Origin of the sequence: Mesorhizobium temperatum, assembly GCF_002284575.1 — a bacterium.
Lineage (GTDB): Bacteria > Pseudomonadota > Alphaproteobacteria > Rhizobiales > Rhizobiaceae > Mesorhizobium > Mesorhizobium temperatum.
Map to the genome: position 1 here is coordinate 277,487 of NZ_NPKJ01000068.1, position 57,219 is coordinate 334,705.

General features: G+C 64.4%; 49 protein-coding genes and 2 pseudogenes (1 of these 51 running past the window's edge). 16 read left to right on the plus strand and 35 right to left on the minus strand.

The genetic code is table 11. From position 1 onward, the window contains the following. The 4 genes from CIT26_RS27745 to CIT26_RS27760 form a co-directional block, all read left to right on the plus strand. Positions 1-1,211 carry the 3' portion of a sugar ABC transporter ATP-binding protein gene (locus CIT26_RS27745; RefSeq protein WP_095495506.1) on the plus strand. The gene continues 328 nt to the left of window position 1, outside the view, so 1,211 of the gene's 1,539 nt are visible here — the last part of the coding sequence; the start codon falls outside the window, past its left edge; the stop codon is at positions 1,209-1,211. Next, a complete protein-coding gene (locus CIT26_RS27750) occupies positions 1,208-2,179 on the plus strand; it encodes an ABC transporter permease (RefSeq protein ID WP_095495507.1) in 972 nt (323 codons plus the stop codon). Before CIT26_RS27745 ends, CIT26_RS27750 begins: the two co-directional genes overlap by 4 nt. Before the next feature lie 157 nt (positions 2,180-2,336). Then, complete coding sequence (locus CIT26_RS27755; protein WP_095495508.1) at positions 2,337-3,317, plus strand: ABC transporter permease; 981 nt, start codon at positions 2,337-2,339, stop codon at positions 3,315-3,317. A 587-nt stretch (positions 3,318-3,904) separates the two neighbouring features. Beyond that, positions 3,905-5,998 carry an OmpA family protein gene (locus tag CIT26_RS27760; RefSeq protein ID WP_245319597.1) on the plus strand — a complete coding sequence of 698 codons (2,094 nt, stop codon included), beginning with the start codon at positions 3,905-3,907 and terminating at the stop codon, positions 5,996-5,998. Positions 5,999-6,093: 95 nt separating this feature from the next. On the opposite strand, the pseudogene CIT26_RS37970 reads toward CIT26_RS27760, so the two are convergent. Together CIT26_RS37970 and CIT26_RS27770 are read right to left on the minus strand one after the other, a co-directional pair. Further along, positions 6,094-6,311, minus strand: a pseudogene (locus CIT26_RS37970) (amino acid ABC transporter ATP-binding protein); the annotation flags it as partial. Between the two features lie 29 nt (positions 6,312-6,340). Then, positions 6,341-8,206 carry a spermine/spermidine synthase domain-containing protein gene (locus CIT26_RS27770; protein WP_245319577.1) on the minus strand — a complete coding sequence of 622 codons (1,866 nt, stop codon included), beginning with the start codon at positions 8,204-8,206 and terminating at the stop codon, positions 6,341-6,343. A 27-nt stretch (positions 8,207-8,233) separates the two neighbouring features. On the opposite strand from CIT26_RS27770, the gene CIT26_RS37975 reads away from it, so the two are divergent. Further along, positions 8,234-8,617, plus strand: a complete 384-nt coding sequence (locus CIT26_RS37975) for a hypothetical protein (RefSeq protein WP_245319578.1) — start codon at positions 8,234-8,236, stop codon at positions 8,615-8,617. Positions 8,618-8,793: 176 nt separating this feature from the next. On the opposite strand, the gene CIT26_RS27775 is transcribed toward CIT26_RS37975, so the two are convergent. The 17 genes and pseudogenes from CIT26_RS27775 to CIT26_RS27855 form a co-directional block, all read right to left on the minus strand. Next, the gene (locus CIT26_RS27775; RefSeq protein WP_095495781.1) at positions 8,794-9,531 is read right to left on the minus strand and encodes a protein-L-isoaspartate(D-aspartate) O-methyltransferase; all 738 of its coding nucleotides are present in this window, start codon (positions 9,529-9,531) and stop codon (positions 8,794-8,796) included. A 479-nt stretch (positions 9,532-10,010) separates the two neighbouring features. Further along, positions 10,011-10,490 (minus strand): annotated as a pseudogene (locus CIT26_RS27780) (ATP-binding protein); the annotation flags it as partial. A 333-nt stretch (positions 10,491-10,823) separates the two neighbouring features. After that, positions 10,824-11,954: a D-alanyl-D-alanine-carboxypeptidase/endopeptidase AmpH gene (gene ampH / locus CIT26_RS27785; protein ID WP_245319579.1), complete on the minus strand. Its 1,131-nt coding sequence runs from the start codon at positions 11,952-11,954 to the stop codon at positions 10,824-10,826. Between the two features lie 491 nt (positions 11,955-12,445). After that, complete coding sequence (locus CIT26_RS27790; protein ID WP_095495511.1) at positions 12,446-13,945, minus strand: helicase HerA domain-containing protein; 1,500 nt, start codon at positions 13,943-13,945, stop codon at positions 12,446-12,448. Positions 13,946-14,049: 104 nt separating this feature from the next. After that, entirely contained in the window at positions 14,050-15,282 is a 1,233-nt protein-coding gene (gene arsK, locus CIT26_RS27795; protein ID WP_095495512.1) for an arsenite efflux MFS transporter ArsK, read from the minus strand. Beyond that, positions 15,279-16,712 carry an FAD-dependent oxidoreductase gene (locus CIT26_RS27800; RefSeq protein WP_095495513.1) on the minus strand — a complete coding sequence of 478 codons (1,434 nt, stop codon included), beginning with the start codon at positions 16,710-16,712 and terminating at the stop codon, positions 15,279-15,281. Before CIT26_RS27800 ends, arsK begins: the two co-directional genes overlap by 4 nt. A 51-nt stretch (positions 16,713-16,763) precedes the next feature. After that, entirely contained in the window at positions 16,764-17,075 is a 312-nt protein-coding gene (locus CIT26_RS27805; protein WP_095495514.1) for an ArsR/SmtB family transcription factor, read from the minus strand. 76 nt (positions 17,076-17,151) lie between these two features. Then, the gene (gene arsH, locus CIT26_RS27810; RefSeq protein ID WP_095495515.1) at positions 17,152-17,868 is read right to left on the minus strand and encodes an arsenical resistance protein ArsH; all 717 of its coding nucleotides are present in this window, start codon (positions 17,866-17,868) and stop codon (positions 17,152-17,154) included. 4 nt (positions 17,869-17,872) lie between these two features. Continuing rightward, a complete protein-coding gene (gene arsC / locus CIT26_RS27815; RefSeq protein ID WP_095495516.1) occupies positions 17,873-18,295 on the minus strand; it encodes an arsenate reductase (glutaredoxin) in 423 nt (140 codons plus the stop codon). Next, the gene (locus tag CIT26_RS27820) at positions 18,292-18,981 is read right to left on the minus strand and encodes an aquaporin (protein WP_095495782.1); all 690 of its coding nucleotides are present in this window, start codon (positions 18,979-18,981) and stop codon (positions 18,292-18,294) included. The genes arsC and CIT26_RS27820 overlap by 4 nt, the downstream gene beginning before the upstream one ends. 4 nt (positions 18,982-18,985) lie before the next feature. Continuing rightward, the gene (locus CIT26_RS27825; RefSeq protein WP_095495517.1) at positions 18,986-19,492 is read right to left on the minus strand and encodes an arsenate reductase ArsC; all 507 of its coding nucleotides are present in this window, start codon (positions 19,490-19,492) and stop codon (positions 18,986-18,988) included. Between the two features lie 16 nt (positions 19,493-19,508). Beyond that, positions 19,509-19,841, minus strand: a complete 333-nt coding sequence (locus CIT26_RS27830; RefSeq protein ID WP_095495518.1) for an ArsR/SmtB family transcription factor — start codon at positions 19,839-19,841, stop codon at positions 19,509-19,511. Positions 19,842-19,964: 123 nt separating this feature from the next. Continuing rightward, the gene (locus CIT26_RS27835; RefSeq protein WP_095495783.1) at positions 19,965-21,431 is read right to left on the minus strand and encodes an efflux transporter outer membrane subunit; all 1,467 of its coding nucleotides are present in this window, start codon (positions 21,429-21,431) and stop codon (positions 19,965-19,967) included. 191 nt (positions 21,432-21,622) lie between these two features. Beyond that, positions 21,623-24,754, minus strand: a complete 3,132-nt coding sequence (locus CIT26_RS27840) for an efflux RND transporter permease subunit (protein WP_095495519.1) — start codon at positions 24,752-24,754, stop codon at positions 21,623-21,625. Next, the gene (locus CIT26_RS27845; RefSeq protein WP_095495520.1) at positions 24,751-25,923 is read right to left on the minus strand and encodes an efflux RND transporter periplasmic adaptor subunit; all 1,173 of its coding nucleotides are present in this window, start codon (positions 25,921-25,923) and stop codon (positions 24,751-24,753) included. The genes CIT26_RS27840 and CIT26_RS27845 overlap by 4 nt, the downstream gene beginning before the upstream one ends. After that, positions 25,913-26,101, minus strand: coding sequence for a hypothetical protein (locus tag CIT26_RS27850; RefSeq protein ID WP_143747929.1), 189 nt, complete (start codon positions 26,099-26,101; stop codon positions 25,913-25,915). Before CIT26_RS27850 ends, CIT26_RS27845 begins: the two co-directional genes overlap by 11 nt. Before the next feature lie 113 nt (positions 26,102-26,214). Beyond that, positions 26,215-26,901, minus strand: coding sequence for a hypothetical protein (locus CIT26_RS27855; protein ID WP_095495784.1), 687 nt, complete (start codon positions 26,899-26,901; stop codon positions 26,215-26,217). Between the two features lie 219 nt (positions 26,902-27,120). Here CIT26_RS27855 and CIT26_RS27860 point away from each other — a divergent pair, with 219 nt between their 5' ends. Next, positions 27,121-27,846, plus strand: coding sequence for a response regulator (locus tag CIT26_RS27860; RefSeq protein ID WP_095495522.1), 726 nt, complete (start codon positions 27,121-27,123; stop codon positions 27,844-27,846). Continuing rightward, positions 27,843-29,096, plus strand: a complete 1,254-nt coding sequence (locus CIT26_RS27865; protein ID WP_095495523.1) for an ATP-binding protein — start codon at positions 27,843-27,845, stop codon at positions 29,094-29,096. Before CIT26_RS27860 ends, CIT26_RS27865 begins: the two co-directional genes overlap by 4 nt. A gap of 46 nt (positions 29,097-29,142) precedes the next feature. Here CIT26_RS27865 and CIT26_RS27870 read toward each other — a convergent pair whose 3' ends face one another. The 4 genes from CIT26_RS27870 to CIT26_RS27885 are packed head-to-tail and all read right to left on the minus strand — an operon-like array spanning position 29,143 to position 32,421. Further along, entirely contained in the window at positions 29,143-30,120 is a 978-nt protein-coding gene (locus CIT26_RS27870) for an energy transducer TonB family protein (RefSeq protein ID WP_095495524.1), read from the minus strand. Then, positions 30,120-30,578, minus strand: a complete 459-nt coding sequence (gene exbD / locus CIT26_RS27875) for a TonB system transport protein ExbD (protein ID WP_095495525.1) — start codon at positions 30,576-30,578, stop codon at positions 30,120-30,122. The genes CIT26_RS27870 and exbD overlap by 1 nt, the downstream gene beginning before the upstream one ends. Before the next feature lie 15 nt (positions 30,579-30,593). After that, positions 30,594-31,568: a tonB-system energizer ExbB gene (gene exbB / locus CIT26_RS27880; RefSeq protein WP_095495526.1), complete on the minus strand. Its 975-nt coding sequence runs from the start codon at positions 31,566-31,568 to the stop codon at positions 30,594-30,596. Between the two features lie 28 nt (positions 31,569-31,596). Continuing rightward, positions 31,597-32,421 carry an ATP-binding cassette domain-containing protein gene (locus CIT26_RS27885; RefSeq protein ID WP_095495527.1) on the minus strand — a complete coding sequence of 275 codons (825 nt, stop codon included), beginning with the start codon at positions 32,419-32,421 and terminating at the stop codon, positions 31,597-31,599. A 200-nt stretch (positions 32,422-32,621) separates the two neighbouring features. Between CIT26_RS27885 and CIT26_RS27890 the strand changes: the two genes are divergently transcribed. Genes CIT26_RS27890 through fhuB form a run of 3 tightly spaced genes read left to right on the plus strand, consistent with a single transcriptional unit; the run spans position 32,622 to position 37,667 of the window. Further along, positions 32,622-34,775: a TonB-dependent siderophore receptor gene (locus CIT26_RS27890; protein WP_245319580.1), complete on the plus strand. Its 2,154-nt coding sequence runs from the start codon at positions 32,622-32,624 to the stop codon at positions 34,773-34,775. Positions 34,776-34,782: 7 nt separating this feature from the next. Beyond that, positions 34,783-35,664 carry an ABC transporter substrate-binding protein gene (locus CIT26_RS27895; protein WP_245319581.1) on the plus strand — a complete coding sequence of 294 codons (882 nt, stop codon included), beginning with the start codon at positions 34,783-34,785 and terminating at the stop codon, positions 35,662-35,664. After that, positions 35,661-37,667, plus strand: coding sequence for a Fe(3+)-hydroxamate ABC transporter permease FhuB (fhuB, locus tag CIT26_RS27900; RefSeq protein WP_245319582.1), 2,007 nt, complete (start codon positions 35,661-35,663; stop codon positions 37,665-37,667). Before CIT26_RS27895 ends, fhuB begins: the two co-directional genes overlap by 4 nt. A 52-nt stretch (positions 37,668-37,719) precedes the next feature. Here the strand turns inward: fhuB and CIT26_RS27905 are convergent, their stop codons facing one another. From CIT26_RS27905 to CIT26_RS27915, 3 genes are all read right to left on the minus strand, one after another. Then, a complete protein-coding gene (locus CIT26_RS27905; RefSeq protein WP_095495530.1) occupies positions 37,720-38,664 on the minus strand; it encodes an LLM class flavin-dependent oxidoreductase in 945 nt (314 codons plus the stop codon). A gap of 140 nt (positions 38,665-38,804) precedes the next feature. Continuing rightward, a complete protein-coding gene (locus CIT26_RS27910; RefSeq protein WP_082982575.1) occupies positions 38,805-38,960 on the minus strand; it encodes a hypothetical protein in 156 nt (51 codons plus the stop codon). Positions 38,961-39,163: 203 nt separating this feature from the next. Beyond that, entirely contained in the window at positions 39,164-39,508 is a 345-nt protein-coding gene (locus tag CIT26_RS27915; RefSeq protein ID WP_245319583.1) for a hypothetical protein, read from the minus strand. A 338-nt stretch (positions 39,509-39,846) separates the two neighbouring features. Here CIT26_RS27915 and CIT26_RS27920 point away from each other — a divergent pair, with 338 nt between their 5' ends. Then, positions 39,847-41,976 (plus strand): DUF294 nucleotidyltransferase-like domain-containing protein, encoded by a 2,130-nt coding sequence (locus CIT26_RS27920; protein ID WP_245319584.1) that lies wholly within the window; start codon positions 39,847-39,849, stop codon positions 41,974-41,976. Between the two features lie 41 nt (positions 41,977-42,017). On the opposite strand, the gene CIT26_RS27925 is transcribed toward CIT26_RS27920, so the two are convergent. After that, on the minus strand, positions 42,018-42,650 hold the full coding sequence (locus CIT26_RS27925) for a hypothetical protein (RefSeq protein WP_095495532.1): 633 nt from the start codon (positions 42,648-42,650) through the stop codon (positions 42,018-42,020). 284 nt (positions 42,651-42,934) lie between these two features. Here CIT26_RS27925 and CIT26_RS27930 point away from each other — a divergent pair, with 284 nt between their 5' ends. From CIT26_RS27930 to CIT26_RS27945, 4 genes are all read left to right on the plus strand, one after another. Next, the gene (locus CIT26_RS27930; RefSeq protein WP_095495533.1) at positions 42,935-43,189 is read left to right on the plus strand and encodes a DUF4212 domain-containing protein; all 255 of its coding nucleotides are present in this window, start codon (positions 42,935-42,937) and stop codon (positions 43,187-43,189) included. Between the two features lie 14 nt (positions 43,190-43,203). Then, positions 43,204-45,069, plus strand: a complete 1,866-nt coding sequence (locus CIT26_RS27935) for a sodium:solute symporter family protein (RefSeq protein ID WP_095495534.1) — start codon at positions 43,204-43,206, stop codon at positions 45,067-45,069. 107 nt (positions 45,070-45,176) lie between these two features. Then, positions 45,177-45,485, plus strand: coding sequence for a YggT family protein (locus CIT26_RS27940; protein WP_095495535.1), 309 nt, complete (start codon positions 45,177-45,179; stop codon positions 45,483-45,485). 4 nt (positions 45,486-45,489) lie between these two features. Further along, positions 45,490-45,810, plus strand: coding sequence for a hypothetical protein (locus CIT26_RS27945; protein ID WP_143747930.1), 321 nt, complete (start codon positions 45,490-45,492; stop codon positions 45,808-45,810). A gap of 20 nt (positions 45,811-45,830) precedes the next feature. Here CIT26_RS27945 and CIT26_RS27950 read toward each other — a convergent pair whose 3' ends face one another. The 8 genes from CIT26_RS27950 to CIT26_RS27985 all read right to left on the minus strand — a co-directional run bounded on the left by CIT26_RS27950 (position 45,831) and on the right by CIT26_RS27985 (position 55,653). Next, positions 45,831-46,775 carry an ABC transporter permease gene (locus CIT26_RS27950; protein WP_095495537.1) on the minus strand — a complete coding sequence of 315 codons (945 nt, stop codon included), beginning with the start codon at positions 46,773-46,775 and terminating at the stop codon, positions 45,831-45,833. Further along, positions 46,772-47,827 carry an ABC transporter permease gene (locus CIT26_RS27955; RefSeq protein ID WP_095495538.1) on the minus strand — a complete coding sequence of 352 codons (1,056 nt, stop codon included), beginning with the start codon at positions 47,825-47,827 and terminating at the stop codon, positions 46,772-46,774. The genes CIT26_RS27950 and CIT26_RS27955 overlap by 4 nt, the downstream gene beginning before the upstream one ends. Next, complete coding sequence (locus CIT26_RS27960; protein WP_095495539.1) at positions 47,827-49,338, minus strand: ABC transporter ATP-binding protein; 1,512 nt, start codon at positions 49,336-49,338, stop codon at positions 47,827-47,829. Before CIT26_RS27960 ends, CIT26_RS27955 begins: the two co-directional genes overlap by 1 nt. 191 nt (positions 49,339-49,529) lie before the next feature. Next, entirely contained in the window at positions 49,530-50,561 is a 1,032-nt protein-coding gene (locus CIT26_RS27965) for a BMP family protein (protein ID WP_095495540.1), read from the minus strand. A gap of 170 nt (positions 50,562-50,731) precedes the next feature. Further along, positions 50,732-52,033: an NAD(P)/FAD-dependent oxidoreductase gene (locus tag CIT26_RS27970; protein ID WP_095495541.1), complete on the minus strand. Its 1,302-nt coding sequence runs from the start codon at positions 52,031-52,033 to the stop codon at positions 50,732-50,734. Between the two features lie 2 nt (positions 52,034-52,035). After that, the gene (locus CIT26_RS27975) at positions 52,036-53,388 is read right to left on the minus strand and encodes a glutamine synthetase family protein (protein WP_095495787.1); all 1,353 of its coding nucleotides are present in this window, start codon (positions 53,386-53,388) and stop codon (positions 52,036-52,038) included. Positions 53,389-53,425: 37 nt separating this feature from the next. After that, a complete protein-coding gene (locus tag CIT26_RS27980; protein WP_095495542.1) occupies positions 53,426-54,706 on the minus strand; it encodes a glycosyltransferase in 1,281 nt (426 codons plus the stop codon). An 8-nt stretch (positions 54,707-54,714) separates the two neighbouring features. Continuing rightward, on the minus strand, positions 54,715-55,653 hold the full coding sequence (locus CIT26_RS27985; protein WP_095495543.1) for a GntR family transcriptional regulator: 939 nt from the start codon (positions 55,651-55,653) through the stop codon (positions 54,715-54,717). Positions 55,654-55,888: 235 nt separating this feature from the next. On the opposite strand from CIT26_RS27985, the gene CIT26_RS27990 reads away from it, so the two are divergent. Further along, positions 55,889-56,953, plus strand: coding sequence for a polyamine ABC transporter substrate-binding protein (locus CIT26_RS27990; RefSeq protein ID WP_095495544.1), 1,065 nt, complete (start codon positions 55,889-55,891; stop codon positions 56,951-56,953). The last annotated feature ends 266 nt before the right edge of the window (positions 56,954-57,219 follow it).

Here is a 57,219-nt window from a genome sequence, read left to right on the forward strand (position 1 = left end):
AGCCGTTCCGCGCCTGGGTGCGCGAACTCGGCATTCCCGACCTCGACATACGCGACATCGCGCGCGACATCCCGCTTGCCGTGCTGCGCGTGCTCGATCTGGCGCGCGCGCTGGCGGTCGAGCCCGACGTTTTGCTGCTCGACGAGATGACCGCAGCACTGCCGGCAAACCTTGCCGAAAAGGTACTTGAGGTCGTTCGCCGCCAGGGCGACAGCGGCCGTTCGGTGATCTTCATTTCCCACCGTTTTGTGGAGATATCGGCACTTTGCGACCGCGCCACCGTGCTCCGCGACGGCGAGACCGTCGGCGTCGTCGACATCGAGCCGGGCGTCGAGGAGCGCATCGTCGAGATGATGCTCGGCGCCAGGATCGAAAAGACGCAAGTGGCGGCGCGCCAGGCGAGCCAGGCCGCTTCGCCTAGAGATAGCCGCGCGCGCCTCGGCGTGGCGAACCTTCGTGTCGGCACCAAGCTCAACGACGTCTCGTTCGACCTGGCAAACGGTGAGGTCGCGGGCGTCGTCGCGCTCGAGGGCCAAGGCCAGGACGAGCTCTTCGCCGCGCTTGCCGGCTCGATCCGCCCGTCCGGCGGCACCATCGAAGTGGATGGAAAGCCGGTGAAATTCGCGCATCCGGCGGATGCGATCCGCGCCGGCATCGCCTATGTGCCCGGCGACCGCACCGAAGCGCTGACCATGCAGCGCTCCGTGCGCGAAAACATCGCGCTCCCCTTCAGCGCCGCCTTGCGCAACTGGGGGCCGATCAACATGGCGCAGGAACGCTCCAGGGTCGTCAGTGCGATCGAGCGTCTGCAGATCGACACGCGCGCCCAGCGCGAGGTACAGCGCCTGTCCGGCGGCAACCAGCAGAAGGTGACGATCGCCCGCTGGATCGCCGCTGAGGCACAGACCATCCTCTGCTTCGACCCGACGCGCGGCATCGATGTCAGGACTAAGCAGGAGATCTACAAGCTGCTGCGCGAACTCGCCGACCAGGGCAAGTCGGTGCTGTTCTATACATCCGAGCTGGAGGAGGTGCAGCGTGTCTGCGATCGCGTCATCGTCATCTTTGGGGGGCGCGTCGTCGATGTCTTCCCTGTCGAACTCGCCGACGAGCCGGCACTGATGCGCGCCGCTTACGGCTTGCCGCGCGGCGCTAAGGAGGACGTCGGTATCCTTGCCGATATCCACTCGAGCCCGGTGGCGAAACCTTGACCCGCCTCGTCCGTCGTCAGGGCTGGGTCGCCGGCCTGCTTGTCCTGTTCGTGGTCCTGTTCGTGATCACCAAGCTCATCCAGCCGGGCTATGGCAGCGGCGATTTCGGCTCGCTGGTGCGCGCGGTGCTGCCTTACGCCTTTGCCGTGGCCGCCCAGACGATTGTCGTCATCGCCGGCGGCATCGATCTTTCCGTCGGCGCCATGATGGCGCTGACCAGCGTCACCGCCGCCTCGATGATGGACGGTGCCAGCGAGGAATACGCGGTTTTCGTCGTGCCGTTCGTGCTGGCCATGGGACTGGTGCTGGGCGCCGTCAACGGCATGCTGATCGTCGTCACCCGTGTGCCCGATATCGTCGTCACGCTGGCCACCCTCTTCGTCCTGCAGGGCGCGGCGCTGCTGGTCCTAGGTGCGCCCGGTGGCGCGGTGGCCGAATGGCTGAGGGCGACCATTGTCGGGACGGTCGCGATCCCGGGGCTGCCTGAGATCTCTGCCTGGATACCGAAGGCGCTGGTCCTGCTCGTCGTCTTCCTTTGCATCATCTGGATACCCCTCAAGCGCTCAAAACTCGGCCTTTCGATCTACGCCATCGGCAGCAGCGAGCTCGCGGCATTTCGCAGCGGCGTGCCTGTCGCGCGCACCAGGATCATCGCCTATGCCCTGTCGGGGCTTTTCGCTGCCATGGGCGGACTGGCGCTGACCATGAGCACAGGCATCGGCGCGCCTATCCCCGGCCCCTATCTTCTTGCCAGCGTGGCGGCGGTCGTGCTCGGCGGCGTCGCACTTGGCGGCGGCAAGGGCGGATTGCTCGGCCCGATCGTCGCGGTCTTCGTGCTGCGGCTGGTACGCACCGACCTGACGCTTCTGGCCATCGATCCCAACGTCACCGCGATCATCGAGGGCGCGATCATGGTCGCCGTCGTCATGTTCGGCGCCTTCATCACCATGCGGAGCCGGCAATCATGAGAGGTGCCGTGACGCTGGTTTACGGAGTCGGCGATCCTTCGTGCCCCCCTCTGTCCTGCCGGACAGTCCGGCAGGACAGAGGGGGGCGCCGTAGAGCGCCATCCTCCCCCAACCGGAACAGCACCAACATCGGGCAAAACCAATCGCGAGCAATCTCATGAGCACAACCGCGATCCAACCCGTACCCTTTGGCCGCCGCCTCAAGCGCTTCATGGCCGACCGGCCGCTGATTCCCCTGATCATCCTGCTCGTCATCCTGGTGCTGGTTCTGCAGATCCTGCGCCCCGGCATCGTCAACGAGCGGTGGCTCGCCAACACCGTCAAGTTCGCCATCCCGCTGGCAATTCTTGCCGGCTGCCAGACCATGACCATGCTGACCGGCGGCATCGACCTGTCGGTCGGAACCGTGGCGACGATGAGCGCCTTCATCATGGCGACGCAGGTCGTCCATCATGACCCGGCGGTGGCGATTCTCATCGCACTGGTGCCGGCGGTGCTGATCGGCCTGGTCAACGGCATCGGCGTCGGCGTGTTTCGCGTGCACCCGCTGATCATGACGCTCGGCACCAGCCTGATCGGCACCGGCTGCCTGCAGGTCTATCAGCGCACCGTCATCGCTTCGGGCGCCAAGATTCCGCCCTTCCTGGCCTGGCTCGGCACCGGTCTCACCTATGGCGTGCCCAACGCGCTGCTGTTGTTCATCCCCGTCGCCGTCCTCATTGTCTTCACCTTGCGCCGCACCGGCTTTGGCCGTCTGATTTACGCAGTCGGCGACAATGAAGGGGCGGCGCGCCTGTCCGGCGTCCGCTATTGGCAGGTCATCACCGCGCTCTACGTCATCTCGAGCGTGCTCGCCGGCATCACCGGGCTGCTCTATATCGGCCTGATCAAGGCGCCGTCGCTGTCGCTGGCCGAACCGCTGGTGCTGCCTTCGGTGGCCGCAGCCGTGATCGGCGGCACCTCGATCTTCGGTGGCCGCGGCGGCTACACCGGAACGATCGTCGGGGCGCTGATCCTCACCGTGCTGACAACGCTGCTGACTATCTTGCAGATGCCGGAGGGCGCGCGGCGGATGCTGTTTGGGCTTATCGTGCTGTTCGTGACCGCGGCGTATTTGCGGATTATTGAGGATCGGTAGGGGGTGCTGAGGCGAGCAGTTGCTTTGATCCGAAGCAGACTCTCGCAAACGGAGCCGCGCATGACAGCTTTGGTCAGCATCTCGGCCGTTAAGGTCAGCTTTGCCACCGCCTGGAAGCGGACATAGCCGGCGACTACTCTGGTCGCGGTTGCGCTATTTCCGGACCAACATCGAGGCGACCCTGTCGGTCGCCTCTCCGACTCGTTGGCCGATCTTCGTGTTGCTTCGCTGCAAGGACCGCACAGGGGTTAGCGGTTCGACGTCGCTGCGGGCGAACATAGTAGAACGGGGTCGCCAGTTCATTATCAAAAGATCTGACCGTCATTGAGCTTTCCTGAAAGGCAAAGGCCGCTTGGACGTGGGTGCGAGAAACTCATCAAAAGCGTCGCGCTTCTCGGGCCATTCCCGGCTGCGGCGGGTGAGGCGCCGCGCCCTGGACATATTCTCGACGGAAAAACGCCTCGAAGCGCCCGGGAACCGACCGATTGGGAACAATCTTACCTGTTTCAAGGTTGGAGATGCGCAAGGGACTGCTCTACGGAATCATTGTCCAGATGAAACGCCATTTTCGGATTGTTTTGGGTGCCGTGGTCGGCCTCACATTGACACCTGCTCCGCTTCCCGCACTTTCGCGCGACGCCCAGCCGCGCGCCGCACCCCTCATTCTGGCCCAAACCCAGTCTCCCGAAGAGGAAGAACTGCTGCGCAGGAAGAAAAGAGAGGGGGCCAAACGCGACGAGCAGCGGGCTCCCCGGGCAGAAAGGCCGGCGCAGCGCGAGCGGGCCGAGCGGCCTGCGGCGCGGGAGCGCGAAGCCGTCAAACGGCGTACCGCCGAACCCGAGCCCGCGATCACCGAGGAGCGCCTGAAGAGGCGCAAGGACCGCGAAGCCGTCAAACGGCGTGCCGCCGAACCCGAGCCCGCCATCACCGAGGAACGCCAGAAGCGGCGCAAGGAGCGCGAGACCGCCAGACAGCGCAGCGCCGAACCCGACGCGCCCGCGATCGCCGAGGAGCGCCTGAAGCGGCGCAAGTACCGCGAAGCCGTCAAACGGCGTGCCGCCGAACCCGAGCCCGCGATCACCGAGGAGCGCCAGAAGCGGCGTAAGGAGCGCGAGGCCGCCAGACAGCGCGCCGCCGAACCCGACGCACCCGCGATCGCCGAGGAGCGCCTGAAGCGGCGCAAGGACCGCGAAGCCGTCAAACGGCGTGCCGCCGAACCCGAGCCCGCCATCATCGAGGAACGCCAGAAGAGGCGCAAGGAGCGCGAGACCGCCAGACAGCGCAACGCCGAACCCGACGCGCCCGCGATCGCCGAGGAGCGCCTGAAGCGGCGCAAGGACCGCGAAGCCGTCAAACGGCGTGCCGCCGAACCCGAGCCCGCCATCATCGAGGAACGCCAGAAGAGGCGCAAGGAGCGCGAGACCGCCAGACAGCGCAACGCCGAACCCGACGCGCCCGCGATCGCCGAGGAGCGCCTGAAGCGGCGCAAGGACCGCGAAGCCGTCAAACGGCGTGCCGCCGAACCCGAGCCCGCGATCACCGAGGAACGCCTGAAGCGGCGCAAGGAGCGCGAAGCGGCGATGCGTCGTCCCGAAAACGCCGCCAGGCTCTTCGACAGCGCCAAGGAAAAGCCGGTGAGGCGCAAGCCGGGCGGCGCCGAGCCGGACCAGTCCGCTCGGGCCAGGCCCGAGCGGCTGCCCGAAAGCGACGCCGCGGCGCAGGCGCGAGCCTCGACAGATCCAGTGCAAATCGGCTCCGTCATCTCCGAAGAAGGCCGCCGGATCGAACGCCCGCGCAGGGAGCGTCCCGAGGTTCCGGAGGGCGCGGAACTCGTGCGCGAGGTCAACAACCGCTTCATCTTCCGGACCAACAACACCTATTTCATCGAGCGGCCCCGCGAGGAGCGCTTCATCATCGACGCGCGTGAGGTCTACTACGAGGAACTGCCGCGCAGCCGGCAGCGCGAGGTTGTGGTCCGTCCCGACGGGACGCGGATCGTCACGATCCGCAACCGCTGGGGAGACGTCGTCCGCCGCGTGAAGATCCTGCCCGACGATCGCGAGATCGTCCTCGTCTATGTCGAAGACGACTATTACGACGAGGTGCTGGAATGGCGCGATCCCGGCCTCGACCTGCCGCCGCTCGATCTCGACATTCCGGTTCGCGACTACATACTGGACGCGGAATGGGTTGAGGACCCCGAGGACTACTATACGTTCCTCGACCAGCCGCCGGTCGAGCAGGTGGAGCGCACCTACTCACTTGACGAGGTCCGGCGTTCGGCGCGCATCCGCGACAAGGTCAGGCGCATCGATCTCGACATCATCAATTTCGAGTTCGGCTCGGCCCAGATCCCGGAGGGCGAGATCGGCAAGCTCGAAGGCGTCGCCGAGGCCATGCAGCGCCTGCTCAAGGAGAACCCGGGCGAGACCTTCCTGATCGAGGGCCACACCGATGCGGTCGGGGCGGAGGTGGCGAACCTGGCGCTGTCGGACCAGCGGGCCGAGGCGGTGGCGACCGCGCTGACCAACGTCTTCGACATCGCGCCCGAGAACATGGAGACGCAGGGCTATGGCGAGCAGTATTTGAAGGTTGAAACCCAGGAGCCCGAACGCGAGAACCGGCGCGTCGCGATCCGCCGCATCACGCCGCTGGTCGCACCCGTGGCGAGCTCCGAATAGGCTCCCACCCTTGTTTTGAGCGTGCCGGGAAGCTAGCGCCAGGCTCACCATTGCAACGTCGAGCGGGCCAAATAGACGACACGCATCTAGTCCGGTCACCGGATTAATTGACGCCGAGGAAATGGGCGGCGCTCGGGCGCGTTAGAGCTGGCGAAGACCTTGCCGGGCGGGCCGATCTCGTGGATGCGGCCTTCATGTATGAAGACGGCGCGGCTGGCGAGACGCATTGCATTGGGTGACCATCAAGAGCGTTATGCCGTCGGCGGAGCACCTCGGCAACCAATTCGGGGTCAGGTGCGGAGGTGATCTGGTCGATGGCGCCACGGTTAGGCGTGAAGAACTTCACGACCGGAAAGGGATCATGGTTCGGATCGTGAGCCTGTTTGCAAGCAAGGCTGGGGCGACAAGATAAAGGACCACAGCGATCATCACGACGCCAGAGAACCCGATATGCATGGCAAGCAGCGTGGCGAGAATCGCGCTTAGCACGGACGCACAGCCGTTGATTCCCCACGCCCAGGGAATGAATGTCTCCGAATGCGCGCCGACATGCCCGAGGCCGAGGGGAAACGGCATGCCCATAAAAAGAGCGAGCGGCGCTATGAGAAGGAGCGCGATCGCGATCTTCGCGGCGTCCGGGAACGCCAGCAGCCTTTCGAACAATGAGGGCAGCGCGAGAAGGTAGGTGGCAGCCAGGACCGCGATAACCCCGACAGCGAGGGCGATGCCGCGCACCGCCGACCCGCGCCCGACCGCCGCGGCCCAACGTGCGGCAACGGCGCTACCGAGACCGGCGAAGGCGAGGAAGCCGGCAAGCACGACAGCGACAGCGTAGAACGGATGACCGAGGAACAGCACAAAGCGCTGGATGAAGGCGATTTCGATGAAGAGGAAGGCTAGCCCCAAGGCAAGGAAGTAGAGCCCGAAGCGCAGCCGGTGCAAAGCTTTCCCGAGCGCGTGTCTGCGAATCCATAGCGGCAGGAGGATCAGGACGGCGCTGAGGATGGCAGCCTGGACCAGAGTCGTCACGAGGATCAGGTAGCTCCAGTCGAGCATCGCTGCCCCGCCCTGGGTGCGCAGGGCTAAGAGTTCGGGCAGGGCGCGCCAGCGGAAGAAGTCGAAGAAATAGGGCCGATTGTCGGTGGCCGGTGCGATGGCGAACTTGTAGCGCTCGATGAAGTCGGCGCGTTCAGGGCCGAGGAGCGCGAGGGCTCCCTCGTAGAGATATTCCTGATCGAGCTGGTTGAAGTGGTTCACGTCGCTCGCGGAGATGCCTGGCACCCAAGAGATGTCGAAGAAGTTCTCGGCCGCGAAGCTGCGAATGGCCGCAATGTCTTCGCCTTTGAACGGCGACTTGGCGACGAGCAAAGTTCCGGTATTCCAGCTCCGGATCAGCGCCAGGTGCCGGTCCGGCTCGGCCACGCCTTCCGCCTCGAGCGCTGCTATGGCGGTGGCGAACAGCTTAAGGCTATCACGCGGCGGCACTCGCAGCCATCGTGTGATAGCGACGACACCATCTGGTCCGAGAATCGCGAGGTAATCCCGCATTGCCTCCACGGTATAGGTGTAATTTTCATGCAAGCTCTGCACGCCGGCCGCGGCCGCGCTGAAGGAATCGAGGAGCGGCATCTGGATCAGGTCGTAGCGCTCGCCAGCAGTCGCAGCGAAGGCGCGCGCCTCGGCCAAATGCAAGCGCAGGTTCGGTCGGCTGAAGATACCGCCAGCGAAGTCGGCGAAGCGATTCCGAGCCAAGTCGATCATTTGCGGGTTGACCTCTACCGCATCCACGGTATCGGCCCCGGCGCGTAGCGCCAGCAGCACCTGCTCGCCGCCCCCGGCGCCGAGGATTAGCACCCGCGGCCGCTCGAGGATGCGGTACGGCAGCGCCGCCGTTGTCCGGTCGAGATAGGCGACCTTCGCCGGATCGCCTCCATAGGCGGTGATCGCCGCAATACTGTCGCCATCGGTGAAGACGGCGAGTTGCGCAGGCGGCTCTTGGGTATTGGCAAGGCTGAGGCCAGGCGCATAACGGAAGGGGATGGTCGGACTCTCGACAACCGTCAGCAACCCGAGCGGGCTCGACCGCTCCTCGATCACCCGCGCGTTCGGAACCTCCAGGGCTATGCGGAGGCCCTTATACTGCGACATATGCGGCTCGGGGGCCACCCAGGACGGCGGTAGCGATACTGCAACGAACGCCGCTGCCAACCCAAGGCCGCCCGCTGCGAGCCACCGATGGCGGACCATGCCGAACGCGGCAAAGGCAGCCGCCGCGAATGCCAGTGCTGCAACGAAACGCAGCGCCGTAGATGGAAAGACCAGGAACAGGAGCCCGACGATACCCAGCGCACCGATCCCTGCGCCGGCCAAGTCGAAGGCGTAGACGCGTCCGATCTGTCCGGGATGGCGGCAGAAAGCAAGGCCGACGCAGGTCGCGCCAAAAAAGAACGGCAGGATCAGAAGCGCATAGTTGGCCGCGAGCCAACCGAGCTGTCGCGGATCCCAGATGATCTCGAGCGCGTTGAACGGCAGACGTTCGGCGATGGCGAAGCTGGCGACCGCGGTCATGCCGAACAGCGCTGCCGACGCCGCGAAAGCAGCCGGGTAGCGCTCCACTAGCCAGCGCTGGGCAAGCGCAATGAACGTACCGCTCGCGCCGAAGCCCAAGAGCGCGATGCTGATGATCATGTAGGCAAAATGGTGCCATTGAACGATCGAAAACAATCGCATCAGCAGCAGTTCATAACCGAGAACCGCTGCCGAAATGAGACCGACTGGTAGCATGCGGCCCGCTCTCACCGGGAGGGACCTCCCCGCAGCGGAACGAAGCTCACCGGCAGCAGCTGCCGGGTCGTGATGCCTCCGTCTCGTCGCTTCTCGACGAGCATGAGAAACTGGGTTGCAAAGGGGCCTCCCACGGGGATGACCATCCGACCTCCTTCAGCGAGCTGCTCGACAAGCGGCGGCGGAATATGGCTGGCAGCCGCGGTCACGACGATGCCGTCGAAGGGCGCGTGCTCAGGCCAGCCGTAGTAGCCGTCGTCCACCTTCACCTCGACGTTGTCGAAGCGGGGCACCGCAAGTCGTGCCGCTGCCCTCTTGCCCAGTTCCGGGATAATCTCGATCGAGTAAACCTTGGCGGCGAGGGGCGACAGGACGGCTGCCTGATAGCCCGAGCCGGTGCCGATCTCGAGGACGGTGTCGCCAGGCCGGACATTGATCAGGTCGGTCATAAGCGCGACGATAAAGGGCTGCGAGATCGTCTGACCGTGCCCGATCGGCAGGGGCCGGTCATGATAGGCCGCACCGCGCTGCGCCTCGGGTACGAAACGCTCGCGCGGCACTGTGCCCATCGTCTTGAGCACCGCCGGATCGATGCTGTGTGCCCCGGAGCGGGCGTGTCCCTTTATCGTCTCGATCATGGCCGCACGCTCGGCTGCGCGGTCCTGGGCGGGCGCCGATGTCGAAACGAAGGCGGCAGCACTCGCGAGAAACGCGGCCAGCAACGCCCGGCACTGGGCTAGAGCACTCATGAACCTCTCCTGGCCCACGGCGTCGAGAACAAAGGCGGCGGCCTTTTGAAGCAAACGCTGCTCCGATCTCACACCAAACATGTCGCGGCACCAGGTCCGGATCAACCCCGTTGGAGGTTGGTGGTGCGTCAGAAGGCGTCTTCCGCCTCAGGCGGCGACCGCAAATGGGACGGCAAGCAGCCTGACCGCATTACGCATCCTTCACGGGTACCAAGGACCTCGCGGTTACCTGCCTGCAAGTCCGCTATCCATTTTATTGCAGCCCCTCCGACGAATCGACACGAAGGTCCGGAGCGGGTCAGATCACGTCGATGCCCACGGAGGCCTGAAGGTCCGCTTCCAAAAAAATCCAAGCCTCAAAGTGCCAGTCCGCTATCGACCGAAACGCGACGTCTGAGTAGCGGTTCGGCGATGACCGCTCTTGGCGGCGCTTTGCTGATGTTGAGCGACGTCAGCTTTCGCCCAAACCGCATCAGCTCTCACACAGCCAAGCTCCCCTGCTCCGCCTCCTCCGCATTAGGATCCCCCGGTGCCGTCGCCCAGGCCAGTTCGACGAGCGTCACGATCCGCCGGCCAAGCCCATCAAGCTGGCACACGATCAGCCCCTGCTCCTCGATATAGGTCAGCAGGCGCCGGGCGCGGCGCAGCGAGTGCGAGCCATAGGCGCGGGCGATCGCCGCGTCGCTCGGGCAGGGCCAGCCCTCCTTCGCCGCGCGGGCGATCATCATGAACACGCCCTGCATATCCTCGGGCAGCAGCGAGGCGCGGACCGAGACATCCTGCCACGCGTCATCCCCTGCCATGTCGGAGCCGAGGCCGGCGCGGGCGCGCGTCAGCATGCGGCGGAAGGCGGGCAGGTCCGGCACGATCGAGGCGAGGCCCTCGATCCGGCAGCGGACCACGAACTCCTGATAAAGCACGCCGATGACACGGAAGCCCGCATCGGGCTGCGCCAGGAGGCGGCTGATGCTGTCGGAGGGAAAGACTGCGAGCAGCGCGGCGTTCGCGGTCGGCTTACGAAAGCGTGTCGCAGTTCATGCTCGTCTGTTCGGCCGGACCGCCTGTTCGGAATGCCAAAGAGGCAAGAGGCAGAACCTTGGCCGCCGCTTGAGCAAGCCGTGAGCAGCGATGAAGCGGGTCGGGCGACGGCAAAGGTCGTCCTCAGGAGGGGATAGCTAAGCGGTCGGCCGGAAATAGCCGATGTCGCGCTTGCCTTGCCACGAAACATGCCGTCCGTCAGGCCCCTCCACAGCGTTAATCATCGCGCACGTTCCCGCTGATCAGCGCGAAAATCAGCGTGGAGCGATCTCTGCGACGAGATCGTTCGTCGTCTTGACCCCAGCCATGAAGCCGGCGGCATTGAATTCGTTCATGACGAAGAAAGCGCCGACGCCGCGTGTCGGTGCAATCGCAACATAGAGAAACATGCCTTGCAGGCCGCCGCTCTTCTGGAGGATGAGCGGGCGATGCTCGTTGGGGAGCATGATGACCCATCCGAGACCCATGGCGTCCATCGGGCCGCCGTCATCCAGCCCCACCACCGACGCGAGCCCGTCCCGGTACAAAAAAGCCGCGTGGTTCACGAGGCGGAACTCGGCGTCGGCCGCGGAAGGCTTGTTGTCGACATGCCAGTTCATCCAGCGCAGCAGGTCGGCCGCGGTCGAGTACAATCCACCGGCGCACTCCATGGCTGTGCTCGTCGGCACGATGGGCATGGCGCTGCCGTCGAAGTTATGGCCCTGCATCAGGCGCGGCTCGTCCTCCGGTCTTGGGTTGAAAACCGTGTCTTGCATGCCGAGGGGATCGAGGACACGCTCCCGAAGGACCTCGGCATAAGGCTTTCCAGAGACATTCGCGAGCGCCGCTCCGAGGAGGTCGTATCCGAAGTTCGAATAGAGAACGGCGGTGCCCGGCGCGAACAGCAGCGGATTGTCCTTGAGGGCGGCAATCTGCGCCTCTTTGGTGTTCGTAGAGAAGGGGTCGGAGGGGGGCGCCTCGGCCACTGGCACCTCCCGCGGAAGGCCGGAAGCTTGCGCGACGAGATCGATCATGCGGAGGGCACGGCCATCCTTCTCAGGGAGCGTGACGTCCCAGCCAAGGCGATCCTGCAGCCGGTCGGTGAGTTGTACCTTACCGTCGATCGCCAGCGAGGAAAGCACACTGCCGCAGAACACTTTGCTGACGGACGCGATGCGGAACATTGTGTCGCCGTCGGGCACTTTTTCACTCCCGTCGGCAATCTTGCCGAAACCGGCCAGGGCCGTCTCGCCGTTGCGCACGGCGCCGAAGATCAGGCCAGGCACCTTGGTGGAGAGATACAGGATCGTACCGTTGAACTGCACCGCTTCCGTCAGCAGCTTGTCCTCAGCATGTCCATAAGAGGGAAGGGTGACGGCTGCGATTGCCGTCAAAGCGATGGCCATAAGTCGGCGCGATCGAGACAAACGCATTGCCAAAATCCTTTGATAAAGCTGCAGAATAAAATCTTCGGAAAAAGAGCCGCCGCGTAGTATCTTACCATCTCTCCCGAAGCAGGAGATGTCAACAGAACGAACCGAAGGGGGTAATCGGCGGCGGTAGCGTAGTTTCGGCGGCTATTTGCGCTACAGTCCTGCCGTATTTCTTGTCCTTTGTCAGTTGATCGGGGCTGATCTCTTCATTAGCAAACCGGCCCGCGGGTAATTTAGAAGCTATGTAAAGCCCCGTCGGCAGGAGGGAGTGCTGTAGCATCGAACAACTTACAATAGGCGGATCTGCGTCGCGCCAATCGTCGTCGTATGATGAAGACCGGGCAGAAGAGCTGTAGCGGGCTAGTGAGGCCCTATCTGCGCAAAAAAGACTCGCCGCTGTACCTGCCGCTTGGCCATACATCGCCTTGATGCGTGGCATTCCCCTTGCGCGCTTGGCCGCCGCCTCACACAGCCAAACTGCCCTGCTCCGCCTCCTCGGCGTTGGGGTCGCCCGGTGCCGTTGCCCAGGCCAATTCGACGAGCGTCACGACCCGCCGGCCGAGACCGTCAAGCTGGCAGACGATGAGGCCCTGCTCCTCGATGTAGGTCAGCAGGCGCCGGGCGCGGCGCAGCGAGTGCGAGCCATAGGCGCGGGCGATCGCTGCGTCGCTAGGGCAGGGCCAGCCCTCCTTCGCCGCGCGGGCGATCATCATGAACACACCTTGCATATCCTCGGGCAGAAGCGAGGCGCGGACCGAGACATCCTGCCAGGCGTCATCCCCAGCCGTATCGGAACCGAGGCCGGCGCGGGCGCGCGTCAGCATGCGGCGGAAGGCGGGCAGGTCCGGCACGACCGAGGCGAGGCCCTCGATCCGGCAGCGGACCACGAACTCCTGATAGAGCACGCCGATGACACGGAACCCCGCATCGGGCTGCGCCAGCACGGCGCGCAGAACCCGGTCGACGCGCTCACGCCGCTCGGCCAGGTCTTCGGCGCTGATTGGCGGCTCCACCGGTTCGGGGCGGATTTCCAGCGCCGCCGACTTCGCCGCCATCAGCTGATCGAGCAGGTCCGGCGACGACCGGCGCTGCGGCCGGACAGTTTCCGGTGGCGGCGCTGCCAGGATGATGGCGCGGGCATCCTCCAACGCCGACTCCGGCAGCGGCATCAGGCGCGGGGTTCCATTGCGCGGACTTGTATCCGTCGGGCCGATGCGCAAGCCGAGCGGACGGCGCGACAGCGCCGGGCCCAGCGCCATGAACTGCCCGCGCTCCAGGTCGCGAAAAGCCTCCGCCTGGCGCCGCTCCATGCCGAGAAGGTCGGCGGCGCGGGCCATGTCGATATCGAGGAAAGTTCGGCCCATGAGGAAATTGGAAGCCTCGGCGGCGACGTTCTTGGCGAGCTTGGCCAGTCGCTGGGTGGCGATGATGCCGGCCAGCCCGCGTTTGCGGCCACGGCACATCAGGTTGGTCATGGCGCCGAGCGAGAGTTTGCGCGCCTCGTCCGAAACCTCGCCCGCCACTGCCGGCGCGAACAGCTGCGCCTCGTCCACCACCACCAGCATCGGGTACCAGTGGTCGCGGGCGACCTCGAAAAGCCCGCCGAGGAAGGCGGCGGCGCGCCGCATCTGGTTCTCGGCGTCGAGCCCCTCGAGATTGAGCACCGTGGAGACGCGATGGATGCGCGCCCGCTCGCCGGCGCTCTGCAAGCCGCGCTCGGTATGCTCCTCGGCATTGATCACCAGATGGCCGAAACGGTCGCCCAGCGACACGAAGTCACCTTCGGGATCGATGATGGTCTGCTGCACCCAGGGGGCACTCTGCTCCAGGAGCCGGCGCAGCAGATGGGATTTGCCGGAGCCCGAATTGCCCTGCACCAAAAGGCGGGTCGCCAGCAGCTCCTCAAGATCCAGTGCCGCCGGGGCACCTGCGGTCGTGTGGCCCATCTCGATCGCAACGGTCATGTCTCGACTCTCCTTGAGGAGAGGGCTTATCAACCGGATACCGGCCCGTCGAGCGCGCATGGCCGACGGCTCGGTGTTGCGCACAAGCTGACGCTCGCGCGGCGTCAGTTCGCTGACGTAAGCATCACGGACGCAAGAGGCTGCCGCCTGATCAGGATGATTGCCGAGAAAGCCAGTATGCCGAGCATGCCGACCGCAGCGGTCAACCAGAGCGATGGTTGGACGCCCATGCCTGCCATCGCCATGGCAAGGGCAAATGGCGCAAGCGCTGACGAGAACTGCCGCGCCGCCGTCACCCAGCCGAGCCGGGCGCCGTAGCGCTCCCGTCCGAACAATTCCAGGGGCAGCGTGCCGCCGACGATGCTGGCGAGGCCCGAGCCCAATCCAAACAGGATGACGAAGGCGATGGCGCCGGCCACCGATGGTGTCGTCGCCAGCAGGGCGACAAGGCCGAGCGGCAGCAGTGTCGCGCCGATCACCGCGAGCCAGGCCTGTGCCAGCAAGCCGCCGAACAGCATGTTGATCAACCGGCTCGCCACCTGGGACGGCCCGAAAAGCGTGGTTACGACAAGCCCGGCGGAGCCAAGCCCGAGCGCCGTCGTCAGCGGGACCATGTGAACGAGGATCGAGGACAGCACAAAACCCTCGACCGCGAAGCCGCCAAGCATAAGCAGAAACACTCTGCTGCGGTCGCGCGCGGTGAAGGCAACCGGCGCGCCGACCGACCCGATCGCCGCAGGTGTCGCCGAAGCGTTTTTGTCCGCCCGACGCGACAGCCGCGCCAGCCAGGCATGGATGGGCAGGCAGACGGCGACATTGACGGCGGCAAAGACCAGGTAGACCTCGCGCCAGGTTAGGTATTCGTGAAGTGCAGCCGTCAACGGCCAGAACAAGGTGGACGCGAAGCCGGCGATCAGCGTCAGATGGGTGATGCTGCGCTGCGCCTTGGCGCCGCCGATCTGGACGATCGCGACGAAAGCGGCGCTGTAGAGCACGAACGCGGATGCCAGCTCCATCGCCATCAGGGCGAGCACGAAGGTCACCCGACCGGGTGCTAGCGCGCAAGCGACAAGTGCTGCCGCGGCGGCAGCCGAACCAAAGGTCATCACGCGGCCGGCGCCGAAACGATCGGCCCAGCGCCCGGCTGTGGGTGCAAAAAGGCCACCCGCCAGCAGCGACGCCGACAGGGCGCCGAAAACCAATTGTTCCGGCCAGGCGAGCTCAAGCGCGATGGACGGCACCAGGATGCTAAAACTGTAATAGAGCGTGCCGTAGCCGATGATCTGCGTCAGCCCCAACGCCCAGAGTGCGGCAGCCGGGATTTTCCGGTCGCTCATTGAGCGGCGATCTCGAGATCGCCGCTGCGCACTGCTGCGATCGCTTGCGTGCCGCCGCAGCCGCATCCCGACTTGCCGCTCGCCTTCGCCTTGGCGTCGTCGACACAGCAGGCAACGACAGCAGCCGGCGCGGGTCCGCCGCAGCAACCCTGAAATGATGTGCCTGAAAGTGACGCCGGCACAGTGCAGACGCCGGTCTCGGGCAACACCAACTGCACGGCATCGGCGGCAGCCGTGTCGCCGGCGAGCGCCGCGGCGACCGAGCGGACCTGTTCATAGCCGGTCAGCAGCAGGAACGTCGGGGCCCGGCCATAGCTTTTGACGCCGACCGTGTAGAAATCGGGCTCGGGGTGGCTGAGCTCGCGGTGACCATGCGGCGGAACATCGCCGCATGAATGTTCGTTGGGATCGATGAGCGGTCCGAGCGCCTTGACGCCTTCGAGCCATGGATCGAGGTCCAGCCGAAGCTCCCGGGTCAAGGCGAGATCGGGGCGCTGCCCCGTCGCGGCGATGATCCTGTCGACGGGGCCGAGCGTGCGCAATCCGTCCTTTGTCTGCCCTTCGACCATCAGCTGGCCGTCGACCTTGCGAATGGCAACCGTGGCGAAGCCGGTCACCAGACTGACGCGGCCGCTCTCGGCGAGATGCCGGACATCGGAACCAAGCTCGCCCCGCGCCGGCAGGGCATCGGCATCGCCGCCGCCGTAGATGCGGGCAAGATCGGTGCTGCGCGTCACCCATAGTGCCGAGGTGCCCGGTTCGGTTTGCGCGAGCTCCGCCAATTCCAGCAAGGCGTTGGCAGCGGAATGGCCGGAACCGGCCACCAATGTCGTGCGGCCTGCATAGAGATGTCGGTCCCGGCCCAAGACATCCGGTATGCCGTAGGCGATGCGGTTTCCAAATTCCCTCTCGCCTTCGGCCGGCAAGCCGCCCGCGCCGAGCGGGTTCGGCGTCTGCCAGGTGCCGGACGCATCGATGACGGCACGGGCACTGTCCCGGCGCGTGCCTTCGGCGGTTTCGACCAGAAGCATGAACGGCCGCGTCTCCCGCGCCTTGCTAAGCACCTTGTCGGCTCCCCAGCGGGAAATGGCGACAACACGGGCGTTGGTCTCGATCGACGGCGCCAGTTCGGAAAGCTTTGCGAGCGGCGCGAGGTACTGGGATACGATTTCATCCGCCGTGGGGAACGCCTCGGACTCCGGCATTTGCCAGCCGTGGCTCTCGAGAAGTTTTCGGGCGACCGCATCGACACAATAGCGCCACGGCGTGAAAACCCGCACATGGCCCCAGTCCAGAAGGTTCGACCCAACCGCGGAACCTGCCTCGTAGACCTTGACTGGGAGGCCGCGGCTGACAAGTTGGGCGGCAGCCGCCATCCCGACCGGCCCACCACCGATGATGGCGACCGGGAGATCGTTTTCAGAAACCATGGTACACCTTCTATGTTTCTAGGATTATTGAAGTACTAGTCAAAAAAAGAGTTACGCAGCCGCAGCCGGGCCGCATGCGGCATCGGCACAACATTCGTCGGCAAGAAAGCCGAGGAGATCGTTCATGACAGGATAATTGGCACGGCAGATCAGCGTCGTTGCCTGGCGTTCCTGGGTGACCAGGCCGGTCAGTATAAGCCGGTGGAGATGATGCGACAGAGTCGACGCGGCGATGCCGAGGGCTTCCTGCAGGTAACCGACCGGTCGCCCGGTTTCGCCTGCCCTCACCAGCGTGCGATATAGGTTGAGCCGCGTCGGATTGCCGAGCGCCTCAAGCTGTTTTGCTGCTTGTTCGAGTTTCATGGAAATAAGGTAGCGCCAAGACAACGCCGCGTCAATACTAATTCGAATGTTTTCGAATTAACAAGACGCACCCGCCTCAAATCGACCGCTGATTGACCCGCTTGGCGACCTCTTCGGCGCTTTCGACGCGCTCGGAATAACGGTCCGTGAGATAGGCGGACCGATCGCGCAGGAGCAACGTGAACTTCATCAGCTCCTCCATCACGTCGACGATCCTGTTATAGTACGGCGACGGCTTCATGCGGCCGGCCTCGTCGAACTCGTTGAAAGCCTTGGCTACCGACGACTGATTGGGGATGGTGACCATCCGCATCCAGCGGCCGAGAAGACGAAGCTGGTTGACGGCGTTGAAACTCTGCGAGCCGCCCGACACCTGCATCACCGCGAGCGTGCGGCCTTGTGTCGTCCTGACGCCGCCGGCCGAGAGCGGCAGCCAATCGATCTGCGCCTTCATGACTCCCGTCATCGAGCCATGCCGCTCGGGCGAGCACCAGACCTGCGCTTCCGACCAGATCGACAGGTCTCGCAGCTCCTGGACTTTGGCGTGGTCGGCCGACGTCGAATCCGGCAGCGGCAGGCCGGATGGATTGTAGATGCGCACCTCGGCGCCCAGGCGGCGCAAAATGCGGGCGGCCTCCTCCGTCGCAAGCCGCGAATAGGACCGCTCGCGCAACGAGCCGTAGAGCATCAGCACGCGAGGTTTTTGGATCGACCGCGGCACGTCGAGCAGCGCCTGCAGGTCGATCGGGCGGAGCAGGTCTTCGTCGACGTTCGGCAAGGAGTCTTCAGGCATTTGGTCAGGCAACGCGCTTGCCCTGCGCGTCGATGACGACTTCGCCGTCTTCCTTGGTGAACGGCCCGATCTCAGGATTGGGCAGGATGTCGAGAACCGCTTCGGACGGCCGCGCAAGCATGGCGCCGAGCGGTGTGACGACGATCGGCCGGTTGATCAGGATCGGATGCGCCAGCATGAAATCGACGATCTCGTCGTCGGTCCATTTGGGGTCGCCGAGGTTGAGCTCGGCGTACGGCGTGCCCTTCTCGCGCAGCAATTCGCGCGGTGTCATCCCCATCGCCTTGATCAGCTCGACCAGCCGTTCGCGCGACGGCGGGTTTTTCAGATACTCGATCACCTCAGGCTCTTCGCCGGACTGCCGGATGATCGCCAGCGTGTTGCGCGAGGTGCCGCAGTCGGGATTGTGGTAGATGGTGATGGTCATTTCGCGGCTCTCATCTGTCTGATTGGCTTGGGCTCAGCGAGCAGCCATCCTGCCAAGGCCATGGCAAGCAGCGCGCCCAAAAGTTCGGCAACGATGAACCCCGGCAGGTCGATCGGCCGGATGCCCGCGAAGGTGTTGGAAACCGCCCGCGCGATGGCGACTGCCGGATTGGCAAACGAGGTCGAGGCCGTGAACCAATAGGCCGCGGTGATGTAGAGGCCGACCAGCCATGGGATGGCATCCGAACGGAAGCGAAGGCCGGCCAGAATGGTGAAGACCAGGCCGAAGGCAGCCACCAACTCCGCAATCCATTGTCCGTTTCCGGTCCGCACGGTTTGCGAGATCTGGAGAATCGGCAGTTCGAACATGGCGTGCGCCAGCAACGTTCCGGCGACGCCGCCGACAATCTGGGCGATGACGTAGGCCAAAGCCGCGGTTGCATCGATTTCGCGCCTGAGGGCAAAAACCAGCGTCACCGCCGGATTGAAATGCGCCCCGGAAATCGGTCCGAGTATGGTGATCAGCACCACCAAAATCGCTCCAGTCGGCAGCGTGTTGCCGAGCAAGGAGAGACCCACGTCATCCGTCAGACGATCGGCCATGATGCCGGACCCGACGACCGTCGCGACGAGCATTGCCGTGCCGAGCGCTTCCGCGACGATGCGACGGGGGATGTCTGCCGCCATAATGTTAGCCGGCCTTCGGTAGATCGCGGCCGATTTCATCGAGCCGTTTCTGCAGGGCGAGCTTGTCGATCGTGTTCATCGGCAGGCTGACGAAGATCGAGATCCGGTTGTTGAGCATGCGATAGGCTTCGGCAAACGCCAGATGCTTTTCGGCGTCCGTGCCATCCACGGCGGCCGGGTCGGGCACACCCCAATGCGCCGTCATCGGCTGTCCCGGCCAGACCGGGCAGGATTCATTGGCCGCGTTGTCGCAGACGGTGAAAACGAAATTCATTTCGGGGGCGCCAGAAGCCGCGAATTCCTGCCAGTCCTTCGAACGGGCGAAGGACGTGTCGTGGTTGAGGGTTTTCAACAGCTGGAGCGCGTAGGGATGGACTTCTCCCTTCGGGTGCGATCCGGCCGAATAAGCCCTGAACTTGCCGGCGCCGACACGGTTCAGGATCGCTTCGGCGAGGATCGACCGCGCCGAATTGCCGGTGCACAAGAACAGAACATTGTATGGCTCGCTCATGGCGTAGTTCTCCCTTTTAACATTTACAAGTCACCGCCTGAATGACTGGCTGGCAGAGTTCTGGCGCGCCGTTGCAGCAATCCTCCATGAGATAGGCAAGCAGATCGCGAAAACCGGTCATGTCGGCGACGTAGCGGATCGTCCGGCCGTCACGCTCGGCGCGGACCAGGCCGGCATGGTCGAGAACCTTCAGATGCGCCGACATGGTGTTCTGCACCGTACCCAGGCGCGAGGCGATCTCGCCGGCAGGAACACCATCTGCGCCCGCCCGCACCAGCAGGCGAAACACCTCGAGCCTGGTGCCCTGGCCAAGCGCTGCCAATGCGAGAAGAGCGGTGTTCTTATCCATGTATCCTAGAATCCGGAATTATGGATGCATACAGCAGACATATGACAGACAGATGACATAGGCAAGCGGCTCATCATCTTCACCCCGCAAATGTTCAGCGCGCGGAAATATGGCGCACCTTCTTCACTGCGTCACAGGCTTCGAAGCCAGGCGCGGGCCGGTCTTGACGTCGACGATCTCAGGTTTCGCGATGTCGATCGTGCCATCCCAACCACCGCCGAGCGCCTTGTTGAGGGCGATGTAGTCGGTCGCAATCGCCACGCGGCTTTGCAGGAGATCGTCCTCGGCCGAATAGAGCGACCGCTCCGCGTCGAGGACATCGAGAAGACTTGTCTCTCCGGACTTGTAGAGCGCGCGCTCGAGACGCGCGGCGTCCGCGTAGGACTTCGCGGAAGAGGCAAGCTTGGTGTTTCTGACGCGCTCTTGCGCGAGCGAAACGATCGCGTTTTCCACCTCCTCGAGCGCCGTCAGCACGGACGATCTGTAGGCGATGAAATATTGGTCGCGCTGGGCTCTCGCCACCTCGACGGCAGCCTTCAACTGTCCCGCATTGAAAACCGGCACGCTGAGCGTCGGCCCGAAGGACCAGCCGATCGAGGAACTTTTGCCGAGATCGCCGAGCTTGAGCGCGGATGTGTCGATGTCTCCCGTGAGACTGACGCTGGGATAACGGGCTGCTTCAGCCTGGCCGATCCTGGCGGTGTACTGGGCATATTGTCGCTCCGCCATGCGCACATCGGGCCGGGCGAGCAGAATGTTTGCGGGAATCCCGGTTGGAATGGGCAGACGCGGCGTTGGTATCGGCGCACTGCGCTTGAGCCGGTCGGTCAGCGCGGCCGGCGGACGGCCCGTGAGCACGGAAAGCCGATGCATCGCTTCTGCATAGCTTGCTTCCAGGGTCGGAACATCGGCTTCCGTGCTGCTTGCCTGTCCCTTGGCCTTCGCCACATCCGCCGCCGTTGACATGCCGGCTTGCGCCATGGCGCGGGTGAGCGCTGCGGTTTGCATTTGCGAGGCGGCTGCGCGTCGGGCGAGGCCGATACGCGCCTGGTAGCCGCACGCCTCGGCATAATAGGATGCAACATCGCCGATCAGGGTGAGAAGCGTCGAACGAAGCTCTTCCTCGGAAGCATCCAGCCCGTAGCGGGCGGCCTCGACGTTCCTGCGATTGGCCCCGAACAGGTCGAGTTCCCAACTGGCATCGAAGCCGGTCTGGTACTGGCTGTAGGGATCGCTATCGGTTCCGGCTGACGTGGTCGCGGCCGTCTTGTTGCGCGTGGCGGAAGCGGAGCCGTCAGCGGACGGGAACAATGTTCCGGCGGTCTGGCGATAGCTTGCGCGCGCCTCGCGAATCCGGGCCTTCGCGGTGGCGACGTCGAGATTGCCCGCAACCGCCTCGTCGATAAGCGCGTTCAACTGGGGATCACGCAGGCGTTGCCACCATTTCGACAGTCGCGATGGCTTGGTCGGTCTGGACGGCTTCTGGTCACTCCACATGGCCGGCATCGCCAGAACTGGTTTCTGATAGTCCGGGCCAACGGCGCATCCCGCAAGCGCTGTCGCGGTCAGCGTCAGGACAGCAATTCGCATCCCTGCCGGCGCTCTCGCGGACGCTCCTGCCGTCGAGCCGACTTGGCCTTCATTTTTCATACGTCTACCCTCAATTCCGATTGACTGTTGTTTGCCGCCCGGCATCCGCCGGCGCGGCTCACCAGCGTTTTCGTAAGCTCGATGGTGAGGCGGCGAAGGACGGCGGCGGGCTTCCGTGACCGGCGTGCCGATCACACCTTTTCGGTGCGAGCGCCCGGCAGATCATCTGCTTCGTCCGCGCCGGATCGTTCCACCAGCAGCTTGCGCAGATGGCGGCTAGCCAAGCGCTGGATGTCGTCCATGAAGGTGTAGACCACCGGCACGTAGACCAGGCCGAGCACGGTCGAGGACAGCAGCCCGCCGATGACGGCGATGGCCATCGGTGCCCGCGTCTCGGCATCGGCGCCAATGCCGAGCGCGATCGGCAGCATGCCGGCGCCCATGGCGATTGATGTCATGACGATCGGACGCGCCCGCTTGCGGGCGGCGTCGATCAGCGCCTCGAAGCGGCTCATGCCGCGTTCCCGTTCGGCGATCAGCGCATACTCGACCAGCAGAATCGAGTTCTTCGCCGCGATCCCCATCAGCATCAACAGGCCGATCAGCGTCGAAAGCCCAAGCGCCTTGCCGGTGATCAGCATGAAGCCGAGCGCACCGCCGACCGAGAGCGGCAGCGCGACCAGGATCGTCACCGGTTGTACGAAGCTGCGGAACAGAAGCACCAGCGTCAGGTACATCAGCAGGATGCCGGCGGCGATCGCCGTAGCAAAGCCGCTGAACAGCTCCTGCATGCGGGCGGCGTCGCCGCGCGCCAGTTCACGCCCGCCCGCGGGCAGGTTCTGCATTGCCGGCAGGGCGCGGATGGCCGTGGTCGCCTCGCCGAGCGTGATGCCGGAAAGATCCGCCTCCACGGTGGCGCTGCGGCTGCGATCCACCCGCGCAATGCTGTTGGGCCCGGCGTTGAAGCTGATGTCGGCGATCGCGGCAAGCGGCACGGTGCCCTTGGTGCCGGTCAGCGGCAGGATGGCGAGCTTCGAAGGCTCATCGATGGCTCCGTCGGGCAAGGTCACGACGATCGACACCTGGCGATCGCCGAGATTGAATTTCGGCAGGCTGGTGTCGGTATCGCCGACAGTGGCGATCTTCACCGTCTCGGCGATCTCGGTCGGGGTGATACCGAGCTCGGCCGCCTTTGCGCTGTCGGGGCGCACGATCAGCTCGGGCTTCGTCGTTGCAGCCGTCGATGTCGGATTGCTGAGGCCGGGAACCGACTTCATCTGGTCGATCAGCGCATCGCTGGTCTTCTGCAGCGCATCGCCATTGTCGCCGACCAGCGTGATCGACACCTTGGCGCCCGAAAAGCCGTCTGCGCCGAACTGGATGCGCGCACCAGGAATGTCGTTGAGCTTCGGTGAGGCCTCGGCCTCGAATTCCTGCTGGCTGACAGTCCGCTCGTCGCGCGGCTTCAGATTGACGGTAACATTGGCACTGCGCACTTCGGCCGATGTCGATCCGCGGTTCGGCCCGCCCCCCGACTCGGCCGCCGTGCCGATCGTGGCGAAGATGCTGTCGACCGCCGGTTCGCCCTCCAGGCGCTTGGTGATGTTCTGCACCACGGCCGTCGTCTGCTCGATCGTCGAGCCGGGCTGCAACTCGACCGAGATCATCGAGCGGCCGCGATCCGTCGCCGCCATGAATTCGGTCGGCAGCTGCGTCGCCAGCGCCACCGAGCCGGCGAAGAAGGCGATGCCGGCAACAAGCGTGATCCCACGATGGTCGAGCGCCTTGCGCAGCAGCCACAGATAGGTCGGCACCCAGCCCGGCGTGTCCTCTTCGCTATGGCCGCCGGCGCGCACCAGATAGGCGCCCATCAGCGGGGTCAGCATGCGCGCCACCAGCAGCGAGAACAGCACCGACACGCACACCGCGACGGCGAAGCTGACGAAGAATTTTCCCGGAATGCCGGGCATGAAGGCCACCGGCTGGAAGACGGCGACGATCGTGGCGGTGGTCGCCACCACCGCAAGGCCGATTTCGTCGGCGGCCTCGATCGCCGCCTGATAGGCGCTGCTGCCGGTCTGGCGCATATGGCGCACGATGTTCTCGATCTCGACGATGGCGTCGTCGACAAGGATGCCCACCACCAGGGACAAGGCCAGCAAGGTGATGTTGTTGAGCGAGGCGTCGAACGCCGCCATCACCGCGAAGGTGGGAATCAGTGACAGCGGCATGGCGACCGCCGACACCAGCGTCGCCCGAATGTCGCGCAGGAACAGCCAGACGACGCCGATGGCGAGCAGCGCACCAAGCCACAGCGCCTCGAACGCGGCATCGTAGCTTTCCTGCACGAAGCCGGAAGACGAGGTGACCTCTGTAAATTTGGCGGCATCTGTCTTGGCGCCCATCTCGGCGATCGCGGCGCGCGCGGCCTTGACCACGTCGATCTCGCTCGAACCGACCGACCGGTAGATGTTGAAGGCAACGACCTCTCTGCCGTCGAGATAGGCCGCCTGCCGCGGCTTTTCCCAGCTGTCGATCACCTTGCCGAGATCGGACAGCTTGACGTCGCCGGCGCCCGAAAGCGCGATGCGTGTATCGGCCAGCGCCTCGACCGTCGAGGCACTGGCCAGCGTGCGGACCGACTGCTCCTGGCTGCCGATCGTCGTGCGGCCGCCCGGCTGGTTGACGTTAATGGAAGCGAGCGCCTGGCTGACATCGCCGGCACTGATGCCGAGGGCGGCAAGGCGGTCGGGATCGAGCTCGACACGGATGACCCGGTCGACGCCGCCCGAACGGGTGATTTTGGACACGCCGTCGACACCGAGCATCGCCTTGGCGACGTCGTTGTCGATGTACCAGCTCAGCGCGTCGGGCGACATGGCCGGCGCCTCGACCACATAGGTCAGCACCGAATTGCCTGATGCATTGACCTTCGTCACGACGGGCGCGGTGGCAGCGGCCGGTAGGCTGGACTGCACGCTGGAAACCGCGTTGCGCACATCGTTGGTGGCCGTCTCGGGATCCGTGTCGAGCGTGAACTCGACGGTGGTGACCGAGGAGCCTTCGCTGATCGAGGTCGAGACGTCGTCGACGCCGTCCAGGCTCGCCACGGCATTTTCGATGACCTGCGCGACCTGCACTTCCATCTCGCTGGGTGCAGCACCCGCCTGCGTCACCGTGACGGTGACGGTCGGCAGGTCGATATCCGGCATGTTGTTGGTTCTGAGCTGCATGAAGCCGTAGAGGCCGGCGATCGTCAGCGACAGGAACAAGACGATGGTCGGAACCGGATTGCGGATCGACCATGAGGAAATTGCGTTCATCGTACCGTCTCCGTGCTCGATACGGCGTGGTCGGCATCGCTCGCCGCGACGCGAACGAGATTGCCGTCATTAAGCAGGCCGGCGCCGGAGACGACGACGCTGTCGCCTTCGGCCAGCCCGGAGACGATGGTGACGCGGCCGTCCTTGCGGCTGCCGGTCTCGACCGTGCGGGCCGCAACCTTGCCGTCTTGACCGACGACGAAGACGCCCGGTTTGCCCTCACGCCATGTCAGCGCGCTTTCCGCGACGTTCAGGACTTGCGCCGCAGACGTGGCGATCGAGACGCGGGCGAACATGCCGGGCCTGAGCCCGGAATTGTCCTGCGGCGCGACATAGACGGTGCCCAGCCTTGTGGTGCCGTCGACCTTCTCGGCCATCGAGCTGACCTTACCGGAAAATGCCCTGCCGGAGGCGTCGGTAATGGTCGCCGCCTGCCCGGTCGTGATCGCGGCCAGGTGCTTCTCGGGTACCTGGACGGCGACCTCGACCTTGCCGTCGCGCACGATCCTCATCAGCTCCGTGCCGGACTGAACGATGGAACCGGCAACCGCCGGCCTGGTGGAGATCGTGCCGTCGAAGGGAGCGTGGATCTCGGTCCGTGCGATTTGCGCGGCGATGTTGTCGGCGGCCGCCTCAGCCTGGGCGAGTTGCGCCTGGCTGGTCTTGACCGTGGTTGCTCTTTCCTCGGCTGTCTCGGCGCTGATCGCGTTGCTGGTGATGAGCTTCTTGGCACGGGCCGAGGCCGTCTCGGCCGCCTCCAGTGTGGCACGCGCCTGCTCGACGGCTGCCTTCTGCTCGGCGAGCTCGGCTCTCAGAACGGTATCTTCGAGACGCGCGATCACATCGCCCTTACTGACGTGGTCGCCCTCGGCAACGACAACCTCGGTCAGTTGCAGGCCGCTCGTCTGCGAGCCGATCGTGGCTTCCTGCCATGCCTGAGCCGTGCCGGTAGCGGTGATCACTGAGGCGATTTCATCCTTGCGCACCTTTTCGACCGAAACTGTCAGCGAGGCAGCCTGTACGATGACAGGTGTCGTGTCCGCGGTCGCATCGGCCCCGCTCGCATCGACAGTGCCGCGCCCATAGGCCTTGAGCATGGCGGCAATCGCGATGGCGAGAATGACGGCGAAAAGCAGCAGGTATTTCTTGCGCGACAATCTAGCGGCCATCGGTCTTCTCGCCGTTCGTTGAACTGGTTTTCTCGAAGTGGGGAACGCCGGGCGAAAGGCGCCAAGTGCCGAAGACAAGCCTGGTCGCGCCGGTGAAGGCCTGCAGCGACCGGAATGTCGCCCCCAAACCGCTTCGATGCTGCTCTGGCGCAACTGCCATCAGCAGCCGCAGCGTCACGAACATTTCCCACATGGAAGTTCTCTCTCATTAGCCCAAGGCCGGTTTCATCAATCCAGGGCCGGCCGGCCCGACAGCGGGGGGTAGGTCAGTGGGCCGGCCGGTGCAGCCGGTCAGAGTTGCTCGTCCGTCCGGGGTAGGAATGGCGGGAGCTGTCTGCCAGGATCGGGCAGGCCTCCGGGGCCGGCTGCATCATCCGGCGGATTGCCCCATGAGCCGCGGGGTGGCCCGTGCGGCTGGTCCGTCGAAGCAAGGATTTCGAGCTGTTCGGGCGTCAGCTTGGCGCGAAGGGCGGCGATTGCGTCCTTCAGCTTTGCGGCCGAAGCCGCGCGTTCGGTAAGATCGTCGGCCAGCCTTTCCTGGAAGGTGAACGGATCGCGAGCGCCGGTTTCTCCCGCACCGGGGCCGCGCTCACCGGGACCATCCGGGCCACGATCGGGTCGTGTCAGCACCGCCTGCAGCGCGCTGGTATAGTCGCGCCAGGCGTCGAGCTGCCCGGTCCTGACGCCGATGCGGGTCTCGAGCGCGGAAAGCCGGGCTGCGAGCCTGAATTCCGGTGGCGGCCCCATACGGCGTGGCCCGTTCTGCGGATCGAAGCGTTGCGGACCGATACCGTCCGGTCCGGGCCGCATCGGCCGATGTGGACCGGGCCACGGCATCGGGCCTTCAGTCGCGCCGTCCTGCATCGCGACAACCGGCGGTTCCCCACCGGGTCCATCGACAAGGTCGGTCGGCTGCGCCAGCGCTGGATGAATGAGCGCGACGGAGAAGAGGCCGAGAGCAAGAAGTCTGCTTTGCATGATGTAGTCCTTTCCCACATGCTGCGGATAGGGAGAGGATAGGAGGCGTCTTTTTCTGGCTTGCTTCGCTCTGTTGCCGAAGGTTTCCAGGAAAGGGAGATTTGTTTCCGAATGTTTCCGCTTCTGGGTTGGAAACATTCGGTTGCAAATTTCCATGCCGCTGGCCGTCGGCTCTCCCTATAATCTGTAACGAACAGGGCAAACGGCACCGGGCAAGCAATGCAATCACAACCCCAAATCCTTGTCGTCGACGACGACCGCGAGATCAGGACGCTTCTCGGGCGCTATCTCGACGGCCAGGGATTTCGTGTTTCGGTGGCAGCGGACCGACGCGAATGCGAGCACAGGCTGGCCACCGGCCAGTTCGACCTGATCGTGCTCGACGTCATGCTGCCCGACGGCTCGGGGCTCGATATCTGCCGCGCCCTGCGTGATCGCAAACCCCACATTCCCGTCATCCTGCTGACGGCGCTGAAGGAGGATGTCGACCGCATCATCGGATTGGAGCTTGGCGCCGACGACTATCTCGGTAAGCCGTTCAACCCGCGTGAGCTGACCGCCCGCATCCGCGCCGTGCTGCGACGCTCGGCGCAGGACCAGACGGCACCAGCGATGGCCCGCATCTATCGCTTCGCCGGCTACACGATGGAGCCGGAAATCCGTCGCGTCGCCAATGCAAATGACGAGGCGATCGATCTGACCGGTGCGGAGTTTGACCTGCTGCAGGTTTTTGTCGACAGACCAGGCCGCGTTCTATCGCGCGACCAGCTTCTCGATCTCACGCAAGGGCGCGAGCGCGAGCCGCTCGATCGCTCCGTCGACGTGCTGATGAGCCGGCTGAGGCGCAAACTTGGCGAGGATGCCGCAGAGCCCCTTTTCAAGACTGTGCGCAATGGCGGTTATCAGTTGACCGTCCGCGTCGAGACCGTGGACACGCCGGCATGACCTCGCTCAGGGCGCGGATTGCGCTGCTTCTGGTGGCGTCGATCGTCGGTGTGGTGGCTCTGGCGACGCTTGCGGTCGTCAGTGTGGTGCGAGGCCCCGCGCCTGAAGCCACGATAGAGCCGGTCGCCCGGCAGATCAGGCTTCTGGCGCAGTCGCTTCCCGGCCATGTCGCCAGCGCAAACGATGTCCAGGTCGAACTCGGCGATCAGCCGGCAAAAGGGCAGGAGGACGAACGTGCAACACGTTTTCTCAACCGAGCGCTGGAACATAGCGGGGCAGCGTTTCCCGCTACCGTCGTGCGGATCGAAGGCAAACCCGGCATGGTCGCCTCGGTGCAACTCCCGGACGGCACCTGGATGGCCGTCGATGTTCCCGACTTCTCGCCGCCGGCCAACCGCTGGCTGGTCTTGTCCGGCTGGATCACGCTCATCGTGCTTGGCGCCACCGCCGTTTCGCTTTATTTCGCGACTGTGCTGACGAGGCCCCTGGTCATGCTGGAGACCGCGGCAACACGCATTGGACCGGATGGCATTCTTGCGGCTCTGCCGGAAGAGGGTTCTGGCGAGGTGCGCGCCACCGCGCGCGCGCTCAATCAGCTTTCGAGCCGGCTCAAGTCGGCGATGGAAAGCCGCATGCGCCTCGTCGCCGCGGCGGGCCATGATTTGAGAACACCGCTGACGCGCATGCGGCTGCGCGCGGAGTTCCTGGCGGATGACGAAGACCGCGAGAAATGGCTGCACGATCTCGAGGAGCTCGACCGCATCGCCGACAGCGCCATTCGGCTGGTGCGCGAGGAGGTCGATCAGGACGCCGTCGAACCGGTCGACCTCGAAAGGCTGGTCCGCGACATCGAGGCCGAGATGATTTCGCTCGGTCACGCCGTGTCGATCGGGCATCTCGACAAGGTCTCGGTCAAGGCAGGCGCGCTCGGCCTTCGTCGGGCATTGCGCAATCTGATCGTCAATGCCGCCACCCACGGCAAGGGCTGCAGCCTCTCTCTCTCCGCCACGGGCAATCATGCCGCCCTCACCGTCGCCGATCGCGGACCCGGCATCCCGCCGGAGCTGCTCGGCAAGGCGTTCGAGCCCTTCTTTCGCGTCGATCCCGGCCGTAGGCAGTCCATCCCAGGCGCCGGCCTCGGCCTCGCCATCGCCAAGGAAATCATCGAACGCTACGGTGGAACCGTCACACTGGAAAACCGCGCCGGTGGTGGTCTTTTGCAGAAGGTCGTTTTCGACGCTGTTTCCTGATTGGACTGTTCGACGCAGACCGTTTCCATAGCTCTTTTCAGGCGACCTAATCCAGCTTGAATGTGAAAGGCGCGGCAACAGATGTACCCGCTTTTTCCGGCGGCGGCGCTGGCACTTTGGCACCCTGTAATGCGTCGAGCGCCGCGCGATCGAGGTCCGGATAGCCGGAGGAACGAGCCAGCCGGGCGGATAGAACGCGGCCGGATCCGTCGACCGTAAAGGTCACTCGTGGACTACCTTCCTCGCGCCGGGCCTTCGCGGCTCTCGGATAACGCGTGTGTCGCCTGATCCACGCATGCAACTGCGAGTTCCACTTGGACGAGCTCACACCGGATCTCGAAGCAGCTGCTTTGGCCGATTTCGGGGCGGCCGCCTTGGCTGCGGATGTCGCAGCGACACTGGCCGCCGTCCGCGGCGGTGCGGCTTTCTCCTTTTTCGGACGCTGTCTGGCCTCTCTGACCGGCTTCTTCGTCTTGACCTCAGCCGGCTCCTTCGCCTTGGCCTTTGCCTGCTTCTTTGTCTTGGCCTCGACGGGTGCGTCGACCGGTTTCGGCTGCGGCAGCGGAATGACCACTTCCGGCGTGACGGCCTCGGCAACGTCTGGCACGACTTCCTCGAGCGGCGGCTGGTCGACATGTTCCGCCACGGTCGGCGGGGTGGGCTCGACTGTGTCGGCCGGGGCGGCTTCCGACGGCTCGGTGACCGGCTCTGCCCGCCCGACGGGCGGTTCGGGCGGAGGCTCCGTTTCGGTTATCGCCGGCTCCTCGACCGGATCCGGCTGATCGGGCGCTATCTCATCCGGTAGCGGGGCCGGCTCGGCCGGCGTGAACGCCATCGGCGACAACTCGATCACCTGCGCCTGCGGCGGCCCGCCATCGGGCTCGGCCGGGCGCCAGCTCTGCATCGCATAGCCGATCGCGGCATGCGCCACCAGAACCAGCGCAGCCGCGCCCGCCCACCAGGCAATCTCGCGCACGCCGAAACGCCGCTGATCGGCCATCGGCAGGGCGGCCGCCGGCGACATTATTGGCCCGTCCCGACTTGCGGCGCCGCGGCATCGCCAGGCGCGGTCTCGAGGCCGACCAGCGCGATCTTCAGATAACCGGCGCCCCGCAAAAGGTTCATCACCTCCATAAGTTCGCCATAGCCGACCGCCTTGTCGGCGCGCAGGAAGATCCGCGTCTGCCTGTCGCCTTTTGTCCTGCCGACGAGCGCGGCGGCGAAAGTTTCGCGCGGCACGGTGTCGTTGCCGATCGCCAGCCTGAGATCGTCTTTCAGCGTCAGGAACAGCGGCGTCTCAGGTCGGGGAGCCGGCGTTGCGGTCGAGCCCGGCAGGTCGACATTGACGTCCACCGTCGCCAGCGGTGCCGCGACCATGAAAATGATCAGCAGAACCAGGATCACATCGATGAACGGCGTGACGTTGATCTCGTGGTTTTCCTCGAGATCGCCGTCGATGTTCTCTCGAATTCTAGCCGCCATGGCCTCGCTCCGTGTTCATTCCGCGGCCATCTGCTTTGCCGGCGCGACAGTGCGGAAATCCAGATCCCGGCTGACCAGCCGTTCGACCCCTGCCGACGCGTCAGCGAGGATCTGCCTGTAGCCGGCTATCGATCGCGCAAAGACGTTGTAGATGACCACCGCCGGGATCGCCGCGACAAGGCCCATCGCGGTGGCCAGCAAGGCTTCCGCGATGCCCGGGGCAACGACGGCGAGATTGGTGGTCTGCGCCTGCGAGATGCCGATGAAGGCGTTCATGATGCCCCAGACCGTGCCGAATAGGCCGACAAAGGGCGCGGTCGAGCCGATCGTCGCCAAGACGCCGGTGCCACGCGACATGCGCCGCGCCGCCGCCGCCTCGATGCGCGACAGGCGCGAGGTGACCCGTTCCTTCAGCCCGTCGCCGGACACATGGTCGAGCGAGCCGGCCGAAAGTGCAGTCTCTTCCTCGGCTGCCCGCACCAGGAGGGCGCCAGGACCGTTATTGTGGCCAAGCGCGCGGCCGGCCTGGTTCAACGTCGCGGCATTGCCGATCGCTTGTGCCGCGCGGCGGGCGCGCAGCTTGCCGCCAAGGATCTCCAGCGATTTGGCCAGCCATATCGTCCAGGTAACGAAGGACGCAAAAGCCAGCCCGATCATCACCGCTTTCACGACGATGTCGGCCGCCATGAACATGCCCCATGGCGACAGGTCACGCGGCAGGGTCAGAGAGGTTGCCGTCGAAGGGCCCGTCTCGGTGGGCGTTGTCTCGATAGGCGTGGTCTCGGTGGGCGTCGTCATGCCGGGCTGCATCGCCGGTGGCGCGGCCGCGTCTGGCGCAGCCTGCCCAGGCGCCGGAGCCGGCGCCTCGATCGCCGGGGCGGCGGCCGGTTGCTCCTGGTCGGCCGCGCCCGGTTGCTCCTGGGCGGCAGTGCCGCCGGCCGACAGGATGACGGATGCGAGCAACGCCGCGAACAAACCATGTCTGGACAAGGGCTTCTTCCTTATTCTCACAGTGGCCTCATTGCACATAGCCGATGGGCTGGCCGGTGACGGGGTGCGCAAACACGCCCATCTCGACACCGAAAATTCCTCTAAGCACCTCGCCCTGCATGATCTGGTCCGGCGTCCCGCGCGTCAGCAGCCTGCCGTCCTTCAGTGCGATCAATTCGTCGCAGTAGCGCGCCGCCATGTTGGGATCGTGCAGCACGACGACGACGCACAGGTCGCGTTTGCGGCTGAGGTCCCTGACCAGCCCCAGCACCTCGACCTGATGGGCGATGTCGAGCGCCGAGATCGGCTCGTCGAGCAGCATGACGCCGGCATTCTGCGCCACCAGCATGGCCAGCCATGCGCGTTGGCGCTCGCCGCCGGACAATTCGTCGACCAGCCGGTCGGTGAAACCCGCCATATCGGTCAGGACAAGCGCCTCGTTGACATGGCGCCTGTCCTCGTGCCCGAAACGGCCGAGCGCGCCGTGCCAGGGATAGCGCCCGAGCGTCGCCAGTTCGCGCACGGTCAGGCCGGTCGCCGCCGGCGTCGTCTGCGGCAGATAGGCGAGCGCGCGGGCGAGTTCCCGCGCGCCCCACAGCACCAGCGGCCGCTGCGCGAAGGTGATGCCGCCGGAGCTTGCCGGCTGCTGGCGCGCCAGGAGCTTGATCAGCGTCGATTTGCCGGAGCCGTTGTGCCCAATCAGCCCATAGACGCGCGAGCGTTGCAGTTCGAGTGTAACCGGACCGAGCAGCGTTCGCTCGCCGACGGCGAACCGCACCGCTTCGACATGGAAGGCAGTCTGGGCATGAATTCCTGCCACGGTCTCGGCCTCTCTCCAGCTTTGCGCGTGCATTTCGAAATCCGGTTTTCGGCAATCCGGTTTGCCGTGCCGATGCCCGGTTGACTATGAAACATGAGTTTACTAGTCAACAATGAAGATGACTTTTTGAGTCAACAAAATGTCGTGACGCGCCGGATTTGCGTCGAAATTCGAAAAAAGTGGAGCGCGCCGAGATGGTGACTGGTTTTGGTCGCGGAAGAATTCGAGATGAAATGACTGCGCGCCGAAACCTGCTGATCGCAGCGATGTCGCTGCCTGTGCTGCTTGGCGGCGGCCACGCCGTCGCGCAGGAGGCGACCACCACTCTCGAGCCGATCAACATTCAGGAACGCGTCGAAAGCGCCTTTGGGACGGTCGACGGCTATGTCGCCACCCAGGGCTCCACGGCCACCAAGACCGACACACCGCTGATCGAGACGCCGCAGTCGATATCGGTCATCACCAAAGACCAGATGGAAGCGCAGGCGGTGGACAGCCTGAACAGCGCGCTGCGTTATACGCCAGGCGCAAGCGGCAATCTCTACGGCACCGACAATCGTGGCCACGGCTTGCAGATGCGCGGCATTTCGAACTCCAGCGGCGTTTTCTACAAGGACGGGCTGCAGCTCAAGGAAAGCAATTTCACGCTGTTCACCGCGCTCGATTCCTACGGCGCCGAACGCTACGAAATCCTGCGCGGGCCGGCGTCGGTTCTTTACGGCCAGGCAAGTCCTGGCGGCATCATCAACTATGTCAGCAAGCGCCCGACCGAGGAGAACCTCCGCGAGATCGAGCTCGGCGCCGGAAGTTTCGACCGCTATGAAGGAAAGTTCGACTTCAGCGGGGCTGTCAACGCCGACAAGTCGCTGCTGTTCCGCCTCACCGGCGCCGCCCACACCGGCGATACGCAGACAGACTTCGTCGAAGACGACCGCATCTTCATCGCGCCGGCGCTCACTTGGCAGCCCGATGCCGATACCAGCGTGACCATCCTCGCCAACTATCAACGCGACCGGTCCGGCTGGGCGATGCAGTACCTACCGGCATACGGCACGATCAGGCCGGGTAAGGACGGAAAATATCTGCCGAACAGCATGTTCGTCGGCGAACCGGACTTCGACACCTACAACAACGACCAGGCGTCGATCGGTTACGAGTTGGATCACCGCTTCAACGAGACGTGGCAGGTTCGCCAGCATGCCCGCTACGTCTATCTGAAGCACTATGAGGAAGGCGTTTTCGGCGGCGGGCTTCTGAATGATGAGGGCGACTATTCCCGCTATGCCGATGCCGGCGGCACCAGGCTCAGCGGCTTCACCATCGACAACCAGGCGCAGGCCGATTTCGACACCGGGCCGCTCGCCCACACGCTGCTTCTCGGCCTCGACTACAAGCGCTACACCTACCGCGACTATGCCTCCGGAGGGTCCGTCGGTGACATCAACATCTTCGACCCGGTCTATGGCAGCCCAATCACTGATCTGACGCCCTACACAGACACGGACACGACCCAATCGCAGGTCGGCATCTACGCGCAGGACCAGATCAAGCTGGGCAACTGGCGGCTGACGCTGGGCGGCCGCCAGGACTGGGCGGATTCGAAAGTCTACGACAATCTGGCCGGCGCTTTCGATCCACGCCAGAAGGACGACGCCTTCACCACTCGCGCCGGTCTGCTTTACCTCGCCGACAACGGACTTGCTCCTTATGTCAGCTATTCCGAATCGTTCCAGCCGGTCTCCGGCCCCGACAGCAACGGCAATCCGCTCGTGCCCGAAACCGGCAAGCAGTACGAGGTCGGCCTGAAATATCAGCCGGTTGGCTGGAACTCCTTCGTCACCGTTTCGGCGTTCGACCTGACCCGGCAGAACGTCGTGCGCTATGGCGGCGCTGGTGCGCCCAATGACATCTTCCAGACCGGCGAGATCCGCTCGCGCGGCATCGAGCTGGAAGGTGTTGCGAGCCTTGAGTCGGGCTTCGATTTCCGGGCGGCCTATACCTGGCTCGACACCGAGATCACCAGTCCGACCAGCATCAACGAGGATGGAACGAGCAACCAGGGCAACACGCCGTTCGGCGTGCCGGCACACGCGGCCTCGCTGTGGGCAAACTACACTGTCGGCAGCGGCAGATTGGAGGACCTCGGGCTCGGCGCCGGCATCCGCTATGTCGGCTCGACCTTCGGCGACGATGCCAACACTTTCAAGGTGCCGGCAGTCACCCTTGTCGATGCCGCGCTCCATTACAAATGGCAGAACGCCGAGTTGAGCCTCAATGTCAGCAATCTGTTCGACAAGCGCTATGTCGCCTCCTGTTTCGCAGAAAGCTTCGGCTGCTTTTATGGCGAGGGTCGCCGGATCAAGGGCTCGGTGAAGTACACATGGTAACCCTCGCGTGCAGGCCCGGACCCAATTGGCGCCACTGACGCGGCGCCGGTGCCTTGCCGGCCTGGCCGCGACGAGCCTCGGTCTGCGCGGCGACCTGGCGTGTGCGGCGCGGCCGCCGCGGATCGCCTGCCTCGAATGGACCTCGGCCGAGATGGTCAGCTCGCTCGGGATCGGGCCGGTGGCGGTCGCCGACACAAACGGCTACCGCGACTGGGTCGCGGGACCGGCTCTTCCCGCCGACTGCATCGATCTCGGCTCGCGCGGCGAGCCCAATCTCGAACTGCTGCTGGAACTCAAGCCCGACCTTATCACCGGCGCCTATGGCTATGGGCTTGACGAAGCTCCGTTCAGGCGGATCGCGCCACTGCACACCGTGCCCTTCTACGATGGCACCGAAGCACCTTATCGCCAGGCCGAGGTTGAAACGCTGAAACTTGGCTCGCAACTCGGTCGCGAGGCTGAGGCGCAACGGCTTATCCAGGAGACGGCGGCGGCAATCGCCCAGATCAGGGCACAATTTTCAGAGCGGGCAAAGCAGCCGCTCGCAGTGGTCAGCATGTTCGACGACCGTCACGTCCGCATCTATGGCAAGGGCAGTCTGTTCCAGGACGTGCTCGACCGGCTGAGCCTCACCAATGCCTGGACTGCGCCGACCGATAGCTGGGGCTTTTCCATGCTGGACATCGAAGAGTTGGTTTCGATCGGCGAGGCTCGCGTAATTTCGCTCGATCCGATCCCGCCGCATGTGAAGATCAGGATTGACCAGAGCAGCCTCTGGGCAAACCTTCCCTGCGTCAAAGCCGGCAACGTCAGGACAATCCCGCCGGTATGGCCGTTTGGCGGGCTTGCCGCCGCTGCCCGCTTCGCAGCGTTTGTGATCCGGGCATGACCATCATGCAGTCCACGGCTGGCCATCGTGCTCGTTTCATGGGAGGGATGCTCGTCGCCCTCGTCGGAGTGCCGGCGGTGCTCGCCGCATATCTCACCGCTGCCGGGCTTTTGCGCCTGTTGCCCGCCGACATGTGGTGGCAGTCGCTCGGGGCGACCGACTTTGCCGATCCGCGGCAGCTGCTTTATCGCCATGCCTTTCTGCCGCGTCTGGCGATCAGTCTGCTGGCCGGCGCGGCGCTCGGCCTGACCGGCACGCTGCTCCAGCAGGTGCTGCGCAATCCACTCGCCGAGCCGACGACCATAGGCACCAATGCAGGCGCCACCGTCGCCCTGACGATCGCCACGCTCTACGCGCCGTGGCTGCTGGAGCAAGGTCGCGAATGGGTGGCGCTCGCCGGCGGCGCCCTGTCGACACTGGCGGTCTTGGCTCTGGCCCAGGGCCGGAGTTTTTCGCCGGTCGCGATCATCATTTCCGGCCTGGTGGTCAGCCTCACATGCAGTTCAGCGAGCGCCCTGCTGATGGCGGCCAACCGCGAATATTCCGAGGAACTCTTCATCTGGCAGAGCGGTTCGTTGATCCAGAACGGCGACGCCGTGGTGCTCGGGTTCGCGCCATGGCTGGCGCTGGCCGGCATTGCCGCCTTCCTTCTGCTCCGGCCGCTGCGGCTTCTCGACCTGAGCGACGAGGGAGCGGAAAGCCTCGGCACGAAACCGGTGGTGACACGGCTGGCGGGGATGAGCGTCGCCGTCGCGCTGAGCAGCATGGCGGTCGCAGCCGTCGGCGTCATCAGCTTCGTGGCGCTTGCGGCGCCGGCGCTGGTCAGGCTCGCCGGCGCACGGACCTTGCGCCAGCGCATGATCTGGGCGCCGCTTGCGGGCGCCACGCTGTTGTGGCTGACCGACCGGCTGGTGCAGGTCATGCCGTTTACCTCCGAAATCCCGGCCGGTGTGGCGACTGCTTTCCTCGGTGCGCCGCTGCTGTTTCTTCTCCTGCCGAAATTGCGCACCAGCCCGGATCGGGACGGCGCCATGCTGTCTTCCATGCGCAGGCGAAGCGGGTGGCCCTATCTGCTGGCCGGGCTCCTCGCGATGGCGCTTCTTCTCTGCGCCGCGCTTGTGGTCGGGCGCGGCGCGACCGGCTGGCACGTGGCCTCGGCCGCCGAACTTGCCGACCTCCTGCCGCTCAGGGCGCCTCGCATCGTTGTCGCGGTTTCCGCTGGTATGATGCTGGGCGTGGTCGGCACGCTGATGCAGAGGATGACCGGCAATCCGATGGCGGCGCCCGAGGTTCTGGGTGTTTCCGGCGGCGCCTCGCTAGGCATCCTGCTGCTCTTCGTCGCGACTTCTGATGTCAGCCGCCCGGCAATGATCGCGGCCGGCTTCGTCGGGGCTCTGGCCAGCCTGGCGATGATTTCGCCGACCGGCCGCCGGCAGCCCATCGCGCATGATCGATTGCTGCTTTCGGGTGTCGCCGTGGCGACGATGGCCTCGGCATTCTCGGCAGTGATGCTCGCCAGCGGCGATCCTCGGCTCGATACGCTCATCGGCTGGTTATCCGGCTCCACCTACCGCGCAACCGCCGCCGATGCGACAATCGCAGCTGTGACGGCGACTGCTCTGCTGGCCATCGTGCCACTCACAATCCGCTGGCTGGAAATCCTGCCGCTTGGAGAAGCCGCCTCGCGCGGGCTCGGGCTTAGCCTCTTTCGCGTGCGGATCATCCTCCTGGTGCTTATTTCGGTGCCGACGACAATAGCTACGCTTGTTATCGGGCCGCTGAGCTTCGTCGGATTGATGGCGCCGCACCTGGCCCGAATGCTCGGCTTCCAACGCGCCTTGCCGCAGCTTTTCGCATCCGCGATGCTTGGCGGGATGATGCTTGTTTCGGCCGACTGGGCCGGCCGGACGCTGATTTTCCCGTGGCAGATCCCGGCGGGTTTGCTGGCTGCCCTGGTCGGCGGGCCTTACTTCATGGTGCTGATGTGGAAGGGCCGGCAATGAGCGGCATCGCCACGCGCTTCGGGCTGGCGGCCACAAAGCGCATAGCACGCGCTCAGCCGGCGCGTGCTTCCCGGATCGCGCGAGACGCAAACGCCCTGGGCTGAGGGACATCGGCCTCTCGGCGCGTCAGCGAATTGCGCAGCAGCGCGATCACCTCGCGGCCAGCCATTGCGATCTCGCGTGGCCTGTCGATACCGACGATCATGAACTCCTGGATTCCCAGGGCAGCATAAGGAAGCAGGGAAAGCGCGACTTGTGCCGGCAGTCCGGCAATTTCGACCGCCTTCTGGCAGGAGGCGTTGTCCTCCGAACGGATCCGGACGGGAAGCGCGAAACGCAGCTTGCCGGCCCGGCCGTGTTCGGCGGCGGCGCTGCGCACCCGCTCCATCAGCTGCCGGACCTCGTCGAGCGAACCCGGCGTCAGCTCGAAGACATCGGCATGCCGCCCGGCGACCCTGAGCGCCGTTCCGGACCGTCCGCCCATGCGGATGGTCACGCCGGCGCTATGCGGCCCCTTACGCGGCACATAGCCGCCCCTGACGCTGTAGAAGGCGCCTTCATGATCGAACGGCCTGTCGTTCGACCACAACCGCTTCAGCAGCACCAGATATTCGTCGATCCGCTGCCAGACGAGTGTGTGGCCGACCGGACGTGCCTCGGCATCGTCGTCGCTCAGCGGCTCGCTGAGCATCCTGAGGGACAGCCGACCGCCACTTTTCGCGTCGAGGCCCGCCAATTGCCGTGCCGCCACCGCCGGCTCGATCACACCGGCCCAATGCGTGAGAACGACCTCAAGTGATGAGGTGCGGTCCAGCGCCCGGGCGGCAATATCCATATTGGTCAGCAGCCCGGCCGGATCGTCGACGACGATCTTCTGAAAACCAATGTCCTCGATCAGCGACAGCTTTGTCGCGGTTTCCGCGAAATCGTAGAAAAACGGCATGGTTGAATCGGCGGGGTGAGTTTTACCGGGAACATGCGTGAACTCGATTGGCATTGCCATCTCCTCCATCACGTTGGGGTCAAGGGGGCGCGCGCAAAAGCACACCGGCACTCGGTTCATTCAACTCCGATATTGCGAAACGGCAGATCGCTATCCCTGTAAGTCAAGACCCGATGGCTCTCCGGGTTTCATGATCAGGGGATAAGACCCAGAACGACTGCCCCGGTGAACACGAACGCAAGGGCAAAGACGAGATAGGCAAAGGCGCCCGCATAGGCCGGCCGCCAAGTCTGGTCAGAACCAAGCCTTTGGCCTTTGCGGGCAGTCCGGGCGTTCTGGAAATAGGACATATCGACCTCCGTCTCGGCGGTTAATCTATTAAATCAGTAGACTTTGTCGAGTGCTATTTTCCAGCGATCCTTGGAATGTTTTTCTCCAACCGGATGACAATTTGGTTTGTTTGCTGCTTAGCGCCGCACTTCCGAGGCCGATCGGCCCGATGGCAAAACGCCAGGCTCGTGGGCCGAGGGACAGGGATGGGCGGAGCGGCCGCCTATTTGCTGGGCGGCCTGTAAGCTTCCAGGCCGAACAGCATCAGCACGAGCGAGACCAGGAAGAACCCGACCGCCACGCCGAGCGCGATCCGGGCGTAGAATCTATAAACGTCGCTCATGATGGTGCCGAACACCCGTCGCGCCGGACCATCGGCTGGGCGCGATTTCTCATCGAGATAGAGCCAGACTTCGGTGTGCTTGGGATTCTTGCTGGCTGCGGTCATAGCTTTCCACATCAGTGCCAGAACCATGGTCAGCGTCAGGAACGCGCCGGAACGGAAGGCGGATACCGGGTTGAAGGAGAAGCCGACCATGACACAGCCGATGGCAAGCGATCCGAACATTACAGCGCGCCCGATGCACCCCACAGCTACCCGCCTGATCTCATCCATCGGCCGCCTCGGCAACAAACCCGCCGACAATGTGCGAGCGCTGTGACCGTATCAAATCACTTTAAGGCGAATGTGCCGCCTGGACGGGTGTACCTCCGGGATTTCGGTATGGACGTGGACGCGCACAGCTCCCCGGCGCATCATTGCGAACGCCATAGCCTGAAATTCGGCCATCGACGCGGCCCGCCGCAGCGCTTTATGCTGCAGGGCAAGCAGGATCGAACCTTTCCGGCATCGACAGAGCGTTGTCTCGGCAAGCCGGGACATCCGGCAGAGGAAGGCAATCGGCCATGCCGAAGGGGACGGGAATAAAGCCGGCGACCGGCGCGACACCGCTGATAGCAATTGCGGCTGCCGCCGTCGACACCGAAACAACCGGGCCCGACGCCACAAAGGCGCGCGTGGTCCAGATTGGCGCGATCGGCATCGCGCATGGCAAGGTCGTCCGGCAACCTCGGCTCGATCTCCTCATCGATCCTGGCGAAGCAATCCCGTCCGAGGCCTCGCTCGTCCACGGCATCACGAATGCCGATGTTGACGGAGCCGGGAGCTTCCCGGATGCATGGACGCAATTTCGGGAGTTTGTCGGCGGCCGCATCCTCGTCGGCCACTCGATCGGCTTCGACCTGGCGGTATTGGAGCGCGAATGCCGACGCGCCCGTTTGCCCTGGAAAAAGCCTCGGGCGCTGTGCGTCCGGCTTCTTGCAACCATAGCTAATCCCAATCTGGCAGACTATTCGCTGGAAACGATCGCCGCCTGGCTTCGCCTGGAGATAGCTGGCCGCCATTCGGCTCTGGGGGATGCGATCGCCGCGGGAGACATCTTTGCCGCGCTGATTCCGGAGTTGCGCAAGCGCAACATCCGAACACTCGGAGAGGCTGAGGTCGCCTGCCTTGCCCTTTCGGACGCTCTCGAAGCCGGCCATCGCGCCGGCTGGGCCGAGCCGGTGTCGCGACCCCAGGCTCCCGCGTTTCAGCCGGTTGATCCCTATGCCTATCGCCATCGCGTCGGCAGCCTTATGAGCAGCCCGCCAGTGGTGGTGAAGTCGACCAAACCGACAAGGCAGGTCATCGACCTCATGGTCAAGCGCAAGGTCAGCTCGGTCCTGGTGTCCGACCGTGGAGCGCCGGATCAACCGATTGAGGAGTATGGCATCGTTACCGAGCGTGACCTGCTGCGCCGCATATCGTCCGACGCCGAGCGGGCTTTTGACATGCCGGTCGGAAGCATCGCAACGCGACCGCTGATAAGCATCCGCGCCGCCGCCTTCGCCTATCGGGCGATCGGCCGCATGGATCGGCTGAAAGTCCGTCACCTCGCCGTCCGCGACGACGGGGGCGTGCTGGTCGGCGTGCTTTCGGCGCGTGACCTGCTGAGGCTGCGCGCCGCCGCTGCCATCGATCTCGACGACACGATCGAACATGCCAGGGACGCCGCCGAACTGGCGGCCACCTGGTCGATGCTGCCGGGCGTGGTACGTTCGCTCATCGGCGAAGCGATCGACCCGCGCGTGGTGGCGGAAATCATCAGCGACGAACTTTGCTCGCTTACCCGCCGCGCCGCCGTGCTTGCCGAACAGCAGATGCTAATCGAAGGTCACGGCCCGCCGCCCTGCGCCTACGCCGTGCTCGTGCTCGGCTCGGGCGGCCGTGGCGAAAGCCTGATGGCCCCCGACCAGGACAACGCAATCGTCTTTGCAGATGGCGAGCCAGATGGGCCCGAAGACAGCTGGTTCAAAATTCTCGGCGCCAAGCTCGCCGACATGCTCGACATCTCAGGCGTGCCGTATTGCAAAGGCGGGGTAATGGCCGCGAACGCCGCATTCCGCGGAAGCCTCGACACCTGGAGGGCGCGCGTCGAAGATTGGGTTCGCCGCCTGCGGCCTCAGGATCTGCTCAACGTCGATATCGTCTACGATCTGCGGCCGGTTCACGGCGACACGACACTGGCCGCGCAGTTCATCGAATATGCCTATGACCGTGGCCAAGCCGAGCCGGTGTTCGCGAAGCTTCTCGGCGAGCAGATGACAACCGGCAATCCCTTCACTGTTTTTGGCGGCTTTCAGCTTGAAAATGGCCGGCTGGACATCAAGAAGCATGGCCTTTTTCCGATCGTCGCGACCGCACGCACGCTTGCAATTCGCCACGGCATCCGCGAGCGGAGCACGCGTGCCCGGCTCGAGAAACTGATCGCGCATGATATCGGCGGCGAGCGCGACATGAAGGCAATGCTGGCTGGCCATGCCATGCTGATCGGCTTTCTGCTCGCTCAGCAGACGCATGACATCTACGCCGGTATACCTGTATCCAACCGCATCGAGATCAATGCCCTGACGCGCGAGCAGCAGGCAGAGCTCAAGAGCCTCATCAAGCGCCTCCAGTCGGCACCCGACCTGGTGCGGGACCTGATGTTCGCATAGCCGGCGACGCTCGGAAGGCGCGAGGCCGAAAGGGGGAAAGCTCAGATGCGCGCGGCACCAAGCAGCCCGTCGACGAGCGCGCCGCGGTCAGCCTGCGCAAGGAAATCCTCATGCGCGCGCAGCAGATTCATTCTCAGGAAGTTGAAGATATAATCGTAGTCGTTGGTCAGGAGGTTGGGGTGGATCGGTACCATCTCGAAAACCGTTCGCGCCAGCGGCTCGGGGATCTCGCGCACCGGCCGCGGCGGACCGATCTGCGTGGCGGCGAGGCGCTGACGGGTGAGCTCGGCGGCGTCCTCCCAGAAAGTGGGGGGCGAGCCCTCCGGAACGGCATATTTGGAGAAGCTTGCCAGGGCCACTTTTTCCAGCGCCGCTGGCAGGCCTCGCTGGCGCAACCCGGCGGGTTCGCGCAGCGCACCCTCCACCATTTCCGCCACGATGGCATAGCACGCAGGATAGGCGCGCCAGCGTGAATGGTTGAGCGCCGCCTGGAACTCCTTCTCGCTGAACAGCTTCTGCCAATAAACCCCTGCCCTGACCCGGCAGAACTCGACGATGCTTTTCTGCGCCAGGAAGGCGGCGCGCGAATCCATGAAATCAGCCAGATCATCGACGCTGACGATCGGCTGCGGCTTGCGCAGGAACTCGGGCAACAGGTCGTTCAGCAGGCCCATGGCGCTCTCCCTTCGGTTTTGTTTCCAACCGATGTTGACCGTGTAGCCCCCGCGACGCCGCACGGCTAGTCCTCCCACCGATTCTCCAGTCCTCTCACCGATTCTAAAGTCGTATGAACAGCAGCGACAAGAAGTGTTACTCATACAAAGTTACGGTCGGATGATTCTATACCTGGCCGCGACATATGCCGGAGGGCTTCCGCGTTAGCGGAAGAGGCAAGCTTTAAACGGCGCCTTGCGGTCGAGACGGTTCGCAAGCTGCCAACCAAGGGAGGGTTCAAGCTATGGCGACGCCAGACCGCGTAAGTTATTGGAACAAGACCAAGAGCCTCATGTTCGTCATGCTGGGCCTGTGGGTGTTCTTCGGTTACGTCATCCACATGTTCGTGGAGCAACTCAACACCATCGTCATTTTTGGCTTTCCGCTCGGCTTCTACATGGCCGCTCAGGGTTCGCTCATCGCCTTCGTCGTCATGCTGTTCTGGTTCGCACGGCGCCAGAACGCAATCGACGAAGAGCATGGCGTCCATGAAGATTGATCGGGGGAACGTCAATGGCTAACACGACATCTACCACCGCAGGCGGAGGCGACTTCACCTCCAATCTCGGCCGCATCTACGGCATCTACACCGGCGGCTTCATAGCCTTCATCATCTTGATGGCTATCTTGAGTGCCATGGGCGTCGAAAATGTTGTAATCGGCTACCTCTTCATGGGCTTTACCATCGTCATCTACGCGGTGATCGGCGTCCTGAGCCGCACCATGCATGTCGGCGAATATTACGTCGCCGGGCGCCGCGTACCGGCGCTCTACAACGGCATGGCGACCGGCGCCGATTGGATGTCAGCGGCTTCCTTCATCGGCATGGCCGGTTCGCTCTACCTGCTCGGCTATGACGGTCTCGGATTCGTGCTCGGCTGGACCGGCGGCTACGTGCTCGTGGCCATCCTCGTTGCGCCCTATCTGCGCAAGTTCGGCGCCTACACGGTTCCCGACTTCCTGTCGGCGCGCTACGGCGGCAATCTTGCCCGCTTCATCGGTGTGATCGTTCTGTTCTCCTGCTCGTTTACCTATGTGGTCGCGCAGATTTTCGGCACCGGGCTGATCTCGGCTCGCTTCCTTGGCATCGACTTCAACGTCGCGGTCTATGTCGGTCTTGCCGGCATCCTGGTGTGCTCCATGCTGGGCGGCATGCGCGCCGTCACCTGGACGCAGGTCGCCCAGTACATCGTGCTGATCATCGCCTATCTCATCCCTGTCATCTGGATGTCGACGGTGAAAACCGGCGTGCCGATCCCACAATTGATGCAAGGCCAGGCGCTGGCGAACATCACCGCGCTTGAGACGGCGCAGGGCATCACCGTGCATCACGTCACGCCGTTCGTGCATGGCGGCTATGATGCCAAGAACTACTTCCTGCTCATCCTCTGCCTGATGGTCGGAACGGCGTCATTGCCGCACGTCCTGATGCGCTACTTCACCACCCCGTCGGTGCGTGAAGCGCGTGTTTCGGTCGCCTGGTCGCTGCTGTTCATCTTCATCCTCTATTTCACCGCGCCCGCCTATGCGGCGTTCGCCAAGTGGACGATGCTCGACCTGGTGGCGTCGGGCCTGACGCCCGAAAACATCGCCGAGAAAGCCGGATGGATGATGCGCTGGGCCGCTGCCGACAATACGCTCGTGCAGATCTGCGGCAAGGCGGCGACAGACACCGCGGCGATCGTCGCGGCCTGCGCCGAAAAGGGCGTGACGGCACTTTCGTTTGCCGACATCAACCTCAACGCCGACATGATCGTGCTGGCGACGCCGGAAATGGCCGGCATGCCTTACGTCATCTCGGGCCTCGTCGCCGCCGGCGGCCTTGCCGCCGCGCTGTCGACGGCGGACGGCCTGCTGCTGGCCATCGCCAACGCGCTCAGCCACGACATCTACTACAAGATGATCGACCAGAATGCGCCTACGTCGCGGCGCCTGATCGTGTCCCGCATCTTGCTGGTTATGGTCGCCGTGCTGGCCGCCTACGTCGCATCGACCAAGCCGTCGGACATCCTGTCGATGGTGTCGTGGGCCTTCTCTCTTGCCGCCGGCGGGCTCTTCCCGGCGCTGGTGCTCGGCGTCTGGTGGAAGCGGGCCAACTCGGCCGGTGCGGTCGCCGGCATGATCGCGGGCTTCGGCATCACCATCTTCTACCTGGTCATGACGCAGTATGGCGCCGATTTCGACAAGGCGACGCCGAATATGGAACTGTGGTGGGGCGTGAAGAACATTTCGTCGGCGGCCTTCGGTCTGCCGGTGGGCTTCGCCGTGATGATCATCGTCAGCCTTCTCACCAGGGCGCCGTCCCGGGCTATGCAGGATTTCATCGAGGAAATCCGCGTCCCTCGCGGCAAGCAGATGATGGAAGAAAAGACCGCCTGATCGAGCATAGCGATCGGCGCTCGAGGCGGGGTCCGGCGACGGACCCCGCCTTCATTTCGGGGGCGTCGCTGCATAACGCGGCGCCGCCGCTGCTTGGGAAATCCGACATGAACGATTTCTGGTCTTACTGGTATTTCCACATACCGAATTTCATTCTTGCCGCGGTGATGTACACGCTGATGGGGCGTCTCCTGCTCGGTCTCTTCGTACCCGAAAGCTGGGACAACTACATCTGGCGCTTCTTCAAAACCGTCACGGACCCGTTCCTGCGGATCGTGCGGACCATCACGCCGTCGATCCTGACCCAGCCGGTGGTGATCGTCTTCAGCGTGCTCTGGCTTATGGCCTTGCGCGTGAGCTATCTCATCTTGCTGATCAATTTCGGCGTTTCGCCGATGGCTTCACAGGGGGGTTGAGGCAATGCACAGAAACGCTCTTGTGCCGGTCATGGCGGTCGCCATCGTCAACGGTATCTTTTCGCCGTGGGTGCTGATGGTGTTCCTGTTCTATCCGGTCTGGTATCCGGGCTGGGCGCCTCCCTTAAGCCAGATCGTTTATATGGCAAGTGCGCTGATCCTGTCGACGATGACGATCATGCTCGCCGGCGTGCCGGCCGCGCTCTATGAGCGCTGGTCGGCGCAGCCCAGGAGCATCGTCGTCTCGTCTATCTGGCTTGCCGGCACGGTTTTGTTGACGCTGCCGGCGCTGCCGAATGTGATGCGGGCGCTAAGCGGCGGCTGATAATTTCCCGCCCCAGCCTGTCAGCGTTCTTCCCGGCGGAACGGCTTGAGCAGCGCCGAAGGCGCGACGGCATTGCGCGACATTACCGCCATGGCGACGATGGTGAAGATGAAAGGCAGCATCAGAAACGCCTCATAGGGAATGTGGCCGAGCCCGCTCGCCTGCATGCGCAGTTGCAAGGCATCGACGAAGGCGAACAGCAGGGCGGCCCCTGCCGAACGCCAGGGATCCCAGCGGCCGAAGACAACCAGCGCGATCGCCACCCAGCCACGCCCTGAAACGAGGCCGAAGGTGAAGGCGTTGAACTGCACCATCGACAGGAAAGCCCCGGCCAGCCCCATCAGCGCGCCGCCGAGCATCACCGCCTGGAAGCGCGTCGCAATGACGCCGACGCCGGCCGAATCGGCGGCGCGCGGATTTTCGCCGACCATGCGCACCGAAAGGCCCCACGGCGTCCGATAGAGCACGAAGGCGGCCAGGGGAACGGCTGCCATCGCCATGTAAACCAGCGAAAACTGGTTGAATACCGCCGGTCCGAGCACCGGGATGTCGGAGAGAACAGGGATCGGCAGCGTTTCGAAACTCTTGATGCTGGGCGGCACCGATTGCTGGCCGAAGATCAGCCGGTAAAGGAAATAGGCGAGGCCCGACGAGAACAGCGTGACGCCGATGCCGCAGACATGCTGGCTGAGGCCGAGCGCCACCGTAAACAGCGCATGCACGGCACCCATCAGCGCACCGGTCAGCACTGCCGCAAGCACGCCAAGCCACAGGCTGCCGCTGAGGCTGGTCGCTGTGAAGCCGGTCATCGCCGACAACAGCATGATGCCTTCGATGCCGAGATTGAGCACACCGGCCCGCTCGGAGAACATCTCGCCCAGCGTTGCGAAAGCCAAAGGCGTGGCAATGCGGATGATCGCGGCGAGGAAGCCGACCTGAAAAATCTGTTCGAGCACCACGCTCATCTGGCTGTCCCCACGCGGCGGACGCGGTAAGCGGTGAACAGCAACGCCACCAGCATGGCGAGCAGCGCGGTTCCCTGGATGACATCGCTGAGGAAGGCGGGAACGCCGGTCGCCCGCGACATCGCCTCGGCGCCGGTCATGACGGCGGCGAGGAAGAGCGCCGCCGGCACCACGCCGAGCGGATTGAGCCTCGCCAGCATGGCGACGACGATGCCGGAATAGCCATAGCCCGGCGAGATGTCGCTCATCACCTGGAAATGCACGCCGCCGACCTCGCCGACCCCGGCAAGGCCAGCCAGCGCGCCGGACAGCAGCGCCGTCGAGATCAGCACGCGCTCGACATGAATGCCGCCATAGCGCGCGGCCTCGGGATTCTCGCCGACGACCCTGATCCTGAAGCCGAGCGTCGTGCGCGCGATCAGGAACCAGATGACCGGCGCGGCAAGGAAAGCCGCCACGACGCCGAGATGCAGCCGCGTGCCTTCAAGCAGCACCGGGAAATTCGCTGAATCCTCGATCGGCGGCGAGATCGGGTAGCCGCTGAAACTGTCTTTCCACGGGCCTTCGATCAGCGCCATCAGGGCGTAGAAGATGACCGAGTTGAGCAGCAGCGAGCTGACCACGTCATCAACCCTAAATTTTACGCGCAGCGTCGCCGGCACCAAGGCGACTGCCGCACCGGCGGCAGCGCCCGCCAATGCCATGAGAAGCATGGCGAGCGGCCCGGGCATCGGGATGGCGCCGACGGCGCAGCTCGCCACCGCGCCGGCCAGCAGCTGCCCCTCGGCGCCGATGTTCCAGAATTTGGCGCGGAAGGCGACAGCGACGGCAAGCCCGGTAAAGATCATCGGGGTCGCGCGCACCAGCGTTTCGGTGATGGCGTAGCTGTCGCCGAGCGACGCCGAAAACATCACGCCATAGGCCTCGACAATACCGGCGCCGGCCAGCGCGATGAGGCCGCTGCACAGCACCAATGTCGCGCCGATCGCCAGCAGCGGCAGGGCGAGATTGAACCAGCCGGGCGTGCTGGTGCGGGCTTCGAGGCGAATCATCAACTATGGCCCTCCGCCCCGGTCATCATCAGGCCGAGCCGCGCAATGGTGGCGTCGGCGCTGTCGAGCGTGCGGACAATGCGTCCCTCATACATCACCGCAATGCGGTCGCTGAGCATCAGCAGCTCTTCGAGATCCTCGCCGAGGACGACGAGGCCGCAGCCCTTGGCGCGCATGGCGAGGAACTTCTCGTGGATGAAGCGCGCCGCACCGATGTCGAGACCGCGCGTCGGCTGCGACACGATCAGCACCTTGGGGTCGAAGGCGAGCTCACGCGCCAGCAGCGCCTTTTGCAGATTGCCGCCGGAAAGCGCTCCGGCCCGCGTCATCGGCCCGGGGCAGCGTATGTCGTAGGCCTTGATCTGCGCCTCGGCGAAGGCGCGGATAGCATCGGGCCTGAGCAGGCCGTTGCGGCTGAACGCCCCGGTACCGATGCGCGGCAGAACCATCGAATCGGCGAGCGGCAGGTTGGTGACCAGCCCGGTCGTCATCCGGTCTTCCGGGATGCGCCCGAGACCGAGCGCCTGCACCTCGCGCGGCGAGAACCGCGCGACCATTTTGCCGGCTATCGTCATTTGGCCGGCATCGGGCGCACGAATGCCGGAGATCACCTCCGCCAGCGCCCGTTGGCCATTGCCCGAGACACCGGCAATGCCGAGGATCTCGCCTGCACGCACAGAGAGTGAGACGTCGCGCAGCGCCATGCCGGAATGGCGCGAGGTCGAGATGCCGTCAAGGGTCAGCACAGCCTCACCTGGCGTCGATGGTCCCCTGGCCGGCGGAACGATCTCGTGGCCGCACATCAGCCGCGCCATTTCCGACGACGTCGTGCTTGCGGGGGTATCGACGCGCCCGGTCACGCGGCCATGCCGCAGCACCACGCAGCGGTGGGTCAGCGCCCTGACCTCGTTGAGCTTGTGCGAGATGAAGATGATGCCGAGGCCCTGGGCCGCCATCGACCGCAGTGCCGAAAACAGCCCGTCGACCTCTGTCGGCGCAAGCACCGCAGTCGGCTCGTCGAGGATCAGCAGCCTTGCACCGCGAAACAGCGCCTTGACGATTTCGAGCCGCTGCTGCTCGCCGATCGACAGCGCCGTGACGGGAAGGTCCGGATCAAGCGTGAGCCCATGCTGCCGGCCGATCTCGTTTAGCCGCGCAAGCCCACCGGCGCGGTCGATCCGGCCCGACTTTCCGGGAATGCCGATCAGCAGGTTTTCCAGCACCGACAGCCGCGGCGCCAGATGAAAATGCTGGTGCACCATGCCGATGCCAACGGCAAGCGCATCAGCCGAGCTGTTGATCGTCACCGGCCGGCCCTGAACCAGGATCTCGCCGGCGTCGGGCGCATAGGCGCCGAACAGCACGTTCATCAGCGTCGTCTTGCCGGCACCGTTTTCACCCAGCAGCCCGAGAATCTCGCCCGGCGCAACGCTGAGATCGACGGCTTCGTTCGCCATGACGGCGCCGAAGCTCTTGGAGATGCCGCGCATTTCGATGAGAGGGGCGGGCATTGACAAGGGTGCTCCTGGTGGGAGATGGCGCTGATATCCCTCCCCCTCGAGGGGAGGGTGCCGAGCGAAGCGAGGCGGGAGGGGTCACCTCAGCTGCCTCGACCTTTAGACCGATAAGGATGGAGCGCGTCACAGCGGACCCCACCCGGCCCTTCAGGCCACCCTCCCCTCAAGGGGGAGGGCTGCGCCGCTCAATCCGAAACCGGCGTGTCCTCGTCGACGTTGACGCGGAAATTGCCGTCGAGGATTTCGGCCTTTTTCTTCTCGACCAGCTCCTTGACGTCGGCGGGCAGCGTCTTGTCGAACTTGTGATACGGCGCCAGAAAGGAACCGCCCTTGGCCATGCGCGAGAAATCGCCGTAATCCTGCGCGGTGAAGACGCCGGCCTTGACCAGCTTGATCGCGTGCTCGACCGTCGGATACATGTCCCAGACCGGGCCGGTGATCACCGTGTCGGGGCCGAGGCTCGACTGGTCGGACATGTTGGAGATGGCGAGGATCTTCCTCTCGACCGCCGCTTCGATGACACCGAAGCGTTCGGCATAGATCACGTCGACGCCGGCGTCGATCTGGGCGATAGCGGCTTCCTTCGCCTTTGGCGGGTCGAAGAAGGAGCCGATGAAAGCGACCTTCCTCTTGATATCAGGATTGACCTCCCGGGCGCCGGCAAAGAAGGCATTGACCAGCCGATTCACTTCCGGAATGCCCATCGCCGCGACGGCGCCGATCGTGCCTGATTTCGACATCTTTCCGGCGATCAGCCCGGAGAGATAGGCCGGCTCGTGGATCCAGTTATCGAAGACTGCGAAATTCGGCTCGGCCGGCCCGGCGCCGGAGCCGAACAGGAAGGCGACCTTCGGAAACTGCTTTGCCGTGCGGCGGGATTCGCGCTCGGCGGCGAAAGCATCGCCCAACACCAGCTCATAGCCGCCCTGCGCATATTCGCGCATGACACGGCTGAAATCGGCCGTCTGCACCTTCTCCGACCATTTGTATTCGATGCCGAGTTCCTTCTCGGCCCTCTGCAGGGCGACATGGATCTGGTGGACCCATGGCTCCTCGGTCGGCGTGGCGAAGATCGCCGCCACCTTCAGCTTCTTGTCCTGCGCCAAGGCACTGCCCGGCAGCATGGCTGCCGCCAGGCCAAGTGCGCCGAGTTCCAGCACGTTGCGTCGCGAAAGTCCTTCGCGTTTCGATTGCATTTTGCTCTTCCCATTTTCCATTGCATGCCCCTCTGATCGACAGCCATGTCGAGCCGGCTGTTCGGAAAAATATCAAGACACGGAACTATGGAACGACGCCGGACCTTTGTCCACATGGTCAAATTTGTCGGCGGGAAGCTGCAGCCGGCCGCCCGCCGTGGCAAACCGTGGCGGCAGTGGATCGCTTGCGATCAATGCTTGATGCGATCGCGCATGGCGTACCAGAGCATGCCGAGCACATAGAGCGGACCGCGCAGCGCAGTGCCGCCGGGAAACGGCATTGGCCTCAGCGTCGAAAACAGATCGAGCCGCGAAGTATCGCCGGTGATCGCCTCGGCAAGAAGCTTTCCCGACAGCGTCGACAGGATCACGCCCTTGCCGGAATAGCCATGCGCAAAATAGACTTCGCCATAGTGGCCGACATCCGGCAGGCGCGATGTCGTCACCGAGACCAGCCCGCCCCATGCATGATCGATGCGGCGGCCGCGCAATTGCGGAAAGGTCTTTTCCATATGCGGCCGCACGAAGCCGGCAATGTCGGCGGGCTGCGACGGCGTGTAGCGCTCGCCGCCGCCGAACTGCAGGCGGCCGTCCTCCGACAGCCGGTAGTAGTTGACCACGAAGCGGGTGTCGGAAACCGCCACATTGCTTGGGATGACATCGCTCGTGTCGCCCAGCGGCTCGGTGGCGATGATGTAGTTGCCGACCGGCATGATCCGGCTGTTGACGCGCGGCTCAAGCCCCTGGAGCAGCGCATCGCCGGCCAGCACGACATGCCTGGCCCGGACCGAGCCCTTGGCCGTCGAAACCCTGATGGAAGGTTCCCGCTCTAGCTGGAGCGCCACCGAATTTTCGTGGATGGTGACGCCCGCCGCTGCCGCTGCGCGTGCAAGACCAAGCGTATAATTCAGTGGATGCATATGGCCGCCGAGTTTTTCGTACATCGCGCCGTGATAGGGCGTGTTCACCATTGCACGCGCCTGCTCCGCCGACAGCATCTCGACGTCATGAAAATTCATCACGGTGGCAAGGCACTCGACCTCTTGTTCGAGATCGCGCAGGTCGGAGCCGTTGACCGCACCGGCCAGATGCCCGGTGAGCCGAAGGTCGCAATCGATGGCATGGCGCTCGATCAGGTCGAGCACCAGCCCGCGCGCCTCGAAGGCGAGATCGAACAGCGCCCGCGCCCGTTCGGGCCCATAAAGCTTGACCAGACCCTTGGCGCCCTTGCGCAGGCCGGGTATGATCTGGCCGCCATTGCGCCCCGATGCCCCCCAGCCGATCTTGCCGCCTTCCAAGAGCACGACCTTCAGCCCGCGCTCGGCCGCATGAAGGGCTGCGGACAGGCCGGTACAGCCGCCGCCGACCACCACCAGATCGGCGTCGATGTCGCCCTGCAGCGCCGGATGATCCGGAGCCGGATTGGCCGTCGCGACATAATAGGATTTGCCGATATCCAGGCCGGAGTTGAAGCCGCCAGAATTGAAGCTCATAGTCAAACCTTGAGCAGCAGATGATCGCGTTCCCAGCTCGTGACGACGCTCTGGAACAGGTCGAGCTCGACGCTCTTGACGCGCAGATAGGTCTGGAAGAAATCCTCGCCGAGCAACTCCCGAACCGGACTGCACGCAGCGAAACGGTCGAGCGCCTCCTCCATGGTTTTCGGCAGCGTGCTCTTGCTGCGATAGGCATTGCCCGATGCCTCGGGCAAACGCGAGAGCTTTTCCTCGACGCCGAGATAGCCACAGAGCAGCGAGCCGGCCATCGCCAGATAGGGGTTGGCGTCGGCGCCGGGCAGCCGGTTTTCCACCCGCCGCGCGGCCCGCCCGCCGGCCGGCACGCGCAGGCCGCAGGAGCGATTGTCATGCGACCACTCGATGTTGGCGGGGGCGCTGTGGTTCGGCCGGATGCGGCGGAACGAATTCACGTTCGGCGCAAACAGCGGCATCACCTCGGGAATGTATTTCTGCAGGCCGCCAATGAAATGCCCGAACATCTCGGTGTCGGCATCGTCACACCCGGCAAACAGCGTATTCCCGGCCTCGTCGATGACCGACATGTGGAGATGCATGGAGCTGCCGGCTTGCGCGGCGATCGGCTTGGCCATGAAGGTCGCATGCATGCCACCTTCCTGCGCGGCCTGGCGTGTCATCCGCTTGAACAGCAGCACCTTGTCGGCCAGCGGCAGCGCGTCGCCATGCAGGAAATTGATCTCCAGCTGCGCCGTGCCTGACTCGTGGATCAGCGTATCGAGTGGCAGCCCGGCCGCCGCGGCATAGTCGTAGAGGCGCCGGATCACCGGCTCGAACTCCTCCAACGCCGCCATATCATAGGGATGCTGCACGGTTTCGGAGCGGCCATTGCGCCCGACCGGCGCGATCAACGGCCGATCGGGATCGGGATTGGGCGCAGTCAGGTAGAATTCGAGCTCCGGCGCGACTACCGCCCGCCATCCGCGCTGGCGATAGAGATCGAGCACGGTCCTCAAAACATGACGCGGCGAGGCCATCCGCGGCCGGTCGTCCATGTGAAACGCATCGGCGAAGACATAGGCTTTCCCTGCTCCGGCACCGGGTGCAAGGCAGAGCGTCGCGACATCCGGCACAATCCGCATGTCGGGGTCCTGATAGCCGAAGCCCTCGTCGTTGGAACCGGAATAGCGGCCGTCTATGCAGACCAGGAAGGCGCTGCTCGGCAGGTAGAGCGCACGGTCCTCGAGCGACTTCAGGAATTTGGCCGTCGGCAACGCCTTGCCGCGCAACACGCCATTCACATCCGGCACCAGGCACTCGACTTCCCTGATCCCCTGCTGCTCCAGCCATCCCTTCGGATCATCCGTCGGGGTCATTTGCGGTGCATCCGTTGTCGTTGTGTTGAGCATCAGGTCACGTCCTTACGAGGGCGAGAATAGCTTCGGCGGCGGCGTCCGTTCCCGGCGCCCGTGCCATGGTGGCCGCATTCTCCTTGAGGCGAAAGCGCATTTCGCCGTCGGCCATTAGGCCAAGGATGACGTTTTCCAGTTCGTCGTCGCTCCAGCCGTCGCGGCTGATGTGGCGGCCAACGCCGGTTTCCTCGGCGCGTTGCGCGTTGTCGTGCCCGTCCCAGCAATAGGGCATCATCAGCGACGGCACGCCGAAACGCAGCGCTTCACAAAAGCTGTTGTTGCCGCCGTGATGGATGAAGAGATCGGATTTCGCGACGACCGACGGCTGCGGAAACCAGGCGTCGAGATAGACATTGTCCGGAACCGCGCGATAGGTGTCGCGCAGACCGCCGGCATTGACGATGAAGCGGGCCGGAAGCCGGTCGAACACGGCGAGCATGCGCTCGATCAGGCCGACATCCATGGCTCCCAGGCTGCCGAAGCTGAGATAGACCAGCGGCCCGTCATTGCGCGGAAAGACCGGCACGTCGAACGGCCCTTCTGAACGGACGCAGCCTTCAAGATAGACGAAGCGGGCCGGGTCGAGCGGCTCTGCCCGCTGCCTGCGCACGATCGTCGGAGTCAGCAGCAAATTGAGGGCCGGCGAAGCTTCCAGAAAAAGACCCTTCGGCAAGGGCGCAAGTCCGGCGTCGGTCCGAAGCCGGTTGAACCGGTCATGCGCTGGAGCGACCGCTGCCAGATAACGGACCTCGAAGGCAGCACGGCTCGGGTCGTCGGCGGCGAGCCCCGACAGATAGGGCGGTACCTCGGCGTCGGGCAGCTCGGTCTCGGCGCAGGAGACGACGCGCACCCACGGGCACCCGGCGGCAGCCAGCGCCGGAAACATGATGACATTGTCGAGCACCACGGCATCCGGCTTCAGCCGCGCCAGCAATTGGCGCAGCGGCGCCTCGGCATTGACCGCCGTATCGACGATCGCTTCCCAGGTCGGCGCGACATAGGTTTCGAGCTGGTCGATCGGGCTCAGCCTGAAATGCGGCAGATGCCGGCGCACGAAAGCCTGCCAATAGCTCTGGCGTTCGCTGTCGGTCAGCGGCTCGTCGGTCGGCAACTGGTATTCCTGAAAACCATAGTCGGCAAACACGCCGGAAAAGCCGGCGTGGCAGATGAACACCGGCCGGGCGCCACGGGCGCGCAAGGCCTGTGCGATGCCGACGCAATTGAGCGCGGCGCCGAAGCTCGCTTCGGGAAACAGCGCGATGGTCGGGCTGGCTTTGCGCATGTTCCTCGTTATTCCGGCCGGCTGATCATGCCGAACAATGCGGGGGCCCCGCGGCTGGCCGCCTGCGGCCGCTGACTGCGGGACAACCGCAGGTGGACGCGAAGCAGATCGGCTGCAACCTCATACTGCCGGCTTTCCAACTGGTCGAGTATGGTCAGGTGCTCGCGCAGCGATTGCTTCAGCCGGAAGACGTTGACGCCGGCATAGGTCCCCGGCAGCCGGCGCAGCCTGAGATGGTCGGACAGCGCGTCGGTGACGAAGCGGTTGGCGGCGCCATCGGCGATTAGGCCGTGAAAGTCGATGTCCAGCCGCTGGAACTCTTTGATATCGAACGCGGCGTCGGGCAGCGCCAGCAGCGTTTCCATGCCCTGGCGCAAGGCTGCCGCGCGGGTCCCGTCCAGCCGAAAGCCAGGCGCCAGAATGGCGGCGGGTTCGAGCAGCAGGCGGAACTCGTAGCTTTCCCCTTGTGCCTCTGGATCGTCAGGCGCTCGCCTGAACAGCCAGGCCTGTCCCGGTGCGCGGTCCAGAAGATTTTCATCTGTCAGTTTCTTTAGCGCTTTTAGTACCGTCTTCCGCTCGGCATCATACCGCCGCATCAGCGCGCCGATGGTCACCGTCTGATCCAGTCGGCGCGCCGACCGGTCGCGCAGGATCATCTCCGCGAGTTCGTCTTCTTCGGCGCTCGGCAGGTCGGCGGCAACGGTCGCCTGGTTGGTGAGGTCGACGGCCAGCCGATAGCCGGATTCAGCTTCCCAGCGCACCACGCCTTTTTCGGTGAGCAGGCGCAACGCGGCCCGCACCGGGGTCCGCGAGACGTTGCAGAGAGAAGCGATCTGCTGTTCCGGGAGATGAGCGCCGGCCTCGAAGCCGCGTTGCCGGGCCACATCGAGAATGCGCTGAGCGAGATCGAGATGGTTGGTACGTGGTCGTCTGGCAACGGCTTGCATGGTGATTCTCGTGAACGGGCTTGACCGCTGCGGTTTGACCGATCGCCCTTGTAGACACAATCGGCGATTTCGCAGCGATCTGGCAAATTATGGATTGACGTACTTTTTTCTGCAATAGTACTGTGTCAATCGGCAACAAAAAAGACCGGGGAACAGGATCGAAGCGGCGGCATGATCGCAAGCGCTGGTCCGACGATTGATTGAATTCGACGATCAACCAGAATGGGAGTCTGTCATGACCGCCACCACCCTGCGGCACCGTTCGTTAAAAACATCCTCGATCGCGCTTGGCCTCGCCATGGCGCTGTCGGCGCCGGCGGCCGCCGCCGACCTCGTCATTTCCAATTGGGACGGCTACATGGCGCCGGATGCCATGGCCGCCTTCAAAGCAGCGACCGGCGTTTCCGGCGAGGTCGTCGTTCACGCAACCAATGAGGAGATCATGGGCAAGCTCGTCGCTTCGGGCGGCAAGGGCTATGACGTGGTCTTCGTCTCCTCGCCCTTCGCCGAAGTGCTGAACAAGCTCGGCCTGATCGAGACGATCGACCACGCCAAGGTCCCCAACCTCGCCAATCTCTATCCCGAGGCGGCGAAGCTGTCGCACGACGTCGGCAACAATTTTTCCGTGCCTTACACCTGGGGCACCACCGGCCTCTGCTACCGCTCGGATCTGGTCAAGACTGAGCCGGCCAGCTGGAACGAAATTCTCGCCCCGTCCGATGCGCTCAAGGGCAAGACCACCATGCTGGCAACCGACCGCTGGCTGCTTGCCGCCGGCCAGCTAGCCAAGGGCTATTCGGTCAACGAGACCGATCCGGCCAAGCTCGCCGAGGTCAAGGACCTGCTGATCTCGGCCAAGAAGACCTTGCTCGCCTATGACGACACCACCTTCTATTCGAAGCTGATCTCGGGCGAGGCGCTGATGGTGCAGGCATGGGATGGCTGGTGCAATTACGGCATCGCCGAAAATCCGCAGATTAAATACACCATACCCAAGGAAGGCTCGGACCTGTGGGTCGACACGATGGTGGTGATGAAGGCATCGGCCAACAAGGACGCCGCCTTCCAGTTCATCAACTTCATGCTGGACGCCAAGAACCACGCCTGGGCGGCCCAGAACATCGACTACAAGGTGCCGAACAAGCCGGCTATGGAAAGCCTGCCGGCCGATTTCCTCGCCAAATTCCCCAATATGGCCATGCCGGTGGCCGAACTGGTCAAGTTCGAGCAGTTGCGCGACGTCGGCGATGCCCAGCGCGACTATTCGAAGATCGTCAGCGAGATCAAGGCCGCGCAATAGTTTCGGCATCTGGAATCAGGCTTGCGTTCCTTCACGCCCATCTCTGGCCTGCCGGCCGTCTCCCCCTCAAGGGGGGAGATCGGTTGGATTGCGGCCTGTCGCCAATCTCCGGCGCAGCACCCCCTCATCCGGCCGCTGAGCCTGTCCTCGGGCTTGCCGGAGGCAAGACCCGTGGGCGGCCACCTTCTCCCCGCTGGGGAGAAGAGGCAGGCGCCAGCGCCGACGACCTCCTCTCCCCTCGGGGAGAGGTCGGATTGCCCCGAATG

Coding starts and splice junctions, on each gene's coding strand:
- CIT26_RS27960 (WP_095495539.1), bottom strand. CDS start 49,338: ATGCCCGCCCCTCTCATCGAAATGCGCGGCATCTCCAAGAGCTTCGGC.
- CIT26_RS27775 (WP_095495781.1), bottom strand. CDS start 9,531: ATGAGTGCTCTAGCCCAGTGCCGGGCGTTGCTGGCCGCGTTTCTCGCG.
- CIT26_RS27800 (WP_095495513.1), bottom strand. CDS start 16,712: ATGGTTTCTGAAAACGATCTCCCGGTCGCCATCATCGGTGGTGGGCCG.
- CIT26_RS27970 (WP_095495541.1), bottom strand. CDS start 52,033: ATGAGCTTCAATTCTGGCGGCTTCAACTCCGGCCTGGATATCGGCAAA.
- CIT26_RS27965 (WP_095495540.1), bottom strand. CDS start 50,561: ATGGAAAATGGGAAGAGCAAAATGCAATCGAAACGCGAAGGACTTTCG.
- exbD (WP_095495525.1), bottom strand. CDS start 30,578: ATGGCGGCTAGAATTCGAGAGAACATCGACGGCGATCTCGAGGAAAAC.
- CIT26_RS27870 (WP_095495524.1), bottom strand. CDS start 30,120: ATGTCGCCGGCGGCCGCCCTGCCGATGGCCGATCAGCGGCGTTTCGGC.
- CIT26_RS27915 (WP_245319583.1), bottom strand. CDS start 39,508: ATGTTCGGATCGCTTGCCATCGGCTGTGTCATGGTCGGCTTCTCCTTC.
- fhuB (WP_245319582.1), top strand. CDS start 35,661: ATGACCATCATGCAGTCCACGGCTGGCCATCGTGCTCGTTTCATGGGA.
- CIT26_RS27865 (WP_095495523.1), top strand. CDS start 27,843: ATGACCTCGCTCAGGGCGCGGATTGCGCTGCTTCTGGTGGCGTCGATC.
- CIT26_RS27930 (WP_095495533.1), top strand. CDS start 42,935: ATGGCGACGCCAGACCGCGTAAGTTATTGGAACAAGACCAAGAGCCTC.
- CIT26_RS27945 (WP_143747930.1), top strand. CDS start 45,490: ATGCACAGAAACGCTCTTGTGCCGGTCATGGCGGTCGCCATCGTCAAC.
- CIT26_RS27925 (WP_095495532.1), bottom strand. CDS start 42,650: ATGGGCCTGCTGAACGACCTGTTGCCCGAGTTCCTGCGCAAGCCGCAG.
- CIT26_RS27825 (WP_095495517.1), bottom strand. CDS start 19,492: ATGAGCGAGCCATACAATGTTCTGTTCTTGTGCACCGGCAATTCGGCG.
- CIT26_RS27950 (WP_095495537.1), bottom strand. CDS start 46,775: ATGAGCGTGGTGCTCGAACAGATTTTTCAGGTCGGCTTCCTCGCCGCG.
- CIT26_RS27840 (WP_095495519.1), bottom strand. CDS start 24,754: ATGAACGCAATTTCCTCATGGTCGATCCGCAATCCGGTTCCGACCATC.
- CIT26_RS27755 (WP_095495508.1), top strand. CDS start 2,337: ATGAGCACAACCGCGATCCAACCCGTACCCTTTGGCCGCCGCCTCAAG.
- CIT26_RS27910 (WP_082982575.1), bottom strand. CDS start 38,960: ATGTCCTATTTCCAGAACGCCCGGACTGCCCGCAAAGGCCAAAGGCTT.
- CIT26_RS27920 (WP_245319584.1), top strand. CDS start 39,847: ATGCCGAAGGGGACGGGAATAAAGCCGGCGACCGGCGCGACACCGCTG.
- CIT26_RS27940 (WP_095495535.1), top strand. CDS start 45,177: ATGAACGATTTCTGGTCTTACTGGTATTTCCACATACCGAATTTCATT.
- CIT26_RS27790 (WP_095495511.1), bottom strand. CDS start 13,945: ATGACCGTTGCGATCGAGATGGGCCACACGACCGCAGGTGCCCCGGCG.
- CIT26_RS27975 (WP_095495787.1), bottom strand. CDS start 53,388: ATGACCCCGACGGATGATCCGAAGGGATGGCTGGAGCAGCAGGGGATC.
- ampH (WP_245319579.1), bottom strand. CDS start 11,954: ATGGCCATCGCTTTGACGGCAATCGCAGCCGTCACCCTTCCCTCTTAT.
- CIT26_RS27805 (WP_095495514.1), bottom strand. CDS start 17,075: ATGAAACTCGAACAAGCAGCAAAACAGCTTGAGGCGCTCGGCAATCCG.
- arsC (WP_095495516.1), bottom strand. CDS start 18,295: ATGACCATCACCATCTACCACAATCCCGACTGCGGCACCTCGCGCAAC.
- CIT26_RS27860 (WP_095495522.1), top strand. CDS start 27,121: ATGCAATCACAACCCCAAATCCTTGTCGTCGACGACGACCGCGAGATC.
- CIT26_RS27885 (WP_095495527.1), bottom strand. CDS start 32,421: ATGCACGCGCAAAGCTGGAGAGAGGCCGAGACCGTGGCAGGAATTCAT.
- CIT26_RS27835 (WP_095495783.1), bottom strand. CDS start 21,431: ATGCGAATTGCTGTCCTGACGCTGACCGCGACAGCGCTTGCGGGATGC.
- CIT26_RS27955 (WP_095495538.1), bottom strand. CDS start 47,827: ATGATTCGCCTCGAAGCCCGCACCAGCACGCCCGGCTGGTTCAATCTC.
- CIT26_RS37975 (WP_245319578.1), top strand. CDS start 8,234: ATGGCGGACCATGCCGAACGCGGCAAAGGCAGCCGCCGCGAATGCCAG.
- CIT26_RS27935 (WP_095495534.1), top strand. CDS start 43,204: ATGGCTAACACGACATCTACCACCGCAGGCGGAGGCGACTTCACCTCC.
- CIT26_RS27985 (WP_095495543.1), bottom strand. CDS start 55,653: ATGCAAGCCGTTGCCAGACGACCACGTACCAACCATCTCGATCTCGCT.
- CIT26_RS27990 (WP_095495544.1), top strand. CDS start 55,889: ATGACCGCCACCACCCTGCGGCACCGTTCGTTAAAAACATCCTCGATC.
- CIT26_RS27845 (WP_095495520.1), bottom strand. CDS start 25,923: ATGGCCGCTAGATTGTCGCGCAAGAAATACCTGCTGCTTTTCGCCGTC.
- CIT26_RS27830 (WP_095495518.1), bottom strand. CDS start 19,841: ATGGATAAGAACACCGCTCTTCTCGCATTGGCAGCGCTTGGCCAGGGC.
- CIT26_RS27905 (WP_095495530.1), bottom strand. CDS start 38,664: ATGCCAATCGAGTTCACGCATGTTCCCGGTAAAACTCACCCCGCCGAT.
- CIT26_RS27820 (WP_095495782.1), bottom strand. CDS start 18,981: ATGGCGGCAGACATCCCCCGTCGCATCGTCGCGGAAGCGCTCGGCACG.
- arsK (WP_095495512.1), bottom strand. CDS start 15,282: ATGAGCGACCGGAAAATCCCGGCTGCCGCACTCTGGGCGTTGGGGCTG.
- CIT26_RS27890 (WP_245319580.1), top strand. CDS start 32,622: ATGACTGCGCGCCGAAACCTGCTGATCGCAGCGATGTCGCTGCCTGTG.
- CIT26_RS27980 (WP_095495542.1), bottom strand. CDS start 54,706: ATGCGCAAAGCCAGCCCGACCATCGCGCTGTTTCCCGAAGCGAGCTTC.
- CIT26_RS27855 (WP_095495784.1), bottom strand. CDS start 26,901: ATGCAAAGCAGACTTCTTGCTCTCGGCCTCTTCTCCGTCGCGCTCATT.
- arsH (WP_095495515.1), bottom strand. CDS start 17,868: ATGCCTGAAGACTCCTTGCCGAACGTCGACGAAGACCTGCTCCGCCCG.